General features: G+C 63.3%; 56 protein-coding genes and 4 pseudogenes. 28 read left to right on the forward strand and 32 right to left on the reverse strand.

All coding sequences use genetic code 11. The features are described 5' to 3' along the window. Positions 1 to 35: 35 nt before the first annotated feature. The 4 genes and pseudogenes from H537_RS50930 to H537_RS50935 form a co-directional block, all read right to left on the reverse strand. Positions 36 to 1,074 (reverse strand): annotated as a pseudogene (locus H537_RS50930) (IS110 family RNA-guided transposase). Between the two features lie 86 nt (positions 1,075 to 1,160). Beyond that, positions 1,161 to 1,445: pseudogene (locus H537_RS42495) on the reverse strand (IS5/IS1182 family transposase); the annotation flags it as partial. 273 nt (positions 1,446 to 1,718) lie between these two features. Continuing rightward, positions 1,719 to 2,897, reverse strand: a complete 1,179-nt coding sequence (locus H537_RS52625; protein ID WP_156901628.1) for a hypothetical protein — start codon at positions 2,895 to 2,897, stop codon at positions 1,719 to 1,721. Between the two features lie 230 nt (positions 2,898 to 3,127). After that, positions 3,128 to 3,406: pseudogene (locus tag H537_RS50935) on the reverse strand (integrase core domain-containing protein); the annotation flags it as partial. A 53-nt stretch (positions 3,407 to 3,459) separates the two neighbouring features. On the opposite strand from H537_RS50935, the gene H537_RS49090 reads away from it, so the two are divergent. Both H537_RS49090 and H537_RS52630 read left to right on the forward strand, forming a co-directional pair. Beyond that, positions 3,460 to 3,699, forward strand: a complete 240-nt coding sequence (locus H537_RS49090) for a DUF5372 family protein (RefSeq protein WP_211234999.1) — start codon at positions 3,460 to 3,462, stop codon at positions 3,697 to 3,699. Positions 3,700 to 4,369: 670 nt separating this feature from the next. Next, positions 4,370 to 5,332: a hypothetical protein gene (locus H537_RS52630; protein ID WP_156901629.1), complete on the forward strand. Its 963-nt coding sequence runs from the start codon at positions 4,370 to 4,372 to the stop codon at positions 5,330 to 5,332. Positions 5,333 to 5,533: 201 nt separating this feature from the next. On the opposite strand, the pseudogene H537_RS57025 reads toward H537_RS52630, so the two are convergent. The 3 genes and pseudogenes from H537_RS57025 to H537_RS49095 all read right to left on the reverse strand — a co-directional run. Continuing rightward, a pseudogene (locus tag H537_RS57025) lies at positions 5,534 to 5,698 on the reverse strand (IS4 family transposase); the annotation flags it as partial. Positions 5,699 to 5,946: 248 nt separating this feature from the next. Further along, the gene (locus H537_RS52635; protein ID WP_156901630.1) at positions 5,947 to 9,537 is read right to left on the reverse strand and encodes a hypothetical protein; all 3,591 of its coding nucleotides are present in this window, start codon (positions 9,535 to 9,537) and stop codon (positions 5,947 to 5,949) included. 583 nt (positions 9,538 to 10,120) lie between these two features. Then, positions 10,121 to 10,600: an ImmA/IrrE family metallo-endopeptidase gene (locus H537_RS49095; RefSeq protein WP_051242426.1), complete on the reverse strand. Its 480-nt coding sequence runs from the start codon at positions 10,598 to 10,600 to the stop codon at positions 10,121 to 10,123. A 444-nt stretch (positions 10,601 to 11,044) separates the two neighbouring features. Here H537_RS49095 and H537_RS42505 point away from each other — a divergent pair, with 444 nt between their 5' ends. The 4 genes from H537_RS42505 to H537_RS52645 all read left to right on the forward strand — a co-directional run bounded on the left by H537_RS42505 (position 11,045) and on the right by H537_RS52645 (position 17,508). Beyond that, positions 11,045 to 11,920 carry an HET-C-related protein gene (locus H537_RS42505; RefSeq protein ID WP_156901631.1) on the forward strand — a complete coding sequence of 292 codons (876 nt, stop codon included), beginning with the start codon at positions 11,045 to 11,047 and terminating at the stop codon, positions 11,918 to 11,920. Positions 11,921 to 12,051: 131 nt separating this feature from the next. Beyond that, positions 12,052 to 13,068, forward strand: a complete 1,017-nt coding sequence (locus H537_RS52640) for a hypothetical protein (protein WP_156901632.1) — start codon at positions 12,052 to 12,054, stop codon at positions 13,066 to 13,068. 2,128 nt (positions 13,069 to 15,196) lie between these two features. Beyond that, positions 15,197 to 16,507 (forward strand): replication initiation protein, encoded by a 1,311-nt coding sequence (locus H537_RS0112045; RefSeq protein WP_028998133.1) that lies wholly within the window; start codon positions 15,197 to 15,199, stop codon positions 16,505 to 16,507. A 71-nt stretch (positions 16,508 to 16,578) separates the two neighbouring features. Continuing rightward, positions 16,579 to 17,508: a DUF6602 domain-containing protein gene (locus H537_RS52645; RefSeq protein WP_156901633.1), complete on the forward strand. Its 930-nt coding sequence runs from the start codon at positions 16,579 to 16,581 to the stop codon at positions 17,506 to 17,508. Positions 17,509 to 17,597: 89 nt separating this feature from the next. Here the strand turns inward: H537_RS52645 and H537_RS42510 are convergent, their stop codons facing one another. The 9 genes from H537_RS42510 to H537_RS42520 form a co-directional block, all read right to left on the reverse strand. Further along, positions 17,598 to 18,746, reverse strand: a complete 1,149-nt coding sequence (locus tag H537_RS42510; RefSeq protein ID WP_084150618.1) for a reverse transcriptase domain-containing protein — start codon at positions 18,744 to 18,746, stop codon at positions 17,598 to 17,600. A gap of 212 nt (positions 18,747 to 18,958) precedes the next feature. Beyond that, complete coding sequence (locus tag H537_RS54915; RefSeq protein WP_051242432.1) at positions 18,959 to 20,218, reverse strand: hypothetical protein; 1,260 nt, start codon at positions 20,216 to 20,218, stop codon at positions 18,959 to 18,961. A gap of 97 nt (positions 20,219 to 20,315) precedes the next feature. After that, positions 20,316 to 21,215 carry a YqaJ viral recombinase family nuclease gene (locus tag H537_RS0112060; RefSeq protein WP_028998134.1) on the reverse strand — a complete coding sequence of 300 codons (900 nt, stop codon included), beginning with the start codon at positions 21,213 to 21,215 and terminating at the stop codon, positions 20,316 to 20,318. A gap of 18 nt (positions 21,216 to 21,233) precedes the next feature. Next, positions 21,234 to 21,938, reverse strand: coding sequence for a hypothetical protein (locus H537_RS0112065; RefSeq protein WP_028998135.1), 705 nt, complete (start codon positions 21,936 to 21,938; stop codon positions 21,234 to 21,236). 56 nt (positions 21,939 to 21,994) lie between these two features. Next, positions 21,995 to 22,159: a hypothetical protein gene (locus H537_RS52655; RefSeq protein WP_156901634.1), complete on the reverse strand. Its 165-nt coding sequence runs from the start codon at positions 22,157 to 22,159 to the stop codon at positions 21,995 to 21,997. Then, positions 22,152 to 22,373 carry a hypothetical protein gene (locus H537_RS52660; protein ID WP_156901635.1) on the reverse strand — a complete coding sequence of 74 codons (222 nt, stop codon included), beginning with the start codon at positions 22,371 to 22,373 and terminating at the stop codon, positions 22,152 to 22,154. Before H537_RS52660 ends, H537_RS52655 begins: the two co-directional genes overlap by 8 nt. Continuing rightward, a complete protein-coding gene (locus H537_RS0112080) occupies positions 22,370 to 22,723 on the reverse strand; it encodes a hypothetical protein (RefSeq protein WP_156901636.1) in 354 nt (117 codons plus the stop codon). Before H537_RS0112080 ends, H537_RS52660 begins: the two co-directional genes overlap by 4 nt. Before the next feature lie 14 nt (positions 22,724 to 22,737). Continuing rightward, on the reverse strand, positions 22,738 to 23,094 hold the full coding sequence (locus tag H537_RS0112085) for a hypothetical protein (RefSeq protein ID WP_028998137.1): 357 nt from the start codon (positions 23,092 to 23,094) through the stop codon (positions 22,738 to 22,740). 198 nt (positions 23,095 to 23,292) lie between these two features. Then, complete coding sequence (locus H537_RS42520) at positions 23,293 to 23,757, reverse strand: helix-turn-helix domain-containing protein (protein ID WP_043458633.1); 465 nt, start codon at positions 23,755 to 23,757, stop codon at positions 23,293 to 23,295. Positions 23,758 to 23,896: 139 nt separating this feature from the next. Between H537_RS42520 and H537_RS0112095 the strand changes: the two genes are divergently transcribed. The 3 genes from H537_RS0112095 to H537_RS0112105 all read left to right on the forward strand — a co-directional run bounded on the left by H537_RS0112095 (position 23,897) and on the right by H537_RS0112105 (position 26,833). Further along, positions 23,897 to 24,346: a hypothetical protein gene (locus tag H537_RS0112095; protein WP_028998138.1), complete on the forward strand. Its 450-nt coding sequence runs from the start codon at positions 23,897 to 23,899 to the stop codon at positions 24,344 to 24,346. A gap of 91 nt (positions 24,347 to 24,437) precedes the next feature. Beyond that, positions 24,438 to 25,859: a hypothetical protein gene (locus tag H537_RS0112100; protein WP_028998139.1), complete on the forward strand. Its 1,422-nt coding sequence runs from the start codon at positions 24,438 to 24,440 to the stop codon at positions 25,857 to 25,859. A gap of 128 nt (positions 25,860 to 25,987) precedes the next feature. Continuing rightward, complete coding sequence (locus tag H537_RS0112105) at positions 25,988 to 26,833, forward strand: GNAT family N-acetyltransferase (protein ID WP_211235000.1); 846 nt, start codon at positions 25,988 to 25,990, stop codon at positions 26,831 to 26,833. Between the two features lie 42 nt (positions 26,834 to 26,875). On the opposite strand, the gene H537_RS0112110 is transcribed toward H537_RS0112105, so the two are convergent. Further along, positions 26,876 to 27,088 carry a hypothetical protein gene (locus H537_RS0112110; RefSeq protein ID WP_169516992.1) on the reverse strand — a complete coding sequence of 71 codons (213 nt, stop codon included), beginning with the start codon at positions 27,086 to 27,088 and terminating at the stop codon, positions 26,876 to 26,878. Positions 27,089 to 27,312: 224 nt separating this feature from the next. Then, positions 27,313 to 27,783: a GNAT family N-acetyltransferase gene (locus tag H537_RS42525; protein WP_169516993.1), complete on the reverse strand. Its 471-nt coding sequence runs from the start codon at positions 27,781 to 27,783 to the stop codon at positions 27,313 to 27,315. A gap of 340 nt (positions 27,784 to 28,123) precedes the next feature. Between H537_RS42525 and H537_RS0112120 the strand changes: the two genes are divergently transcribed. Next, positions 28,124 to 28,768 (forward strand): glutathione binding-like protein, encoded by a 645-nt coding sequence (locus H537_RS0112120; protein ID WP_051242436.1) that lies wholly within the window; start codon positions 28,124 to 28,126, stop codon positions 28,766 to 28,768. Here H537_RS0112120 and H537_RS42530 read toward each other — a convergent pair. The 3 genes from H537_RS42530 to H537_RS0112135 all read right to left on the reverse strand — a co-directional run bounded on the left by H537_RS42530 (position 28,699) and on the right by H537_RS0112135 (position 30,521). Next, positions 28,699 to 29,199: a YpsA SLOG family protein gene (locus H537_RS42530; RefSeq protein WP_064735955.1), complete on the reverse strand. Its 501-nt coding sequence runs from the start codon at positions 29,197 to 29,199 to the stop codon at positions 28,699 to 28,701. The genes H537_RS0112120 and H537_RS42530 overlap by 70 nt on opposite strands. Positions 29,200 to 29,328: 129 nt before the next feature. Beyond that, complete coding sequence (locus H537_RS0112130) at positions 29,329 to 29,709, reverse strand: surface-adhesin E family protein (RefSeq protein WP_156901638.1); 381 nt, start codon at positions 29,707 to 29,709, stop codon at positions 29,329 to 29,331. A 179-nt stretch (positions 29,710 to 29,888) separates the two neighbouring features. After that, positions 29,889 to 30,521 (reverse strand): glutathione S-transferase N-terminal domain-containing protein, encoded by a 633-nt coding sequence (locus H537_RS0112135; RefSeq protein ID WP_028998144.1) that lies wholly within the window; start codon positions 30,519 to 30,521, stop codon positions 29,889 to 29,891. A gap of 420 nt (positions 30,522 to 30,941) precedes the next feature. Between H537_RS0112135 and H537_RS0112140 the strand changes: the two genes are divergently transcribed. The 9 genes from H537_RS0112140 to H537_RS49110 all read left to right on the forward strand — a co-directional run bounded on the left by H537_RS0112140 (position 30,942) and on the right by H537_RS49110 (position 40,253). Further along, positions 30,942 to 31,481 carry a host attachment protein gene (locus H537_RS0112140; RefSeq protein ID WP_028998145.1) on the forward strand — a complete coding sequence of 180 codons (540 nt, stop codon included), beginning with the start codon at positions 30,942 to 30,944 and terminating at the stop codon, positions 31,479 to 31,481. Positions 31,482 to 31,563: 82 nt separating this feature from the next. Beyond that, complete coding sequence (locus tag H537_RS0112145; protein WP_028998146.1) at positions 31,564 to 31,941, forward strand: hypothetical protein; 378 nt, start codon at positions 31,564 to 31,566, stop codon at positions 31,939 to 31,941. Between the two features lie 151 nt (positions 31,942 to 32,092). Continuing rightward, the gene (locus H537_RS0112150) at positions 32,093 to 33,061 is read left to right on the forward strand and encodes a hypothetical protein (protein ID WP_028998147.1); all 969 of its coding nucleotides are present in this window, start codon (positions 32,093 to 32,095) and stop codon (positions 33,059 to 33,061) included. After that, a complete protein-coding gene (locus H537_RS0112155) occupies positions 33,061 to 34,215 on the forward strand; it encodes an ADP-ribosylglycohydrolase family protein (protein ID WP_064735956.1) in 1,155 nt (384 codons plus the stop codon). Before H537_RS0112150 ends, H537_RS0112155 begins: the two co-directional genes overlap by 1 nt. Before the next feature lie 99 nt (positions 34,216 to 34,314). Continuing rightward, positions 34,315 to 35,571, forward strand: coding sequence for an MBL fold metallo-hydrolase (locus H537_RS0112160; RefSeq protein WP_028998149.1), 1,257 nt, complete (start codon positions 34,315 to 34,317; stop codon positions 35,569 to 35,571). A gap of 127 nt (positions 35,572 to 35,698) precedes the next feature. Beyond that, positions 35,699 to 36,769, forward strand: coding sequence for a metallophosphoesterase (locus tag H537_RS42535; RefSeq protein ID WP_043458637.1), 1,071 nt, complete (start codon positions 35,699 to 35,701; stop codon positions 36,767 to 36,769). Positions 36,770 to 36,872: 103 nt separating this feature from the next. After that, positions 36,873 to 37,226 (forward strand): hypothetical protein, encoded by a 354-nt coding sequence (locus H537_RS0112170; RefSeq protein ID WP_028998150.1) that lies wholly within the window; start codon positions 36,873 to 36,875, stop codon positions 37,224 to 37,226. Positions 37,227 to 37,577: 351 nt separating this feature from the next. Then, positions 37,578 to 37,877 carry a hypothetical protein gene (locus tag H537_RS0112175; RefSeq protein ID WP_028998151.1) on the forward strand — a complete coding sequence of 100 codons (300 nt, stop codon included), beginning with the start codon at positions 37,578 to 37,580 and terminating at the stop codon, positions 37,875 to 37,877. A gap of 336 nt (positions 37,878 to 38,213) precedes the next feature. Continuing rightward, positions 38,214 to 40,253 carry a diguanylate cyclase domain-containing protein gene (locus tag H537_RS49110; RefSeq protein WP_028998152.1) on the forward strand — a complete coding sequence of 680 codons (2,040 nt, stop codon included), beginning with the start codon at positions 38,214 to 38,216 and terminating at the stop codon, positions 40,251 to 40,253. A gap of 89 nt (positions 40,254 to 40,342) precedes the next feature. Here the strand turns inward: H537_RS49110 and H537_RS52665 are convergent, their stop codons facing one another. The 4 genes from H537_RS52665 to H537_RS0112205 form a co-directional block, all read right to left on the reverse strand. Continuing rightward, on the reverse strand, positions 40,343 to 40,507 hold the full coding sequence (locus tag H537_RS52665) for a hypothetical protein (protein ID WP_156901639.1): 165 nt from the start codon (positions 40,505 to 40,507) through the stop codon (positions 40,343 to 40,345). A 215-nt stretch (positions 40,508 to 40,722) separates the two neighbouring features. Further along, entirely contained in the window at positions 40,723 to 42,003 is a 1,281-nt protein-coding gene (locus H537_RS42545; protein WP_051242438.1) for a PxKF domain-containing protein, read from the reverse strand. 349 nt (positions 42,004 to 42,352) lie between these two features. Continuing rightward, positions 42,353 to 42,544, reverse strand: a complete 192-nt coding sequence (locus tag H537_RS0112200; RefSeq protein WP_028998153.1) for a hypothetical protein — start codon at positions 42,542 to 42,544, stop codon at positions 42,353 to 42,355. A 417-nt stretch (positions 42,545 to 42,961) separates the two neighbouring features. After that, entirely contained in the window at positions 42,962 to 43,225 is a 264-nt protein-coding gene (locus H537_RS0112205; RefSeq protein WP_028998154.1) for an H-NS histone family protein, read from the reverse strand. 140 nt (positions 43,226 to 43,365) lie between these two features. Here H537_RS0112205 and H537_RS0112210 point away from each other — a divergent pair, with 140 nt between their 5' ends. The 4 genes from H537_RS0112210 (at position 43,366) to H537_RS42550 (ending at position 45,490) form a co-directional block, all read left to right on the forward strand. After that, positions 43,366 to 43,650, forward strand: a complete 285-nt coding sequence (locus H537_RS0112210) for a toxin-antitoxin system TumE family protein (protein ID WP_211235001.1) — start codon at positions 43,366 to 43,368, stop codon at positions 43,648 to 43,650. Next, a complete protein-coding gene (locus H537_RS0112215) occupies positions 43,647 to 44,000 on the forward strand; it encodes an HVO_A0114 family putative DNA-binding protein (RefSeq protein ID WP_028998156.1) in 354 nt (117 codons plus the stop codon). Before H537_RS0112210 ends, H537_RS0112215 begins: the two co-directional genes overlap by 4 nt. Before the next feature lie 193 nt (positions 44,001 to 44,193). Then, positions 44,194 to 44,475 carry a hypothetical protein gene (locus H537_RS0112220; RefSeq protein ID WP_028998157.1) on the forward strand — a complete coding sequence of 94 codons (282 nt, stop codon included), beginning with the start codon at positions 44,194 to 44,196 and terminating at the stop codon, positions 44,473 to 44,475. A 172-nt stretch (positions 44,476 to 44,647) separates the two neighbouring features. Beyond that, positions 44,648 to 45,490 carry an AcrVA2 family anti-CRISPR protein gene (locus H537_RS42550; RefSeq protein WP_156901640.1) on the forward strand — a complete coding sequence of 281 codons (843 nt, stop codon included), beginning with the start codon at positions 44,648 to 44,650 and terminating at the stop codon, positions 45,488 to 45,490. 42 nt (positions 45,491 to 45,532) lie between these two features. On the opposite strand, the gene H537_RS42555 is transcribed toward H537_RS42550, so the two are convergent. The 7 genes from H537_RS42555 to H537_RS50945 all read right to left on the reverse strand — a co-directional run bounded on the left by H537_RS42555 (position 45,533) and on the right by H537_RS50945 (position 51,126). Further along, complete coding sequence (locus tag H537_RS42555) at positions 45,533 to 46,522, reverse strand: relaxase/mobilization nuclease domain-containing protein (RefSeq protein ID WP_051242441.1); 990 nt, start codon at positions 46,520 to 46,522, stop codon at positions 45,533 to 45,535. Then, positions 46,519 to 47,067, reverse strand: coding sequence for a hypothetical protein (locus tag H537_RS0112235; protein ID WP_028998158.1), 549 nt, complete (start codon positions 47,065 to 47,067; stop codon positions 46,519 to 46,521). The genes H537_RS42555 and H537_RS0112235 overlap by 4 nt, the downstream gene beginning before the upstream one ends. Positions 47,068 to 47,260: 193 nt before the next feature. Continuing rightward, positions 47,261 to 48,262 carry a ParB/RepB/Spo0J family partition protein gene (locus H537_RS0112240; RefSeq protein ID WP_028998159.1) on the reverse strand — a complete coding sequence of 334 codons (1,002 nt, stop codon included), beginning with the start codon at positions 48,260 to 48,262 and terminating at the stop codon, positions 47,261 to 47,263. 1 nt (position 48,263) lies between these two features. Then, positions 48,264 to 49,085 carry a ParA family protein gene (locus H537_RS42560; protein WP_051242443.1) on the reverse strand — a complete coding sequence of 274 codons (822 nt, stop codon included), beginning with the start codon at positions 49,083 to 49,085 and terminating at the stop codon, positions 48,264 to 48,266. Further along, complete coding sequence (locus tag H537_RS42565) at positions 49,085 to 49,489, reverse strand: MerR family transcriptional regulator (protein WP_156901641.1); 405 nt, start codon at positions 49,487 to 49,489, stop codon at positions 49,085 to 49,087. Before H537_RS42565 ends, H537_RS42560 begins: the two co-directional genes overlap by 1 nt. Before the next feature lie 105 nt (positions 49,490 to 49,594). After that, a complete protein-coding gene (locus tag H537_RS0112255; RefSeq protein WP_028998160.1) occupies positions 49,595 to 50,131 on the reverse strand; it encodes a hypothetical protein in 537 nt (178 codons plus the stop codon). A gap of 446 nt (positions 50,132 to 50,577) precedes the next feature. Next, complete coding sequence (locus tag H537_RS50945; RefSeq protein ID WP_084150616.1) at positions 50,578 to 51,126, reverse strand: helix-turn-helix domain-containing protein; 549 nt, start codon at positions 51,124 to 51,126, stop codon at positions 50,578 to 50,580. Between the two features lie 236 nt (positions 51,127 to 51,362). Here H537_RS50945 and H537_RS42570 point away from each other — a divergent pair, with 236 nt between their 5' ends. The 5 genes from H537_RS42570 to H537_RS0112280 form a co-directional block, all read left to right on the forward strand. Continuing rightward, a complete protein-coding gene (locus H537_RS42570; RefSeq protein ID WP_169516994.1) occupies positions 51,363 to 51,881 on the forward strand; it encodes a hypothetical protein in 519 nt (172 codons plus the stop codon). A 1-nt stretch (position 51,882) separates the two neighbouring features. Continuing rightward, the gene (locus H537_RS42575) at positions 51,883 to 52,371 is read left to right on the forward strand and encodes a lytic transglycosylase domain-containing protein (RefSeq protein WP_043458638.1); all 489 of its coding nucleotides are present in this window, start codon (positions 51,883 to 51,885) and stop codon (positions 52,369 to 52,371) included. Then, positions 52,368 to 52,679: a TrbC/VirB2 family protein gene (locus H537_RS0112270; protein WP_051242449.1), complete on the forward strand. Its 312-nt coding sequence runs from the start codon at positions 52,368 to 52,370 to the stop codon at positions 52,677 to 52,679. Before H537_RS42575 ends, H537_RS0112270 begins: the two co-directional genes overlap by 4 nt. 6 nt (positions 52,680 to 52,685) lie before the next feature. Further along, a complete protein-coding gene (locus H537_RS0112275) occupies positions 52,686 to 53,015 on the forward strand; it encodes a VirB3 family type IV secretion system protein (protein ID WP_028998162.1) in 330 nt (109 codons plus the stop codon). Then, positions 52,999 to 54,833: VirB4 family type IV secretion/conjugal transfer ATPase (locus tag H537_RS0112280; RefSeq protein ID WP_156901643.1), on the forward strand; the 1,835-nt coding region annotated here is incomplete at its 3' end. The genes H537_RS0112275 and H537_RS0112280, both read left to right, overlap by 17 nt.

Here is a 54,833-nt window from a genome sequence, read left to right on the forward strand (position 1 = left end):
GTTGTGAGGTTTTAAACGTCTCCGGTCCAACTGCACTATGCAGTTGGGCAGCCTGCTGAGTAGCCGGGTTGGTATTCGCGGTCTTGAGCCAATAGCGCCCACACTACACGTGCATTCTTGTTGGCCAGCGCAACGGCCGCGACGTTGGCGTGGCGCCGCGCAAGCAATTTGGTGAGCCAGTTCTCCACCTGCTCCTTTCTGCGTAAGGAGGCAGAGAGAATGGCGCGCGCACCGTGGATCAGTAGCGTGCGCAGGTACGCGTCGCCACGCTTTACTGATACCCAGCAGCACATTCTTGCCGCCGCTGGAATTCTGGCGTGGCACCAAGCCTAACCAAGCGGCAAACTGACGGCCATTTGAGAAATTCTTCGCATCGCCCACTGCGGCCACTAATGCACTAGCAGTTACAGCTCCGATGCCGGGAACCGCTGCCAGTTTGCGACTCAACGCGTTATTGCGATGCCAAGCCGCAATTTGGCCTTCGATCTCGCCGACTTGGCGGTCAAGTTCCTTTAGGTGGTCCAATAACCGCTGCATTAGATGCCGGAATGCTCCTGGCAGTTCGTTTGTTGCATCTTCGATCAACTCAGGCACACGCAGGGTGAGGTGCGCCATTCCCTGCGGAATAATAAGCCCGAACTCGGCCAACAAGCCTCGAATTTGGTTGGCCTGAGCTGTGCGGGCTTTGATAAACCCCTGGCGAGCACGGTGCAAGGCCAGAACTGCCTGCTGCTCTACATTTTTGATGGGCACAAATCTCATGTTGGGCCGCGCGACAGCCTCGCAGATCGCCTCAGCATCGGCTGCATCGTTCTTGTTCGTCTTCACGTAAGGCTTGACGAACTGAGGAGCCATCAGCTTTACCGTATGGCCCAATGCTTGGAGCTTGCGTGCCCAATGGTGGGCGCTGCCACAGGCCTCCATGCCGATCAGACAAGGCTCCATATTGGCGAAATACTCGGCAACTTGGCGGCGCTTGAGCTGCTTCTTCAAAACAGCCTTGCCGTGCTCGTTCACGCCATGTACCTGAAACACGTTCTTCGCCAGGTCGATGCCGACTGTCGTAACCTTCATGGTGGACGCCCCTCTCGGTTCAAGTGGCTGAATCAACGCTTCCACTTTGGCACGTCGATGCCGTTACGGGTGGGGGCGTCCATCCCATTGCTCTCGTTGTAGGCGTGCTTGAGGTACAGCAGCGAGACCATGAGCCGGATGGGCAGCCGCGGCCGTCCGGCATGGCTCACGCCCGCGCCGGCCACGGCCAGCGTCGGGTCGAAAAGGTCAGCGCCTTCGATGCCGCGGCCCGCGCAGTCCTTGTGCGCGAGCACCGGCGCCAACGCGGCTTCGATCTCCTTCCACGGCATGCGCGTGGCCAGCACGGCCAGCGGGTGGCGCATGTCGATCATGGTCTCCAGCCGGGCGCGGAAGAAGTCGTCGGTGCTCATCAAGCGGCCTCCAAAACTCCCAGGGATCGAATACCGATAAGGTGAATTCTGGCAGTTCCAATTACTGCCGCATACCCTGAAAAGTCGATGGTAGCGCGGACTTACAGCGTTCTGCAGGCCCGACTATCTACGAGCCGAGCTACACAGCCCGGCGATGCGGATAGTGCTTGCTGCGTAAGTCCTACAAAAATAGCCCCCTGCCGCGGGAGGCCGGGGGCTGATTATGCTTTGATTGTGCTTAATTTATCCTTTAACACATCAATCTTATTATGTCTAACCTGCGGGCGCGGATTGGTTGGCTCCACTATTTCCAAATTGGATTGCGCCTTTATTAAGCGGAATCATACAAGGGATGCTCCAATCAGAGAATCCAAATCTCTTGGTCTTACGGCTTTCGTCCGATATATAGCTGCTATCTTGAATAAGACCAATTCCCTCGCGCAAAATAAAAAAAGTGTTTTTTTCCTGGTCATCGCCGTGTAAAGCTTTTGCCTTTAACCATACCGCATAGTTGCCAGATTTCAATGTTTCACTCCGAGCGGCAGCGATAATGTGGCTCTTAATTAAAATACCGCTGCCGCTTCCGCTACGAGACTGCTCGACGGAGAAATCTCGCAATTCTATTTTCGGTGTTTTTTCGGTGGCCGATTGATCATCCTTCCCTTCCAGAACAATTTGGCTGCTTGAACATTTAGAATAGCCAAAGACGCGCCAGTCTACGTATTTGGCGGCAACACCACCGTCCGACCTGAAAGTCGTGTCAGATGTCTCTACGTTGCCAAGACCATCCCGCATATGGACTGGAACAATTTGTTTTTCATTGTTCTTGTGCGCTTTCTTGGCTGCGAGCCAGACTATATAGTTTCCAATCTTCATTGCATCTGATTTTGCAATCAAATTGCCACGACCTTTGTATGTTTGGACATATTTGGAGTCGTCACCAGTAACTACAAAATCCCTGAGTTCGAACGCTTCCGGCTGCTCTTTTGCCGCGGCAACTGCGGACTGCGAACCTTCAGAAATCAAAAATCCTTCGTTGAGACGCAGCCATCCTTTTATACTCCAGTCCGTATAACCAACTTCAGGCACGACCTTCCGTTCAGCACTGGAAATGTAATCATAGGTTTCGATGGAACCAATTCCATCGCGCATATCAACTAGATCGGTAAAGTCTTTCCCGCTGCTATGAGATTCTTTAGCAGAGATCCACACCATATAGTTTCCGGAGCGAATAGCATCATCTTTCGCATATAACACCCCTCGTCCAGTTACGACATCGCCGTATGATTCAGATGCGGTATGTGTATTGAAGTCGCGCACCTCGAATGTCGCCGCTTTGATTGCTGCGACACCTGAAAAAATTGGTGTTTGCGCAGTCGAGGCGCTGTTCTGTTGCTGGCACGCAGACAGTATGCACATACTGTATGCTGCAACTACGAATTTCTTTCTCATTTTAGGTCGCCCCCAGGATCGGTTGAAATCTAAGCTGCCTGAGATTGTAGCGTTGAAGAGCGCGCTTGAAACGGAACGTTAACGCGTGGCGCTATGGAAAAAGCTTCAATGCATAGCATGTAGCGTTAGTGGGTTGAAGTGTGTGCGTACCCAGCACGCGTAGGCGAAGTCCGTGACGGAGCCGAATACCGGCCCGATGCCGCGCCTCTACCCCCCGCGTCACAATTCCTGATGGGCGTCCAGTTTCGAGTCGCGCCCGGCCAGCGTGATGGATGGCGCTCACGTGCCGCGGTGTAGACGGCGTGGCGTGCGGCCAGGATCGCGTGGTCACGGCCAGCATGGCGGTCTGCCGGGCTGACGTAACGGATGCCGCTGTGGAAGTGCGCGGTGTTGTACCAACGCACGAAGTCAGCCGCCCAGGCGCGAGCGTGTGCAGTATCAACGAAGCCCTTGGTGGGGAACTCCGGGCGGTATTTTGCAGCCCGGAACAAGGCCTCCGAATATGGATTGGAGCGAGCAGTCAACTGCGCCTGTTGGGCCCATCGAGCGACGACCTTTTCGGGTGACCCATCCGTTCCACCCGCTGTTTGGCCAGGAATTCGACTTCGTCTTGCGCGGCCTGAACTGGCACCACGACAGAGCTGTCTTCCGAGACGGTGCGGACCATTTGCATTCCATCCCCGCAGCTTGGACGGATTTGGTCACCGAGGACCCGTCCAATGTCGTGGCAGCCGGTCGAGCCTCGTTTCGGACTCAGGAACTCCTTGATCTGGTGTGCCTGCTCAACGCCTTCCACCCGTGACACAAAGGCCGACGTGTAAGGCTGAATATGCGTTGCGCGTAAGGTTAATTACGCCGCCTCGCGATCAGACGAGCAAGGTATGTCGTTCTTGCATTAGCTATGGATGGACTTCAGAGAGAAACTTTAAATCACCTTGAATTATGGGCAACGTGCTACATAATTGATGTTACATGCCTACCCCCAACCCCGAGACAATCATGACTGCTGACCAAGGCGAGCCACTGGTCACTTCTTTCGACGCCACCTGGTTTCTTGGTTCTATGGAGGCGACAGATGGTATTGTGACGCGGGGGGCGACCCAGTTGCTAAGGCCCGCATCGAGCAATCGGGACTGTCGCGCGAATGCTCAGCCCGCGTACGGACGACGCGCGCCAACCCGACCATCTCCGTCGAATTCCGCCGGCTATGGCAAGTGCCATTGGGAATCGCCAATTCTTTCCTTCCCCGAGGAACCGGGTGTCCGCGTTTCCCGGCCCGTGGCGCTGATCCAATTCCGGCGTTTGGATCCCACGCAAGCAATCATGGTAGGGTCAGCGGCAACGCCCATGCTGACAGAGCAAAACCACAATGGTGGCGAAAACGGCCGTGCATTTCTGCATGCCGTGGACCATCCCTTGTGCCATGGGCAATGATGCCGCACCATTGGTTCGATAGAGCGGCAAGGTGACACATGTCTTCAACGAACCGATGCGGCTTATTGCAGTTGTGGAAGATTGCGTTGAGCTTGGCGCTTTTCAGTTCGCAATATGGCATGGCCGTGGAACCGAAAGACCCCGTGCTGTCACGGGGGCTGCAGCACAGCAAGGTTGGACGTTCGGTTTTGGAGGGCGCAGTCGCATCCTCAAACTTGTTGACGCACGGCCACGGGCCACGGCTGAGGGTGTCCTGGGCGAAGGCGGACGGAGACGCCGCTCCGGTTTATCTGGTCGAAAGCCGACCCGGGGCGCTGTCAACGCCTGCGGCGGTGCCGGTTAACTGCTGGTGCGTGTTTGTTAACTTGCCGGCCCTTAATGTCTGGCTTTCTGTCCACTCAGCCGCAGGCCTGCAGAAACCGGAGCCGATGTACATCCTAAGCTTCATGCTCATGCACGAGGTCGGGCACTTGATGAAGCGTACGGCTGGAGCCGAGTTTACCAATGGTAGTTTGTTTCAATTGAACATTGAACCAAGCTTGGCCAAGGCGCGGGAGGAGGAGGCAGATCAGTTCGCCGCGGAGTTGGTCCGGTACTGGGCACGAGAGACGCGTGGTCGTAATTACAATGAAGCGGAGTTGATTGCGGGCGAGCTCTTGAGCCTCAGTCAGCATTTGGCGAACCGCACAGTCGGCGACTTTTGGACATACGCGTTGGGAAGTCCTGAAGCGTACTTCGACCAGAATCTGAGCCATCCGAACTTGGCTTGGAGAATTTTTCGAAGTACCCACCTCATTTGGCAGTCCGGTTATACAAAGCACCTGTTGAAGAGTTTCGAGGAAGCTAGGCAACGGGGAGTAAAAGATCCGTTTAGGTTGCCATGGTGCCATGATGATCCATCGTCTGCATCGTGCGAAAATTGGCGCCGTACTCGCCGTAATTTGGAGCGGGCCCAAATGGGTGGGAACATGCCTGCGCCTGCGTCTCGTCCGCCGAAATGACCGCGTCCTGAGTTGGCAGATGGTATAGACGCCTGAACCAAGAGCAGAAGGGCTTGCCTCTAGTGGCGCAGCGGTGACATTACTTGTCCTCTAGCACGAATAATTTCGCCAAGGTGCTGCTGCTATGCCTTTGGTGGTGTTCGGAGCTGCTCTGTACCGCCGGTGAACCGTGGAAGTCTGCGGCACGTGGGTCTCCGCAGATTCCACCACCGTCGACAACAGCAACTCACGTGGATATTGCTGCTGCCTGTGGCTCTTGAACACCTAATCGACCCACGCCGGCTCGATCGCCCGCTCCAGCGCTACTCGCGCCATCACACTCGTGGCTTTCCGCTGCCCAAACCGTGCAAGCACTTCCTTCAGCATCGCTGGATCCAAGACTTTCAAGGTGGTGAAAAGTTGGTGCAACCAAGTGCTTGATTCATATGGGCTCTTCTTTCGTCCCGCAACCGGAGTACGCTCAGTAGCCTGCTTTGGTGCTCTCTAAGTTGTTGATTTGTATAGGGGCTTTTGAGCACCTTGAAAGCCCTGATCGCTGGATCTGAATTTACAGGTGACCCGCAGGCTTAACTGGCCGTTTCCTGAAGACCTGGAAAGAGCTGGCCCTTAGCTCCTTATCTCGACCGAACCAAGGGATCTGCAATGGGAGCTACCCTCTCCTGCTGAACGGCGTTTGGGGGGCTGGGCACAGCACCTCCTGGAGCAACACTACCCTGTACCGCTAACTCCTCCGACTTAACTTCTGCACAACGCCTGGCTTGTTTTTCCATGCCTTCAATTGCCAACGGCGAAAGGTGCCATCCCAACGGATAGCGGATACCGTCTGCCACAAGATTGAGTACCCGCACGGGAGGAAGCGACGGCCGGACATGGCCTATCGCCATGCGTAGTGTCTGCACCGCATGCACTTGGCGAGCTTCAGCCAGAATGCCGTTAGCACCGATTCCACTGACATTTAGTACTGCCAAGCCTGGACCGATAAAGTCCATAAACAGGTCCGTACTGCGGGAGCATATTGGTCGCTCAGGGCGGTAACTCATGTCACGCGCATCCGTCGGACACGATGCTTGCGAGCCACCTGCTATGCCTGCGGCATCAGGTGGACGGTTAGAGAACACCGGGCATGCATCCTTCTGTAAAGGGGGCGGCGCCGCGCCGTTGCGCACCATTAGCACCTGCGGAACTAGACGATCCCGTAACCATTGTCTCTGCCCTTTGTCCATCTTGGCGCAGCGCTCATATAGCTTGGCATCCAAGTCCCCTGGCATAACAAGCAGACAGCGTTGAAATGCATGCAGCACGTCGATAGTACTTTGTGCCCCGCTATTGTCGAAGTAGCCGCCATCGGCCAAATGGCCGCAGGTTTTCAGCGGCTTCGTCGGTTTGGAGGCATTCTGGTTGGTGCCTGCCGCCATCGCTGCGCCAGGGGCACGTTCGTCGGCTCGATCCCTGCAAGCCTCCTCAGTAGCCATAAGAGCGCCTATAGCATTAACGTACGGGAAGCGTGCCGCGTTGTGAGCTGCGGCGTCCAGTGCGAGGTCGTGCCCTGTAATGCCGAGTTGGTCTTTTGCACCCCGAAATTGACGTGAATCAATAATGAGGTCACTGGCGATCGCGCGTTCACCTGACTCTACCCAAGTCGCATTGAGCAGAAGAAAAGGTACGTGCTGGCCTTCGGCTCTAGATTCAGCTAGCCCACGGCGCATTCCAGCAGTTCCGCCCTCTATGACTTGCTCAAACCAAGCTCCGCGGGACAGAAAGCCGCAGCCAGGCGTATCGCACCAGCGCGTAGGTAATACGCGCGCAAGGGCATCCTCGAACAGCCAAGCCGACAGCAAGGGCGTCAGTAGGTCAGTACGTGCGAATTTAAGTACACAGGATTTTTGGATTTGACCATTCTCCGTGCACGCTCTCAATACTGCTGCGCCAACTGCGCCGCCCGACACACCTGATATTGAGAAGGTGCGCCGCAAGAAATCCGGGTCTTGAGCTGCAAAGCGCTGCAGCACGAGAGCGGTCCAAGCTGCTGCGCGTATTCCACCTCCCTCTGTGGAAACAAAATACACAGGCAAGGTGCCATCAGCCTTGACTAAGCTGCTTGAGGTGCAAGGATCTCCTTTTTCTTTAGCTTGACACAGTGCCTCGAGCCAGTTGACCAGCGAAACGTCAAGTGTCTGGCGTGGGTCCGCAGCGACGTGCTTTTTATCCAGCGGCTGTCGGTTACTGGCCCAACGATCACCGCCCCACAGCGTCAGTGTCACTAGACCGAGCAGGCCTAGAGGTGGCAGTGTCAGGCGCACAAGAGACTGAACTCCATTCCTTTTCCGCACATTGGGCTGGCCAGTAGCGCTTTGACGCATCATTGTCATTGCCCACCAGTACCCGAGGAGAAGAACGGCTGCTAGAAACGTTGAAAACAGCAGCATCTGCAGACTTCCCAATGGATTGGCGCCGGTCGGACCAATGGCAGGCCATACTTGGTGATTGGCGGTCCAGCCCTTTGCACCTAGGAAGCCTATGATCAAGATAAGAATGCCGACCCAGGGTATTGAGCGTGAAACTTCTGCAATTGATAACCAACCAAAGAAGCATAGCCACAGCGCAATAGCACACAGAATCACAGCGAGACTCAAGCTCGGCACGTAATCCGTAGCATCGGGAATGCCAGGCGGTAACGCATCGATCGTGCGTAACAGCAGCATTACCAAGGTCAGCAGTAGAGGCAGGGAATAAGGCGTTACTTTGCCGAAAAAGTGGAGTTTATGAGCCCTGGTTGCCTCGCCGTGCTTTTTTGAGGAATTACGCCAGAAGCCCGCCTGGATGCCCCAGTCTCTCCAAGTTAGGCAGTTGTAGTAGTAGGTTTCGCTTGCTGCGCCGCGGTTCCAAAGGAAAAGTATCCCGAGCGCAACCGAGGTCAAGCCTAGCAATAGTGCAACCAGTGTTGGAACTATCCATTCCCGCGCAACGCCACTGCCATGTGCCGACATGATATCGTGGATGACACCGGCACACAGAACGGCTACTAAGAATGCTGGCATGAAGCCCAGCAATCGCGCCCACTGTTTAGCAAATAAATCCTCGGCTCGGCTTGAGGTGCCTTTCTGTATCGGTAAAGTGCCCACGTGTTGAATTTGGCAAACGCTACGTGTCCATAACCAGGAACTGAATACCATCAGCCACACTGCGATGCCGCATGCGAATAAGGCAAACAGCATCCCCGCCAAGAGCAGCAAGTTATTCGGCCTTTGCGGCCCCTCAATAGCGCCCATGCGTAGCGGTGTTGAAGCAATGGCGTATACGACATCTCGCCCTTGATCCATGCCAACCGAAAGTACAGCCATCATTGCAAGTGCAATCAACACATAGCGGCTGCGGGCGAGCATGTCCCAAATGGCCGTGCGCAGCGCGTCGCGTGCGCTGCGTTGCGCTTGAGTCGCGGCGGCTCCCAAACGTATGCCGAATAGCCAAATCACCGCGCCAGCGGACAACATGAAAAAGATTACCTTAATCAAAAATTGCTTTCCACTGTGGCTCCCACAACCTAACCGGTCCGGCCACCACGGCAAGGAGGCAACTACATCATCTTTAGTGCAGGTGTCGGCGAACTTCCCGAAACTGAAGATGACTACTAACGCGAGGACGAAACCAACGGCCAGCCAAGGCATGCCCAGCACCGATCCGACTTTGCGTAAAGCCTGGACTTTGTAGAGCACCAGTGCAGCCAAAACCGTCACCAGTAATGCCGGCGCTAACCTCGGCTCCGAAGCGTGTGGCAAGGAGATGGGGTCAAGATCGTGGACGGCTGCCGGCGGCTGAACCAATTGTGAGCCCGGCCATCCGATCCGGTACAGACCGAAGGCGTTCTCGCCAAGATCCACCAGAAGGAGAGCCAGTATTGGTAACGCTAGTCCCCATAGGCATACGTGCTCGCCTGCTAGAACGGTAGGCGCGGCATCGCCAGCGACCGCATCGGCTAGTCTCAGTGCGATGGTCAGCAGCAGTGCACTATAAAAAGGAACAAACAATAGGCTGTCGAGACCAAGGTAAGCCCGTGCCGCGACCGTGCGCTGGCTCAGGTCCCACAAGCCGAGCATGGCATTCGCTGCTCCGCCCGTTTGGTGATCCATCCACCCTAGGAAATCCTCAATGCCCCAACCGCCAGGAACATCAAGTACAGCGCCAATGAGCATCAAGACCAATGCCACGGATGTAGTGCCTGTCGCAAGATAACCGAGCCCATGTCCACTTGTTGGTGCTTGCAAGCTGGCTGGCATGCCGATCCCCTTTTCAAAACACCAGCGTGCACTCGTCGTGCCAGTAACCGGCTGCTGGTAAACCGGGTGACCTAATTGCCGAGGCGGCCTTGCATCGTCCAATTTTCAGGTCACACTACATTTGGAAAATCGCCGGCACGATGACGTAACGATGCCTGCCGTTCATCAAGGCTGCCAGTCGCTTTTCTTTCATGCTATATTTCTAATGTTTTTTGCCACGTGACTAAAGTCAGTAGTGCAGATTGGAGCATTCTAATAACATTAAGCAAGTTTTTATAAATCTGGAGATAAGGTTTGGTTGTCGTCGATGTTATGGATAAAGTGTAGGCAATGCAGCAATGTTTCGCACCGTCGAGAGTCGCAGCGTGGGTTAATCCAGGCGACCCGCGAGGGCCCGATACTTCGCCTCAACAATCCGAGAAATGTCCATCTCCGCACTGCGGACGGCAGCATAAAATTGCACTATTTAATTCTGCTGGATTCTCGGGTTGCATACAAAGTTAGCCTGCGCTTATTACTTATGGTAGAGGGGTGCAGGATTTGTACCTCGGCGCCGCGCTTCCTCGAAAGCTTTAAGAAGGTACCGAGTCGACTCGGTGTTTTGGATGAGGTCCGCGACGCGAAGGATTCGCCAAGCGAGGTTGGGATGGCTGTAGCCATTGTCGAAGTAAACCGACGGCTTGCCGACGGCAAAAGCTCCGAACTCATCAAGCGTCCGGAAGGCCTGCATGTTCCAGCTGAGCTTTCCCAGTTCCATCACGACCCAGTTGGCGGCAAGCGAGACGTCTCCCACAGGCATTTGTTTGGCGCGTGTCTTCAGCACTTCCGCAGCGAAGTCGTCGGCCTCTTCTTCTGCCGCCTTTGCCCGGCTTGGTTCGACATTCAGCTGAGACATTTCTCCATTGCGGAACGCGGCGCCAGGAGTTCCTTTCCTCAAGTGTCCGATTTCGTGCAGGAGGATGAAGATAAGGAACTGGTCGGTGTCCAGCGTCATCCTTCCCGGTCCTGTCGAGTTCCTGAGAATCCACTCGTCCAGCACAGACGGGCTGACGAAGACACACCGACATCCTCTGGGAACTGACGCTGGGGTGACGATGCTCCCTGGACGACCTTCAACGAGATAGACCGGGACTCGCTCCCCCGAGGAGCCGTCAATTGGGCTCCAGGCCGGTACGAGGTGCGGCACGCCGTCCGGTACCAGTTTCGATACGGTCGCGATGGCGCGTTCGGCTGTGGCATGCCCTTGCGCAGCATGCTGCAGACCGCGTTCCGTCACTGGGTCCGCATGGCACACGTAGGAGACAAGGAGTGCTCCAGCGGACAGGAAGGGTGTTATGCCAATCCTGAGCAAACGCATGTGATTTCCTTAAAACGCGCCGTCGATAGACATCGATGCTGCACTGCGCTGATACTCCGCTGAACGCAAGGAGGAGGAACGGTGAAACCTGAAACTGCCTTTTGGGTTGGAGCTTGCTTGGTCGCGGCGTTGACCAGTGCTCAGGGACAGACTTCTAATGCCTCGGAGCCTCCCCCACCATCGATTGAGGTTCCTGACCTGCGAACGGTAAATCCAGTTGTCGTCTGCGGCAACTGTGACCAGCCCTTCGACACGAGCACTCACAAGGAGGTCCTGCAAGGGCTGGTGTCGAACAAGTACATCGGCGAACTGCGCAAGGCGCTGTACTGGCAGGACACCTACCACCAGTCCAAGTCCAAAGCGCATTTTGACAACTGCGCTTTCAACGAAGCCGTCGGGTACATGGAAAGTCTTCTTGCCGAAGTCGACAGCCATGTTCAATCAGCGAAGGTAGCCAACGAGCAAGGTGATGCGGCGTCCGCAGACGCTGCCCTGGTAAAGGCATTTTTCGCCTTAGGACAGACCCTGCACGGAGTCCAAGACTTCTACGCGCACACCAACTACGTCGAGTTGAGCGTCTCCCAGGTCAAGAAGTCGACAGATATCGAGGTGATCGCTCCTTGGAAGCCCGAGGGGAAACAGCGCATCGCCGAATTGGTCAGCAAGCCTCCAGGCAAGGCGTTGGTTTCCGGTGTTGTTTTCTGGGGCTTCCCGCAGATATGTCCAAACGGCACCCTGTCACATAAGGACATGGCCAAGGACAAGGCAACCACAACCAGTGGAATGCTCAAAGTCGCCCATTTGCAGAACCGGAACCAATACCAGATTGCGGTTCAACTGGCCCGGGAGGCATCACAAGAGCTCATTGACTACGCGTTTCGGAAGTGGCCTCTGATGAAGAAGGCGAACGGGGAAAACGTGGCATTCGAGGTATTGGTCGACCGGCGGGGGCTCTGACCATGCGGCTACGCAGTTGGCCTGCCATCGTAGCGTCATTACTTCTGGCGGGCACCTCGGCCGGCGCTCAGACGCCGCCCTCATGCAGGCTCGATGCAGAAGGGGCCGCAGCGGCGGGAAGGACCATTCGGATGGCACTCAAGGCCTACGCGGACTTGGGCACGCCGTTGCCCATCGACGACGTTCAAGTCAACCCCGGCTCGGTGCAGCTTCCGCCCAGGACCCTGGGCGTGTATGTGCTTTCCGATGCGTCAAAAAGTGCAGTTGGGAAAGATGGTTGCATTGCCAACGAGCCCGCATTGGTGAAAGGCGATGAGCTTGACACCAACAGCATCCGCGGTGGCTGCGTAGCAGCCTCCGACAGGTTGGAGGTCCGGTGCTCGTCAAGTGCAGTGCAGCTATTTGGTAAGCAAGGAACGCGACCAAGCCTTGCGAATCCATCTCTGCTCTATCTGCTTTCGCATGAACTCTGGCACATCAAGCAACGACGGCCGGGCGAGTACGCGGGCCGAGTTGAATTCATCGACTTGAAGCAACCGCGCGGCGTGAAACTGCAGATTTTGCGCGATTCTTGTGAGCCGGGGTTGACCAAGGCTGAAGAGGAGGCAGACCGTAACGCCGTTCGAGTCCTGGCGAAGCTGCTGCCGGATCCACCATATCGCGAGCTCACCTTCTCACCTCAGGGCTCTGTCCTTTGGGGTGCTGATCAACTGAACTTGGCGGCAAACACCTGGCGCAAGACAGTTCTGGAGCGGGAGTTCATCAGCCAAGCAAAGCCTCACAAGAGCTTCATCCCTACCGAGTTTCCAACGCCGCCCGCGATGGTGACGAAGAACGCCAAGGTCTTCGTATGCGACGTACTGACAAAGCAGTCTGGCGCAGTGGCCTACCCTGGACGAGCCGCCACACATCCGGCGCTCGAACTTCGCATGCAGCGGGTGGCTGAGGCGCTTCGCTCCTTGGCATCCGGACTGCCGAAAGCGGGGGCAAGAGAAGAATACAAGCCCATTGCCGTGCTCCAGGAACAGGTGAGCGACATCCTCACCTTCATGTATCGCGAGACAGGCGTCTATCTGGAGGCCGTGCAGGGTGCCATCTGCACCAGGGTAAACAGCGACCGCCCAGCAGAAGGCTGTGCGGCGAAGTGAGGGATGCTGGGGCAAGTCAGGCGAAGCGCTGTGGCACAACTCAAGTTGGTCACGAGCTCGACATAAGCAACATACCTGAAAACAATCAACCCTAAAACTACCACAGCCCCCTGCTGCTCTAACTACTACGAGCCCAAGCCCTTCCCACTCAACAGCTCCACCCCTCCTGCCCCGCCCTTTTCCCCCTATCCCCACCTCGAAGCCCAGGGCCGCGAAAACGGTCCAGGCTGAACGGGCCAGCGGTCTTGCCCTGACGCCCCTCACAGCCACGGCGCGCAGGAGAGACACGGCTGGGCCTCGGCCTGCCTCAAAGGGGCCAAGCCTCGAAGGAGCCCGTGGCTCGGCAGGAAGGCGGACTTCCCCTCCCCGCTTTCAACAGCGCGGCCGGAACAGAGAGGCACAAGAATGTCCGGGGTGGGCTCCGGTATGTTGTAAACACTGGGCTGGAAGTCGCCAACAGCGCGTTTGCCATCGTCTGCTCTGGCGCGTGGCTGCTTGAAAGGTGGTTCGGCAGACCACGAACCCAAAGTGATGGTTCCTGTGCGAGAACAGGTTTCGGGGCCGTTTGCGGCCTGGTCGTCTGCAGCTATGCCGCCGCGGCACGAGCGGCTACAGCGTCGTTGCCGCACAGAAACCGTCACTTTGCCTCGCACGCTCCCCGGTGGCCAAAGTGGAAGCCGGACAGTCTGGCCGCTAGCGGTGCCGGCTCGAGCGTCCACCATCGGCCCGGGCCTCTGCACCCGGCGTCGGCCTCAAAGCACCAAATGCATCTGTTTCTGCGTACCGGATCCCCCAATGCCTGGAGCCCAGCGGCCGCGCTGCTCGTTGACGGGAGTACTCGTGGCTGGTCGAGTACTGCACCGCCGGCATTCGCCTGAAGCGGCGAATGGGTCCGGACAGCGGCTTCGACACGATGCGCTTCTGAAGCACTCGTCAGGAACAGCCCCCGACCTGCATCCGTTTCTACGCATCGCCGCTACGAGATCCGCGGGTGTCACTACCAGCAGCGCGCAGGCCTTCACTGGAAGCTGAGGTAACACGTTCTGATTGCTGTTGAACCGGCACCGTGTGCCCTGTCCAGCGAATCAAAAACCGTCACCTCAACCGCCCTGGTTTGGTCAAGGTTGCAAAAAATGATTCTCTGCGGGGCTTCCACAACGGCAGATCGCAGAGGTCAGTGGTCCTCTGCCAAGTAGTTCAACGGGTCCGTGCAGGGCGAGCGCGCGTAGGCGGCACCGATCAGGCCCAGCAACCGGGCCAGCTAGCCCTGCAACACGTCGCGCTGCACGTCGGAGGTTGCAGTTTCTGATTGCAGGCCAGCTTGTGGCACGTTCTATGGTTGCAGTTTTCTGATCGCTGCTACTTTCCGTGTCTCCAAGGGCCGCAAAGGTTGCAACTATTGATCGTTGGGATCGCTTTGGCTTCAACAGCGACTTGGCGTGGTGAAGACGTTGGCTCATCAAGGTTGCTTTACAGTCAACCGTTGCAACCTTAGCCAGCTTGAGAGGGCAACGAGGTAGCAACTTTTGATTCCGTGCAGAGCACGGAGCACATCGACATGGCCCGTCCAGTGCTTCATCGCTGATCGGCGGGCCTGGAACATTACCTACTGCAGGCTTCAGCAGCGGCTTTCGCCCCTCTTGGAGCCTAGCAGCTGAACAGCACGCCAAGCCCACACCCGCAATGTCCTGCTCCGGCTGATTCGTGCACGCCACGCAGCCTGCTCATGCGGCGCCGACGTGCGCTCCCGGCGCGTCACAGCCAAGCTGTCGAGGGCCATGTGGACTCCTGAGTCGACACTGCTGGCGCCTACTCATATCCACAAACCTAAAGAATCAAAAGCGCGCACCTTCCACTCATATCCACAGCCCCAAACAATCATTTCCTGCAACCTGAAGAATCATTCTATGCAACCTTGCATGCTCTAAGTCCTTGATCCGCAAAGACTTTTCGGACCGTAAAGGTATAAAACGAAAAGGTTTTCTAAATCTAAAACAGGCAGCCCTGTCTCGAAGGAGCCTTGGAACGGCTTTTGTTGGGCATGGTTGCAGCGATGACACAGCCTGCCCTGCGGGCCCCAGTGTGCCGGTTACACTGACCGGCGAAGTTGAAACCATAGGAGCGCAGCGTGACCGCACAGGGGCGCGAGGACGTCACACCATCGGACGCGGTTGGCCGAACGCCAGCGGAGTCGCGCCCGGGGCAGGACGTTTTCCGCAAGACTGTCTATGTCGTCCATAGCCGGCCTACCAAGCAGCTCACCCTCGTGCAGAAGAAGCTGGCCAACGCTTGGCTCAAGCACGCGGTCACGTTCACACCGGACCAGGATGGCTGGTGGGAAATCCCCATTGGGCTTCTGCGGGAGGAAATCAACTTTCCTTCCACCAACACCCAATACCTGAAGGAAGCGGCGCGGGCGCTGGTGCAGATTGCCTTCGAGTGGGATCTTTTGGCGCCCGAGAACAAGCGCATTGGCTGGCAGACGCAGGTGCTTTTTCCGGCGATCGCCATCGTCCATGGCTGCATCCGGTTCAAGATCAGCACCGACATCTACAAGGAACTGCACCGGCCGGAAATTTACGCTCTTATCGACATGAGCATCGTGAGGCGGCTCAATAGCGTCGCCGCCATGTGCATATGGGAGTTCTGCGTGCGCTTCGAGAATATCGGGCATACACCTTCGATGCCATGGCAGCAATTTCGCGACGTCGTGCTCGGCGAGCAGGGCGAGAAGAAGACGCTGGAGCAGTACAAGTTCATGAAGCTCCGCGTGCTGAGCAAGGCGATCAAGGAGATCAACGAGTGCTCTGACCACGAGATTGCGCTGGTCGAGAAGACAGCGGGGCGGCGTGTCGCGGCGATTCACTTCACCGTTCGACGCAAGAACACCGGAGTTCCAGAAGGAGAACTGGCGGCCCAGAAAGCGGTTGCCAGGATGATCCAGCTTGGACTTCCGCGTACCGAAGCGCGGCGCCTAGCTTCTTCACATCCCCTGCGTGCCCTCAACGGTGCACTGGAATATACGGAGCGCCGTCTTGCCGATCCGTCTCAGCCGAAGATCGAGCAGTCCGCAGCTTATTTCCGCAAGGCGCTGGAGCAGGGCTACGGTGCACCTGTCGATATGGCAGAAACGGCCACCGCGCCAGGAAACAATGGCAAGCGCAAGGCTGAAAGGCAGTTCGACATTGATGAGGCTTTCAGCCAGTACCGGCGGGAGCAGGCTCGCGACTATTTCGCTCAACTTGAGGATGACGAGAAAAAAGAACTGCTCCGCCGCTACAACGAGCAACAAGAGCACGATCGTTTGCGTGTCAAATCGCGGCAGACCAAGATTGCAGAGACCGCTTTTATGAACTGGCTTGCCAAAGATACTTGGGGGGCGTCTTCTGCTGAGGACAAGTTGAAGTTTTCCGTAGAACTTCTAGCACGAAAGCAGTAGCCAATTAACTAGAGCGGCTGCATGAATTTGTTGAGGAATAACCTTTTCCAGGTTTTGGAGAATTTGATTATATGGCAAATAAGAAAAAATTGAAACTTAATACTGTTGTTGGAGGATCTCCAACCAATAATGCGAGTGCTCTTGGAAAACTTGATTTAGAGCGACTTTTCCAAGTGGAGGCAATGGAGCTGCTTGGTGCAGTGGACAAAGGCGCTGTGCTCCACGGCTCATATAATATAAGAGATTCCGGGGCCTCTATTGAGTCCGCATTCAGAAATATTCTTGACTCTAGGCTGCCGTCTATCTTCGGAGTGATGCAGGGATATCTTTTTGACGACGAAGTAAGTTGCACTCCACAAATTGACTGCATCGTGACAGACGCGGAGGAGTCGCACGAAATACTGAAGTCGATAGAGGGCTCAACATATGCCCCATTCACATGCGCACTCGCAGTATTCGAGATAAAGAACACTTGCTATGATTTTAGCGCTGCATTTGATCAAGTTTTGAAAATAAATAAAATTTTTCTTGAAATGAAAAATAGGGGTGAACAGAGAAAATCTCAAGACGAGCCTGGAATCAAGGTGCCGATAAGTATTTTATTGTTTGGAAAGACAGACGACTGTAGCCTTTTAAAAATACAGTCTTTGTATGAAAAGCAGTTTGTCAAAAATCCAAATTTGTTGCCTCATTACACCATATTATTAGATAAAGGAATTGTCCTCGCCCATAGGTTTGGCGGCGCGTTTTTTACTTTTCCTCGTGGCGAGTTAAAATTTGACGAATATGAGAGTAGAGGTTGCGTGCACATTTTTACTCCTAAGAAATGTGACGACTTAAAATCTGGCAGGGTGTTGCTTTGGCTATATTTTGCTGTGGTTTTTGCTATCAACAGAATTTCTGGCAAAAACTTAAAAATAAAGTATTTCTTGGATCAATTTCAGGAAAGTCACGGATTGATATCAGCGGGTGAATTGTCTAAAGCAACCACTTGGCCTTGAAATGTCCTAATTACATGCCGCTGAAGAACTGATCGCGGTAGGAATGCCCGTTACCGGGCACCCCCCGCACAGATCCGAACGTGCCCAATTTAGGCATTCGGCTCCCACCTTGGGTGTTTGACGGCGAAGCGTTGCTCTGGCCAGGGATGAAGGATTCGCGACGTGGGTAGAAATGCGTCGGTGATCCTCTTCATTCGATCCCAGTTCACCCTGGCCTTCTGACTGCGCCTGCTGAGCACGCGCCGCCAAGCCCTGGCGACCTGATGTCGGAATGCCATGAGCGACCGCATGTTGGTCGGCACGGCGTGGTACGCGAAGTACCCTGAGAGGACGCGTTGCAGCCACCGTCCTTGTTCCATCAGGGGCGTGTGCATGCGCGCTCGCAGCTGGTCCTTGATCTCATGGAGCTTCGCCCGCATCCGGTCGGCACGACTGCGCCGCTGTAGCTGAAAGCCACCGCGCCGCGCTCGGCCGCAGATGAAAACAAAGCCCAGAAACTGGAAGGTCTGCGGTCGCCCGAGTCCACGCCGCTGCCGGCGTTCAGCCGCATACCGGCCAAACTCCAGCAGACGTGACTTCTCCCCATGCAGTTCGAGCCCGAACTGCTCGAACCGCTGCCGCATCGCGTCCCAGAAACGCCGAGCATCAAACTCGTGCTCGAAGCCGGCAACCAGATCATCGGCATAGCGCACGAAGATCACCTTGCCCTTGGCCTCTCGCCGCCGCCATTGCTCCGCCCAGAGGTCGAAGACGTAGTGCAGGTAGACGTTCGCAAGGAGCGGTGAAATCACCGCGCCTTGGGGTGACCCCTTCTCACTGACGCTCCATTCCCTTTCGTCCAGGACACCCGCCTTGAGCCACTTGCGCACGAGGCGGACGATGCGCTCGTCACCAATCCGATGCTCCAGAAACCGGATCAACCATTGCTGGTCGATCTGGTCGAAGAAGCTACGGATGTCAGCGTCGAGCACCCAGTTCACGCGCCTTGCCGTGATACCCACGGCCAAGGCATCCAGGGCATCGTGCTGGCTGCGCCCGGGCCGGAACCCGTATGAGAACCCGAGGAAATCTTCCTCGTAGATCGCATTGAGCACCGTCACCACTGCGCGCTGGACGGTCTTGTCTTCCAGCGCTGTGATGCTCAGCGGACGCTGCGGAGTAGTCACCCGGCCCGCTGCGTCGCCCTGGAAATCGTCGTGGTGCTGATGGCCATGATTCCCGAGCGCCTTTGCTGGCATGTTGCCGGCCAGGGGCGAGGCAAGGCTTGAGCTTTGGCCCTCGCTGGCCACTGACAAGCGTATGAGCGGACATTTGCGCCTCCTGACGGACGAGAAGGAAAAGGGCGGCAGCCTGAAGACTGCGCGGGATGGGAAATAGGGGGAGGAGAAGCGCCCCACCCCGCTGTTGATCACCCTGGAAAGGCTCTTGAACCTTGGCGGCCGGCCCCGTGTCAGGGCACGGCGCGGCGGCGTGGCTGCGGTACGGAAGCCGCGGGCTGCTGCTGGCGCTGCGGCTGGTCCAGTCCCGCTCGCAACCGCTCATGCATGTCGCTGAGCGTGGCGCGTAGGTCCTCGTCCAGCACGTCGTGCAGCTGCTCGCCCAGGGCGTCGAGCGTGTCGGCATCGCCCTTGTCAGCCGCGCGCTGCATCTGCTCGGCAAAGGCGTCGGCGTCGAAGCCGTGGCGAGCCTGCGGCGGCGGCGCCATCGGCCGCGCTGGTGCAGGTGCTGGTGTGGGTGCCGGCGTGGCAGCCGCGGCGTCCTGGCCATCGGCAGCCGGGGCCGGAGCAGACGCGGCTGGCGGCCTCGCGCGCGCGCGCAGCGCGGCCTTCGCCTTGTCGGTGGCACTTGCAGCCGGGGCAGCAGCGCCAGCACCAGCACCCTCGCCCTGCGCGTCGTTGGCCGCCGGCGGCACTTCGACGGGCTCGAACCAATCGGCCACGGTGCTCATCTCGTCGCGCAGGCTGACGTAGACGCGTTTCAGGCCCACCACCTGCGCCGGCTGGATCGACTCGATGCGGCGCTGGATGCGGCGCTCGATCTGTTCCTTCGTCACGCCGAACTCGCCGGCGAAAGTGTCCAGCAGCCGCTTGATGCCTTCAGGGCTGGTGTCAGCCTTGGCGCGCAGCGTGGCGCTGGCCTGCTCCATCGCCATTTCCGTCACGTCGCCCGGGATCTGCGCCAGGATGCACGCCCGCTTGCGGCGCGCGGCCTGGTTGGCGCAAAGCTCGTAGATGTCGCGCTCGTCCTTGAGCCGGTAGCCGCCGTGCTTGGTGTCGCGCCAGTGGCGCACGAAGAACTGGATGACCTCGCGGTTGTTCGTTTCGTGGTCAACGCAAAACGCTTCAACCTCGGACACGCCCACGCCGTCAGGGCCGACGTAGCGGCCGATCTCGCGCCACCCGCTGCTGACGTTACCCCAGCTTTGGGCCATCGCTTCAGCGGCGCGAATGCTCGGGCCGACCACGTCGCTGCCACCACGGCTGTACTGGTACTGAGCTTTCTCGGCCAGGGTCTGCCGAGTAAAGGAATTCCTGATGCGGTCTGTGGCGCGGATCACATCGCGCGGAAACCGCTTGGCCATCATCGCCAACGCCATGACCTCGGCGCTCTCGCGCGCCTGCACGGCACGGGCTCCCGCGCCATCGGCACCGCCGCGGGTAGCGGCGGGTGCGGTATCGAACGGGTTCTGCACGACTTCGATCTCGCTCATGACGTTCTCCTTGAATTTCAGGGACGCACGGAAAAGGCGGCCGCGATCCTTCCCAAAAAGGCTCACCTGGGGGTGTCGCGGTCCAGCCCAAAAACACTCACTTTTCGTCCTTGAGCCGGAACTGCCGGCTGGGCTCGCCGGTGCGCAGGAACTCCCGATAAAGCTCCGGGTGCGCGGCCTCGAAGGCGGCGGCGTCGAAGCGCCGCGCGGGCTTGACTGCCCGCCATGTCGCCAGGGCGTGGCCGGTGGTGTCCACCAGCGTGTCGGCCTCGCCCAGCACTCCCATAAGCCGTGCCTTCAGTGCCGCCTCGGCCGCATCCAGCCGCTCGCGCTGCGCCCGGATGGCGCGCAGTTCGTGCACCGCGCGCAGCACGTCGGTGTCGGCCATCACCAGATCGGCGCGGCTGGCATGTCCGAAGCGCGCCAACATGTCGTCCAGCGTGACGGGCTCGGGCGGCTCGCCGCGCTCCACCAGGACCCAGAACTCCGCAATGCCGTCCTCGATCAACTGCTGCAGCTCGCGGTCGGCCTCAACCACGAACTCGTCGTAGTCGGCGCCGCCAAAGAGGACCGGGACGAACGACACATCGACGCCGGCCAGCAGCAGCTCCTGCTGCACCTGCAGCAGGTAGTGCAGCGGCACGTCGGGCGAGCCGGACTCGCCCCAGCCCTGCCGCGTGCGAGCGGTCTTGGCCTGCACGGAATAGAGGCCCGGCACCCAGGCATCCAAGTGCGCAAGGAGGCGCCCGCGCCGCATGGTGTCGGGCGCCACCACCAGCAGGTCATCCGGGTGCGCGCGCTGGAACTCGCTCAGGATGAACGGTTCGGCCGCCAGGCCGAAACGCATCGCCAAGTTTTCTTCAGGTTCCGGAGCCTCGCCGCGCTTGACTTGGTAGAGCTCGAACCGGGTCTGGTATGGGCTCAGGCCCAGGGCGGCGGCGCATTCCGAAGCGCCCACGCCGGTACGGCGCAGGGCCTTCTGTGCTTCGCTCAGCATCGCCTTCGCCCTGCCGTTTCAGAACGGGCAGCCATTGGGGTATCCCCAGGCACCGGCCTTGGCCAGCAGCCGAAACGATCCGCGCGAGTTCATGTCGCCGCACCACGCGCTGCCGCGCTCGAACACCACGCCCAGGCGCTGCGGCTGCACGAGCGTCACGCGCCCGATGCGCCCGTCCATGCCCTGCACCGTGTCGCCCAGCGCCAGCGGCTCGGTGTAGGGGTCGAAGGCGGTGGCGGCACCCTCCCCTGCCATGGCCGCCAGTTCATCGTTGCCCTCGGCCGGGCACACCGGCGCGAGGTACGCCGGCATGAAGGCCCAGGGCACGCCGTCCAGCATCACCAGCACCAGCCCGAGCGAGGCACATCCCGAGTGCTCGACCACCACGCCCTCACGGCCGGCCAGGGCGGCGGCCTCTTCGGGCTCGAAGGGATTCAGGTCCTGCTCCAGCAAGTCGTCGGCGGTGGCATCGACCCGCACGCGCTGCCCCGGCCGGAAGGCGGAGCGTGGCATGGCAAGCGGCCTGGCCGGCGTCGCAGCCGCGCCTTGCGGGAAGACGTAGCCCGGCACGAACGACTGCCGCCCGTCCGCTCCAGTGGCGACGCTGCCCAGCGGCGTGCTGCGGCAGGACGCCTGCGCCAGCCGCTCGCGCAGATGCGGCTTGAGCGTGGCCCTGTGGGCGTCGGTGATGCGGTTACCAGTTATGGGACCGAGTTGCGACACGGCAGGTACTCCAAGAGAGGCCGGCAAGAAGGGCCGCCAGCCACGGCCCAGGGGACTCAGTACGGAACGAAGGGCGCGGACAGCAGTGCCAGCAGTACCCCGGCGATGAAGCCGAGCATGTCCCAGGGGAAGGACCTGGCGCGGTCATCACGAGTGCAGGCGAAGGCATCGGCCACGGCTTGGCCGGCCAGGGCTTCGTCTGTGTCGTGCAGATCAGGCATGGCGTGCTTCCCTCTCGCGCACCGGGCAGCCGCCGCCGCGCAGACAGCGGTGCTCGTACTCGCAGGGCGGGCATGCAGGATCGTCGGCTTCCTCGGCCACGCAGGCGGCCTCGTGGTCGCGGATCAGGGCATCAACCCGCTGTTGCCCTGTGGGGTCCGTGGGCCGGTGTGCTGAAAGCCAGTGAATTGCGGCCCGGTGGACGGCGGCACTCATGACATGGCTCCAAGGGCACGCGCCACCGCCACATGCGCCGCTTCCACCAACACCGCCAGGGCTTCGGCGTCGGACGCGGTGGGCAGGGCAGGCAGGGCCGTGAGGGCTTGGGCAACGGCGAACAGGTCCGGTGCGGCCTTGAGCAGATGAGCTGTGGCAAGAACCGGCACCACGGCCACCAGACCGCCAGGGTTCGGCAGGTTGTCGTGATGCAGGGTTCGCCCGCTGGCTCCCAGGTAGTACGGGCCGGGCTCGAAGGCGAAACAGCCCAAATGCAGGCAATCAGAAGAAGGCTGCGGGCTGACGGTCGCCGCATGGCCCCGCGCCGGGGGCCACGGGCTCCGCTGCATGCAGAGCCCTTCCATCACAGCCCCGCGCGGCTGTAGTGGGCGCGGTCAAGCTGGGCGATCCAGCGATCCTCGGCAGCGGCGCCGGCCCAGGGGTCGGCATAGTCGTCGGGCTCGCCGTCGTCGGCCAGCAGGCCGTTGTAGTCAGCCTCGGCTTGCGTCAGCCACGTCTTGAGCTGTTCGGGGTGGAAGAAGCCGGCGTCCTCACAAAGATCAACGCCGGCTTCGCCGATGACGCAGACGGTCGGGATGATCTCGACGTCACGGCCCCGGTGGTCTTCGCTGACTTCAATCTCGTACCCAATGACGACCGGGATGCCGGCGAAGGTGCTGCCGAAGGTGAGAGTCTCGGGAGAGAACTGAAACCCGCTCATCGCTTTCTCCTGCTGCACCTGCCCTGGTGCATGGAGATATTCTAGTTTTATCCAGACTTAAATTCTATATTTTGTAGATGATGTCTCTTAATAATACGGAGAAATCCGATAGAAGCAGAGAATCGGTGGAAAAATGCCCGCGCATGGCGGGCTATCCAGTGGAAAAACTAACGTTGTCTAACCAGCGCAGCTCGCTGACTAACTCCTTGACTGGATTGCCGCGATCAATCCAGTCAGGAAACCTCGCTTCTCGCGCTCATCGCTCAGCCCACTGTTCATGGCGCGCTCTATGACGCGCACAAACTCCGACATGGGCAGTTCGATCTTGTCGGCGCAGCGAGATGAAATGGATGCGGTCGCCTCGGGAGCCGGCTTCGGGGCATCTGTGGCCGGGGCTGTCTCCAACGGCGCTGCTTCCTCAGGCTCCTTCAGCCCTAACAGTGCATCGACCGAAACGCCATAGTTCTGCGCCATCCACCGCAGCACGAAAGCATCTGGCAGGGCCCGTCCTGTTTCCCAGGTGGACACGGCCCCGTCGCCCTTCTTCAGCGCCTCGCCTACTTCAGCTTGCGTGAACCCCTGGCCGTTGCGAGCGTTCTTGCGAGCCTTGCGGAACCGCTCGCCCATCTCCCGCCGCAGTTGAGCTTCGTTGTCGTCTTCCATGCGGGCGAACTGTAATGATTCAGGCTGAAGAGAACTCTAAATTTATCGGAGTTCGCTCTTTACCCCCCTTGCCAAAGCAGGCGCGGTGCGAGCAAATCACAACCGGCCGACACTGCTGCAGATCGCCACGGAGGTTTCCATGTCGCCGCGCGCCGAGTTCGTTGATGTCCTGTTCGACCGGCTCTCACTGCGCTACGGCTGCGCCTTCCTCGCGCGCTGGAAAGGCCTGGACCTGCAGGCCGTGAAGGCCGATTGGGCGCGCGAACTCTCCGGCTACGCCGAGCGTCCCGAGGCCATCGAGCACGCGCTGGAGCTGGTGGATCCCGCCGAGCCACCGACAGCGGCGCAGTTCCGCGACCTGTGCAGCACCGCGCCGGCGCCGGCATTCCGGGCGCAGCCGCAGGCGAAACAGGCGCAGCGGGCAGCCGAAGTCCGCCGCCAGTGCCTGCGGCCAGTGATGCCGCGGATCGGGCGCGACGTGAGGTGGGCGGCCGACATGGTGCAGCGCGCCCAGGCCGGCGAGCGGGTATCCACGTACGGTCTGCGCCTGGCGCTGGACGCACTGGGGCAGCAAGGCTCGATGTGCTGACCCGGGCTCTCGCCACCTGACAGGCCGCGCTGCTTTGAACCTTTCCAGCGACCGCTGTGACGCTCTGCCCGGCGGCGTTGCGCCAGCCACCGTGGCCGATATCGAGCGCGCCGCCGCCCTGCCCTGGTTGAACGCCATCAAGCCCGACGATCTTCGGCTGCCGTTTCCCGTCGGCGTGGACTTGGCCGCATGGCTCAGGTCGGAAGCGCGCTGTGCGCAACCATCGCAGGAGGCGTGTCGGACCGCAGCGGTGATCCTTCGCGCTGACGATCGCACGTTCGCGCAGGAGGTGGCTGACGCCGCCGTGGCCGCGGCCGACGCACGCATCGCGGGCAAGTCTCGCAAAGGCAAGGTGCAGCAGTGGGTGGAGATGTTCGTGAAGCGGTATGTCGCACCCGACGGCCCTGGGCGCTCGGTGTCGCAGCTCGCGGAGATGTTTCAGGTCTCCGGCGAGCGGATCAGGCAGGTGTGCGAAAGGATGCTGCAGGAGCTCCGAGGGGACCGCTTCACCCTGCCGGCGACGATGCGTGTGCTGGAGCTCGCCCAGCGCGCCGGGCCGTGCACGATCAGCGAGCTCAATGCCCAGCTGCGGCCCCACCTGGGTGACGGCGCCGGCATCGAGGCCGCCATCCACTTCGCCCGCGAGATGGGCCTCACCGAGATCCCGGTTGAAGTCGTGAGCACGCCGGTTCGCGTCGGCTCGGACATCGTGCGGATTGCGACGGTGCAGCCCGTCGGTGGCACGCCCTGGAGCGAGGCGATCTTCCGCCTTGCCCAGCATGACGTGAGCTTCATCGGCTGCACGAGCGTGCTCAGGCTGGCGGGCCGCCTGGCGCTCGAGCACGGCGTGGCGCTGTCCCGCCAGCGCCTGCTGTCGCTCATGCAGGCGGCCCCGGGCTTCACGATGCTTGACGAGGCAGGGGGCTGGTTCACCTATGGGGACCGTGGCCGCGGCAGCCCGCTGGCCACCCGGGTACGCAAGATCATGGCCGTGGCCAGGGAATCGGTGAGGGTGGACGAGATTGCCGCGGCGCTCATCACGGACGACCACTGGATGCCGCGCGACAAGGAGCACGAGTGCTCCATGCCCGCGATGAACGTCCTGCACGCGCTGCTGCGCAGCTGGGACTGGCTCGAACAGCGCGGCTACAACCGGTTCGTCGCGCGGGAGGCCGTGCCGCTGGACGTACTCTCGGAGTCGGAGCGGCTCGCGGTGCAGGTCATCCAGGCCGGTGGCGGCATCGCCACCTCGGGGCGGATCAACGACACGCTGGCGGCGAAGCTGCATGTCGGTGTCGAATGGGTGAGCGGCATGCTCAACTCGTCGCCCATCTTCGTCAGGTTCGAGCAGGCGCTGTACGGGGTGATCGGACAGCGGGTGTCCGAGACCGCGCTGGCAGCCGCCAGGCAAGAGCGGCGCGGGCGCAGGTCGCCGCAAGTGCCGACAGCTCCTGCCGGCGGCCAGCCGGATCCTGACGGCGAGGGGGCTACGGGCGAGGAGGATGGCCTCTGACGCTCCAGAGCTGCCACGCCGCTTGTCGCCCAGGAGGCAGCCCCGGCCCACGCGTCATGAGTCGCTTTCACCGGCCCGTCGGCTTGCAGCAGCCCGGTGCCGGCACATGGTTCCTGGAGGAGCAATGCATGGACTGCACCATCGAAACGATGCGCCGCGACGAGATCGGGTTTGCCATCGAGCTGGCCGCGGCCGAGGGCTGGAACCCCGGCCTGCATGACGCCGAGTGCTTCCATGCCGCCGACCCCGGCGGCTTCCTCGTGGCCCGGTGCGGCGGCAAGGCTGTCGGCTGCATCGCGGCCGTGTCGTATGCCGGGCGCTTCGGGTTCATCGGCCTGTACATCGTCGCGCCGCCCTGGCGCGGCCAGGGCATCGGGCGCCGCCTCTGGGACGCGGGCATGGCGCGGCTGGCGGGCCAGGTGGTCGGGCTCGACGGCGTGCCGGCGCAGCAGGCGTTCTACCGGCGCAGCGGCTTCGAGCTGGCCTGGCAGAACATGCGCTTTGCCGGCACGGCGCGGCATACGCAACAAGCTGAAGCCGCGCAGATCGTGCCCATGGGCGAGGCTGACTTCGGGGCGCTTTGCGCCCTGGACCGGCGCGTCTTCCCGGCGCCGCGCGAGGCCTTCCTGCGCTGCTGGATCGCGATGCCCGATGCCACGGCGCTGGCCTGGATGGAGAGCGAGCGCATCGCCGGCTGGGGACTGGTGCGGCGCTGCCGCGTGGGCCACAAGATCGGCCCGCTTGTGGCCGACGACCCCGCGGTCGCGAGTGCCCTCTATGCCGCCCTGTGCCGCCGGGTGCCCGACGGCGACGCGGTGTTCCTGGACGTGCCCCTGCCCAACGCCGACGCGCAGGCCCTGGCGCGGGCGCAGTCGCTGCAGGGCGTGTTCTCGACGGCGCGCATGTATGCCGGTGCCGCACCCGTGCTCGAGCTCGACCGCCTCTACGGGGTCACGACGTTCGAGCTCGGATAGGAATCCGCCAGGGCGACGCGCTCCCAAGCCACACGGCGCCCGCTACGGCCCCACGGTCTGGTTGGCGCGTGGGTGCCAGTTGCTGGCGCCCTCCTTCCACGGGCACTGCGGGCAGCCGTGGGCGCCGTCGTTGCACTCGTCGGCATCGACCACCCTCACGCCCGCAAGGACGGCCGCCGCGTGGCACGCCTGCATGGTTCGCGCCCCGCGCAACTCCTCCAGCCGCTGTACTGCAGCCCGCATTCTTCTGTTCATTCGCGGCCCTCACGCTCGATCAAGCCCAAGCCGACTGCTGTCCCAGGAACGGTGACCATGAGCTGGTGCTGCAGTGCGGCTTGCGCTGGGCTTTTACCCGATCCACCAGCTTTGGGCTGGCCTGCCACATCGGCCTGGGCGGTGACCGTACCCTCATCTCGATGAGGCGAGGCCTGCAGTTTCTTGCGCTGAGGACAAGCCGAGCAGCTGCAGCAGTTGACCGGTCAAACGGCTTTCATGTAGACGCCAAGACGCTCGCCGTCATGGATGACGCTGTCCAGCAGCTGCCACCTGCGACGCTGCAGCAGGCGTTGTGCGGAGCTCGTGCCGCAATAGATGCGGTTGAAACCCAACTCGCGCGCTTGTTCCTCCAAGGCACCCAGCAGCAGCCCGCCGATGCCCTGGCCCCGCATGGCGGGATGCACCAGCCCTGCTGCCGCCCACGGCAACAAGTGGACGTGACTTTCGATGGGCTGCGCCTTGAGCGCCGCAACGCCACAAACCCGTCCTGCTTCCAGGGCCACCACCCCGACCGGCAGGCTGCCTCGATGGGCGTAAGCCCACAGGTCCAGCAACGCAGGCCCTCTGCCGCCCGGGCCATAGTAGGCCGGCCACTGCGCCTCGAACCATTCGCGCAGGACCGCAATGGCCTGCGGGATCGATGCCAGCAGCTCGATGGAGAAGCGTTCGTGCATGCGACCCTGCTCCAGCAAACAACTCCCTTGCATCACGGCGTCACGCACCCATGCCGCACAGGGCTGCGGCATGGGGAGGCGGTCCAGCCTGCCGTGAGGCCTGGCCTGCACACGGGCCAGGAGTACCTGGCTCGCGTCCCGACGCCGCAGCACTTTGCCCAGTCAGCGCCAGTGCGGCACCGCAGGCGGCCGGCCATCCCGGTGTCTGCGTCACGCACTCCCGCGGTCGGCAGGCCCCGCCGTTATTGCATTGCCGCAATCAATGTGTGCTCCAGCGCGCATGGCGCCTGCGCGGATGCAACTTACAGTGCCTCCACCCAATCCCTGCCGGAGCCGATCCATGAGCCTCTGCGCCTTGCCGTCCAGGCTGTCCCCTGTCCACCTGTACTACGCTCCCGGCGCCTGCTCGCTGGCCGTGCACATCGCGCTGCGCGAGCTCGACCTGCCGTTCCAAGCCACGGCCGTGGATCTCGCCACGCACACCACGGCCGACGGCGCCAATTACTACGACATCTCCCCTCGCGGCTACGTGCCGCTGCTGGAGCTGGCCGACGGCTCGCGCCATACCGAGGTCGGCGCGTTGCTGCAACACCTGGCCGACCTGGACCCGGCGCAGGCGCTCATTGGTGCGGTCGGCTCGGCACGGCGGCTGGCCGTCACCGGGTGGGTGGCCTTCGTCGGCACCGAGCTGCACAAGACCTTCAGCCCGTGGCTGTGGCACAAGGAGACGGCCGACTCCACGCGCAAGGCAGTCAAGGCCAAGATCGCCACGCGCTTTGCCGAGCTTGATGCAGTGCTGGCGCGGCAAGACTGCCTGGCCGGCGACTTCAGCGTCGCCGACACCTACGCCTACACGATCGTCAACTGGAGCAGTTTCCTGATGATGACGCTGGCGCCGTACCCGAACCTCAAGGCCTATCTCGCGCGCGTGGCACAGCGCCCGCGCGTGCAGGATGCGCTGCGTGCCGAGGGGCTGCTGAAGTAAGCCGGCCCATCAATGCACCCGGCACGTGAGGCACCATGCCGGTGCCCTCGCCTGCGCCGCAGCGACTCGGCGCCTGCAATGGCAGTCATCCGCGCCAGCGCATCGAGCACTTCAACCGTGAACGATCTGATGTCCGGCGCTTCGCTGGCGCGCGGCCCGGCGACGTTGAGGGCGGAAATGGCGTTGGCCTTGGTCCAGGCCCGTAGTGCCTGCCGCCAGTCCATGCCGGGGTGCAGGTGCAGCCAGGGCTTGGCGAGCCGCTCGGCAAAAAGCAGCGTCTCGTGGCTGCCGCCGGTGAGCTGCGGTGCGATGGACAAGATCAGCGTGGCGTGCGAGTCGCGCACGTTGGCCTCGGTGCGCTGGCGGTAACCGCCGCCGTCGGGCACCTCGGTGAGCTGGTAGCGCGCCGGGATGATGCCGTCCTCGGCCATGCGCCCCGCCGGACACCAGCCGCCATGCGGCACGCGGTGCGCTGTTGGCCCAGTCCAGAGCCACGCGGTCCGCTCCCGTCTGGCCACCGGAGACGATGCGCTCGATCAACACCCGTGCGCCCATGGCCTTCAGCTGCGGTTGCACACCGCCTTGGTGATGCCGCCGCCCACCGTGCCCGGTCCCGCGGTCATCCAGTCGCCAAACACCATCCCGCCGCGCGTGGGATCGCCGCCGCCCATGCGTCCCTTGTAGGCCTGGTACTGCACCAGGCGGTGGCGCCGCCCCGCGCAGTCGATCTCGTAAAGGAACTGCATGGACAAGTCGAAGTCGGTCACGGGCTGCGCCATGTCCTTCAGCGCCCAGACCTGGCGCACGGAGCCTTCGACGCGGACCGTTTCCGGATCGACGTACCAGACCGCCTTGGCGTCGTCTTGCCCGAGCGCCGTCCAGGCGCCCCAAGTCGGCGCCGTGGCCGTGAGCGTGGCCACCAGCATCAGTGCTGCCTTCATCGTGCCCTCCCCGCTGTGCGCCTCGATTTTTCGGGGGGCCCTGCGGACGACAGAAGACCGGGAAAACAGGTGTCGGCGACACGCCACGGCCACCGCACAAGCTGGCTGCGCCCATGCGACGCTTGGTTGTTGTGTTGGCCGCGGGCGCATGCGGGACGGGAAGCGCCGCGCCGGGACGGCTACACCACCGGATCGGAAAACCGCTGCGCCTGCGGGCGCGTGCTGGCGAACGAGGGCCGCTCGGAAATACGCGCGAACCACTCGGCCAGGTGCGGATGCACGGCCTTCCAGTCGAACTCGGGCAGCCGCAGTTCCAGGTAGCCCAGCACGGTGCCCGTGGCGATGTCGGCCAGCCCGAAGGCCTCCCCCAGCACGTACGTCGCGCCGGGGCGCACGGCCTGCGCCAAGGCTGCCGTGCCGGCTTCGATCTTGCGCCGCTGGCGCTCCAGCCACGGCGCGCTGCAGCCCTCGCCGCGCAGGCGCTCGAAGAGCGTGAGCACGGTGGCGTCGCACACGCCATCGGCGATGACTTCCAACCGCCGCGCGGCCAGCCGCCCATCGACGTCGCGCGGTACCAGCGGCGGCTCGGAGTACCTGGCCTCCAGCCATTCGAGGATGAAGTGCGACTCGAACACGGTGCTGCCGTCGTCCAGGATGAGCACCGGCAGCTTGCCCAGCGGGTTGTAGCGCGGCGCCGTCGCGTCGCGGTCCCAGGGCACCTCGGTGACGAGCTCGAAGGCAAGCCCCTTCTCGGCCAGCGCGATGCGCACCTTGCGCGCGTAGGGGCTGGGCGTGGCACTGAGCAGTTTCATGGGGGCGCTCCTTCACGGACAACACCGCGCCGGGCCCGCGTGAGAGACAGCCGGCGCGCGAGCTGTCCAAGATACGCCCGTTGCCCTGGGGCCATCGAACACGCGCTGGCGCTGTCGGGCCTGGACGAGCCGCTTACCGCTGCCCGACTCCGCGACCTGTGCGCCACTGCGCCAGCGCCTGTCTTCCGTGCGAGCCCCGAGCCCCGAGCGGGCATCGCTGCCACCCGCTTCCTGTGCGCCCGGGACCGGCTCTGGGTCCGATGACATGAGCGCGCGGGCATTTTGCGAAGGCGGCCGCGCCGCCGCCCAGCTCTTGCTCACCCCGGCTTCTGGTCCAAGCTGTCGGACATCAGGCAGCAATGTTGCCGCCTGAAGATAAGCGCCTAGGGCTCAACCGCATACCTTCCGGCGAGAGACAGCATGAATTGCGACCTGATCTTGATTGCCAATGCCAGCGAGGCACGGTTGCTGGCCCGCACCGGCGATGCCGCGGAACTGGTCGTGCTCGACGCTGTGCTGCGGTCTGAGGTCCACGCGCCGTCCGGCCTGGAGCAGCCAGCGGCCAACCAGAGCGTCTGGGCGGATAACAGCCTCGGTGACAGCCACGTCCCTGCAAGACCGCTGGACCCGTTTCGTGGCCGCATGCGCCGGTTCGCCGCCATGGTGGCCTGCCGCTTCGAGCAGGAACTCTCCAGCCGGCACTTCGACCGCGTGGCGGTGTTTGCCGCCTGCCCCTTCCTGAGTGAGCTCATGCGCCAACTCAGCCCCGCTACCAAGAGGTCGCTGCGAGCCGTCGTCGATGCCGACATCTCTGATCTCGATCCGACCCAGACCGCCCGGCGTAGCGAGCAAGAACTGCAGGCAGGCGAATACGCGAACCGGCAACGGGAGGCGGCGGATCGGGAACGTCGGCTGCGCCGCTTTGCGGGTGCAATACTGGAAGAGAAGGCCGCAGCCTGAATCGGCAGGCCGGGTGCGGCTTGCGGCCGGTGCTCGATGCGCTGGAGCGCCAAGCCTGCCGCGCTGACTCGCAAACGACTCAATGCCCCGCGCGCCCACCGAGGCCACGGCCCGCGCGCTGGTGCTGGTGGCCAGCGGCAGATCCGTCCAGGAGGCCGCCACTGCCGCAGGCATCGCCGTCAGCACGCTGACCCGCGCCATGAAGCGCACTGGCGTGACCACGAACCGGCGGCGCAGCCGGCGCACGGCGGTCGAAATCCAGGCAGCCATGGAAGCAGCCAAGGAACAGGCCCAGGCACTGGCGATGGAGCGGGAGGCCCGCCCACCCAAGGTGCCCACGAAAACGGCGCTGCAGCGCCTGCACTGGCTGCAGGTTGAACTGGAGCAGCAAGGCCGCAAGGAAGCCTCCGATCTGCGCGCCGTGTTGGATTGGGTTCAGAGGAAAAAGCCGCCCCGGTAAGCCGGCCGGCGGTTCAGGCAAGCGCGTACATGCCGTCCATGCCAAGAAATATGCGCTGCACATCGTTGACTGGCTCATCCAGTGAGCCTCGCGTCGGCGATGATGACGCCATACCAAGCCACACGAGTGGCATGACGAGGGAGACCCAGCCTTGAATCCGACGCATCCGATTTCCCCGGAGTTCCTGCACGACTTGCGCAGCGGCAAGCTGCAACCGATCCTGGACGCCGTCCGACTCGACGACACGCTGTTGCTGGGCCTGCGCGGCAGCTACGTCTCGGTCTACTACCGCGGCGGCAAGCTGCTGATGCTGCAGCCGCGCGCGCAGGGCAGCTACCGTGTGGGCTTCAACCACGACTATGACGTCGCGGGCGAGCTGCAAGCCCGGCTTCAGCGCATGGGCAGCGCCGCGGTGCTGGAGCGGGCGATCGCGAGTCCGGACGACAGCCGCGCCGTCGTGGAGGTGCTGTGGGAGCTCAAGCGGTTGATGGACGTGCATCCGAAGATGCGCTCGGCGCATGAGCGCGAGTTCCAGCAGCTCATCGTGCGCGAGAACAACCGCACCCGCAGCGCCAACCAGACCCACTACTTCATCACCGACATCGAGCACGCGCATGGGGATGCGCGCTTTGACATGCTGGGCGTACGCTGGCTGCATGACGAGCGCCGGCGCGGCGACCGGCTGCTGCCGGTGATCTTCGAGGTCAAGTACGGCAAGGACTCGCTCGACGGGACGGCCGGCCTGGTCAAGCATCTGGACGACATGCGCCAGCGCCTGGGCGACCAGGGCTTCGTCGAGGGACTGCGCGTCAACATCGCGGGGCAGTTCAACCAGCTCGCCGAACTCGGGCTGATGGAGTTCAACCGCAGCGCCGCCATCGAGACGTTCTCCGTGAGCATGGATCGCCCGCAGGTCGTCATCGTGCTGGCGGGGTACAACCCGCGCTCGAGCAAGCTGCGTGACGTCCTGGCCCAGCTCGACCGGTTCGACCAGCCGGACATGCCTTTTGACTTGCGCTTTTTCCACGCGGTCTTCTCGGGCTACGCCATGCACGAATGCGCCATGCTGGGGCTGGCGCAGTTCCGCGCGCTGGTCGAGTCGCTGGAGGCCAAGGGCTGATGGCGGCGCAGTCCTTCGACGCCGGCGGTCCGCCGGCACGGGTCGGCATACCGGATTCCCTATCGCGCCTCCAAGGCTGCCTGCTCGGCGGCGCGGTGGGCGACGCCCTGGGCGCGCCGGTGGAGTTCAAGAGCCGCGCGCAGATCCTGCGGCGCTTCGGGCCCGAGGGCGTGACGGGCATGGAGCCCGCCTTCGGCGGCATCGGGCGCATCACCGATGACACGCAGATGACGCTGTTCACGGCCGAGGGCCTGCTGCGTGGCTGGGTGCGCGGCTGCTGCAAGGGCACCACGTCCTATGCGGGCGTGACGGCCCACGCCTACCTGCGCTGGCTGATTACCCAGGGAGTGCGGCCGTCCTGCGCCGCTCTGTTCGAGGACCCGGACGCGGATGCCGGCTGGCTCCTGCAGCAGCCCGAGCTGCACGAGGCCCGTGCCCCGGGCCGTACCTGCCTGCTGGCGCTGCAGGCCATGACGCAGTTGGGCGAGCCCGCACGCAACGACAGCAAAGGTTGCGGCGGCGTGATGCGCGTGGCGCCCGTGGGCCTGTTCACTTGGTGCCAGGGGCGCGGCGGTGACGTGGAGGAAGCCTTTGAGCTGGGCGCCGAGCTGGCGGCGCTGACCCACGGCCATCCCAGCGGCTTGCTCCCCGCCGGCGTGCTGGCGGTGCTGGTGCAGGAGCTTGCCGACGGCCGCTCGCTGGGCGATGCACTGGACACGGCCCAGGCGTACCTGTGCACCAAGCCCCGCCACCAGGAAACGTTGGAGGCCCTGGAGCAGGCACGGGCGCTGGCGGGCTCCTCGCTGGCGCCCGAGAAAGCGATTGGCCGCCTGGGCGAGGGCTGGGTGGCCGAGGAGGCGCTGGCCATCGCGGTGTACTGCGCCCTGGTGGCGCGCGACTTCCGCCGCGGCGTGCTGCTGGCCGTCAACCACGACGGCGACTCCGACTCCACGGGGTCCATCACGGGCAACCTGCTGGGCACGCTGCTCGGCGTGCAAGCCATCCCGGCGCCATGGCTGCGCCCGCTGGAGCTGCGCGAGGTGATCGCCGAGATGGCGCAGGACCTGCACGACTTCCCGAACTGGAGCGTCGGCGAGCACTGCGCGGACAGCGAGTCCAGCCGCCGCCTCTGGCGCAAGTACCCCGGGTTCTGATCCGGGCCACAACGACCGGCACGCACGCGCGCTGCAGGCCGCGGCTGCGGCCGCGCCGGCGTCGTGGCGCCCTACGCCAACCACACCAAGGACCGACACATGCGCGTGTGCATTCACCGGGGAAGCCGCCAGATCGGGGGCAGCTGCGTCGAAGTCGAGCACGAGGGCCGGCGCCTGCTGCTGGACTTGGGCCTGCCGCTCGACGCACCCGACAACACGCCCGCCCTGCTGCCCGCAGGACTGGCGCTGGCCGACGACCCGGCGCTGCTGGGCATCCTGATTTCGCACCCGCACCTGGACCACTACGGGCTGCTGGCCCACGTGCCGCCGACACTGCCGGTGGGCATGGGGGCGGCGGCGCGGCGCATCCTGCGCGCTGCTGCGCCCTTCCTGCCGGGCGAGCCGCCACTGCCGGCGCCGGGCTGGGATTACGAGTCGGGCCGCGCTTTCCAGATCGGACCCTTCACGGTCACGCCCTACCTGGTGGACCACTCGGCCTACGACGCCTACGCGCTGCTGATCGAGGCCGGCGGCGAGCGGCTGTTCTACAGCGGCGACTTCCGTGCGCACGGGCGCAAGGCCAAGCTGTTCGAGCGCATGGTGGCGCACCCGCCCAAGGGCATCGACGCGCTGCTGCTGGAAGGCTCGTCGCTGGGCCGCCTGGCCGACGACGCGCGCTTTCCGAGCGAGGAGGACATCGAGCAGGCTCTGGTGAAGGAGCTGCGCGCCACCCCTGGTCTGGCGCTGGTGCACACCTCGGCCCAGAACCTGGACCGTGTCGTGACCATCTTCCGCGCCAGCCGGCGCACGGGACGGCGGCTCGTGATCGACCTGTACGCGGCCGCCATCCTGCAGGCTACCGGCAACCCGAACCTGCCGCAGTCGCACTGGAGCGACGTGGCGCTGTACGTCCCGCACTGGCAGCGGGTGAAGATCAAGAACGAAGGCTGGTTCGAGCAGCTCGCCGCCCATGCCAGCCACCGTATCTACCCCGAAGACCTGGCGCAGCAGGCCGGGCGCACCACGCTGCTGTTCCGCCCGCTGCACCAGGGGGACCTGGACCGGGCGCAGTGCCTCACCGGCGCGCGCTACGTCTACTCGCAGTGGGAAGGCTACTGGGAAGGCGGCAGCTACGACGGCGTGCGCGAGTGGCTTGCGCGCCACGGCATCCCGAGGGTCGCGTTGCATACCTCCGGCCATGCCAGCCCCGTGGACCTGCGGCGCTTCGTGCAGGCGCTGGCGCCGGGAAAGGTAGTACCCATCCACAGCTTCCAGCCCGAGCGCTACCCGCAGCTCTTCCCCCGGGTCGAGCCGCATGCCGACGGCCAGTGGTGGCCGGTGAAAGGCCCGGCCTGAGCATGGCGCTGGGTGCGCCCTGGACCTCGCAAGGCCCCTGCAGCGGGCCGTGGCGCAAGGTGTTGGTGCCCCCGCCCTGCACGACCCGTCCACTCATCTCCCCAACTTCCTTCCTCGGACCGACCAGATGCCCTTGATCTCTACGCTCCCCGACGCTCCTCTGGACATCATCGGCGATGTCCACGGCGAGCACGCCGCGCTGGCCGCCTTGCTGCAGCGGCTGGGCTACGACGAGCGAGGACGCCATCGGGCAGGCCGTCGCCTCGTGTTCGTGGGCGACCTCTGCGATCGCGGTCCGGACAGCCCGGGCGTGATCGATTTCGTGCGGCGTGTCGTCGAGGACGGTCACGGCTTTGCCGTCGTCGGCAACCATGAGCTCAACGTGCTGCGCGGCGAGCGCCGCGAGGGCAATAACTGGTTCTGGGGCGAAGGCTCCGAGCACGACCGCAAGTTCGGCGATGTCGCTGCGCTGCCGGCCCATCGCCGAGCCGAGGTGGCCGCCTTCCTGGGTGGGCTGCCCCTGGTGCTCGAACGCGAGGACCTGCGCGTGGTCCATGCCGCATGGCACGCGCCGGCCATCGAGCACCTGCGCAGTGCGCCGTCGGACGCGACGCTCGGCGCGCAGTTCGACCACTGGGAACGCGTGTCCGATGCCGCCATCAACGACACGGCACTGCGCCGTCTCGTCCAGGAAGAGATGACCCGGTGGGGCACCCACCTGCACGATCCACAGGCCGACATGCCGATGCTGCACGGCTGCGCCCGCAGCGACGCGGCGTGGCAGATGAGCAACCCGCTGCGGGCGCTGACCTCGGGCATCGAGCGGGTGGCGCAGCAGCCCTTCTTCAGCGGTGGCAAGTGGCGCTTCGTCGACCGCGTGCACTGGTGGGAGGAGTACACCGACACGGTACCGGTCGTCTTCGGACACTACTGGCGCCGCCCTCACGGCTCGGCGATCAAGGCCGGTCCGGACCTGTTCGGCCCGATCGACGCCACGGCATGGCACGGGCCGCGCGGCAACGTGTTCTGCGTGGACTTCTCGGTCGGGGCGCGGTTCTTGGAGCGTCGGCCCGGCAACGAGCCCGGCCAGGCGACCAAGCTGGCGGCGATTCGCTGGCCGGAGCGCACCTTGGTCTTCGACACCGGCGAGGCGCTGGACGCGTCCGCCTCGATGCCAGCAACGCAAGGGCTGCAGTGACCTCCAGGCTTGATGCCAAGGACAGTACAGCGCGAACGCTCGTCATCACGCAGCTCAGCTGCCTGGCTATTCGCACAGCGGTTCACTTCACGGGAAAACCGACATGGACAACATCATCAAGAACTTCAACAAGTGGTTCCAGCACTGGAACATCCAACTGAGCCAGGACGCCGTGGAGCAGCGATCATCGGGCGTGATCAAGCAAGGCGGCTGGAACATACGATTCTGTTTCGGGCGTGACGAAAAGGGCGAGTTCCTGGACTACTACGCCACGCACCGCCTCACGGACGACTCGCATGTGCGTCTTCACGAGGACGGCACGCGAACCTCGTTGCCAGCCTATTGGGGCTGGTGCCGCACCAGCGACGACCCGATCGAGGCGCAGCGATTGAAGGAAGCGCAGGACCGCGAGAACCACGAAGTAACGCTGCTGCTCCAGGCCAAGGGCTTCTGCTGAAACAGGCCGCACCAGCAGCAGGCCTGATGGCGTGCTGCTGCATGGTCGTCACCACAGCGCCAGTTTGCGCTCGGACATGGCAGTGCACACGCCGCGCCAGGAGCATGACGCGCTCCGGTATGGGGTTGTCAGACCGTTCGTGCAGACTGGTCCGCTTTGAGACCAAAAGGTCAAGTCCATCAACGACTTGATGATTCGCCCGAGCGTTGTCGAAAAACCATCGCAATCGAGTGCTCGCGACTGCAGAATTTGTTGCCAGCTACACCAATTGAATTAAAGACCTGGCAATCACGGCTTCTGAGGCTTGAAGACGATGCACAAACCCCTCACGACAATGTCAGGCCTACGTAGATGAATCTCTCGCTCTATGTCTGGCTGGCAGTCGTCGCAATCGTGCAGTTGATAGCTGCAGCCATTGAGTACAACGCAATCCGAAACCACGTGAACGGAGCCAACGGCCTTTTCCTCTTCACTGCAGGCGTGCTGAGCGTGGTCAGCCTTCCCGTCGGAGGAGTGATCATCTGGTTCTTGGAGGGCTGGCACTTTGCACTGGTCGGTGTCGCCCTCGTAGGCTGCAGCGCAGCGCTGCTGTTCTACGGCCTGCTCAAAGCACTCGACCGTCGCGCGCGTTCCGCGAAGCAGTCCGGGTGACGCGCCCGTCTCGTTGATGGGGCTACAGGCTCGGTGCGATAACCGAGAGCCTTTGGGCCGCCATGGACAAGCTCAGGAGAGCCTTGTCGAAGCCCTGCAGCGGCAACCGAGCGCCTGCCCTTCGACAGGGCCTGTCCTGAGCTTGTCGAAGGGCTCAGGGCGAACGGGGTTTGCTTCACCAGCGCGCGAACACGCCAACAAACGCACGCAAAAGCCAAGCCGCCGCGGTGGCGCGGATGAACAGCACAGGGGCGGCGTCGATAGTTCCGTGGTTCTTTGCTCCGTTGCGTCTGCATGCTCCTGTCTCCCCATCACCGCGTCACAGCGGGTCGCTCCTTGTCCACATGGCTTGCCCTGACCCTGCTGGGCGCGGTGCTGATCACGGCCCTCACGCTGAGCTTCGTGATCGGGCACTTTGCCCGACGCCATGAGCTGAGCCAAGCCGGCGCCGAACTCATGCAGGTGGGCTGGCAGTTGCGCGACCAGCTCGACCGCGGCATGGCCGAGCGCCATGCGGAAGTCGTGGCGTTGGCCGACTCCGAGCTGCTGCGCTCGCTCGCCGACCCAAGCCTGATACGCGACGCGCTGCAGACCCTGCAGCGCAAGGTGCCGCTGTGCACCTGGATCGGCGTGGCTGACAGCAACGGGCGCGTGCTTGCCGCCACGGGGGGACTGCTCGAAGGCCAGAACGTGTCTTCGCGTCCCTGGTTCCAGGCTGGAGCACGAGGCCCCTTCGCCGGCGACGTGCACAACGCGGTGCTGCTGGAGCGGCTGCTGCCGCCACAGGCAGAGCCCTGGCGCTTCGTCGATCTGGCTGCACCCGTGGTAGTAGGCGGCACGACACGCGCCGTGGTGGGTGCGCACCTGAGCTGGGAATGGGCACGCGACATCGAGGGCCAGTTGCTCGCCCCCGTGATGCGCGACCAGGGTATCCAGACCTTCATCGTCCAGCGCGACGGCCAGGTACTGCTCGGGCCAGACGGCAGCGTGGGCAAGAAGCTCGATGCAGGAGTGCTCGCCGCGGCCACCGGCCTGGCCGGTGCCGTGACTGCGTGGCCGGGCGAAGGCGAGTACGTCACAGCGGTGGTGGACACCCAGGGGCGCAGCAGCTACCCCGGGCTGGGCTGGCGCGTGGTAGTGCGCCAGCCGCCCGTCGTGGCCCTGGACCGCTACGCCGCGCTGCACCAGCAGCTGGTGCTGGCCACGGTCGGCGTGATCCTGCTGATGGCCGCACTCTCGCCGCTGGCCGGGCGGCGGCTGGCGGCACCGTTGGCACAGATCACCAGCTGGCTGCGCGACCCTCAAGCTCCAACGTCGCTGTCGCTGCGCGGGCACAGCTACAAGGAGGCGCACTGGCTGCTGGCCGCCCTCATGGCTGCGCGCGCACGGCTGCGGACACACGCCCACGAACTTGAGCAGCTCAACGCCGGCCTGGAGCAGCGGGTGAACGAGCGCACGCAGGAACTGCACCGCAGCCGGGAAGACCTGCAGACCGTGGCCGACAACCTGCCGGCGCTGGTGGCGCTTGTCGACCGCGAGCTGTGCTATCGCTTCGTCAACGAAGCCTACCGTCATTGGTGGGGCGTCAAGCCGGAAACCCTGCTGGGAAGCTCCATGCGTGATCTGGTGGGGGAGCCGAACTTCGTACTGCTGCAGCCGTACGTGCAGCAGGTCCTCTCGGGCCGGCGAGTGACGTTCGAACAGGAGATGCCGCTGGCGGAGAAGGCAAGGTTCGTGGAGGTAACCTACGTGCCCAACCACGACGAGCAAGGAGGCGTCGACGGCTTCATGGTGCTGGTGTACGACGTCACCGAGCGAAAGAAGCTGGAGCTCCAGTTCGCGCACGCGGCCCACCACGATGCCCTCACGGGGATGCCCAACCGGCGGCGCCTGATGGAGCTGCTGACGCTATCGATGCTGCGCACGCAGCGCCTGGGCTGTCCACTGGTGCTGCTGTTCCTGGACCTCGACGGCTTCAAGGCCGTCAACGACAACCATGGCCACGAAGCCGGCGACGCGCTGCTGCAAGTGGTGGCGCAGCGGCTGCGCCAGAGCGTGCGGCGCACGGACACCGTGGCCCGGCTGGCCGGCGACGAGTTCGTGGTGCTGCTCGAGTGCATGCCGGACGCGTCGCACAGGGCCGTGGTGGTGGACAAGATCCACGCCGCCCTGCGAGCGCCTGTGGTGCTACCCAGCGGGATACAGGCCAGCGTGGGTGCGAGCATCGGTACTGCCGAGTACCGCGGCGAGCGCCACGTGAGCGCGGAGCAGCTGCTGGCGCAGGCCGACGCGGCCATGTACGAGGCCAAGCGGGCAGCGCGTGGATACGCTGAGGCAACGAAGGGCTCAGGGCGAACGGTCATCTTTCATTCGTAACTTGAGCCTGGAATCACACCAACGAGCCTCCGGAATTCCCGGCGCGGTCCAGTCACGGGTTGGGGCACGCCCGAGGACAAGCGCAATGCCTACCAGGCTGGGTTCGATACCCATCTGACCAAACCCGCCGACCGGGCTGCGCTGGCCCGCCTGCTCAAGCCCGAATAGCCGCAGCCCTCGGCGCTGATCTGGCCTTGCTTCTCCGCCAGCACGTCCTGCGCGGCTAGGGTCAGGTTCGTGTTCTCGATGGTCATTGGGGTGTTCATTGACGCAGATAAGCGTTCATAATCTTTAGCAGTGAAATTGTTGAGCAAGTGCGCCGTAGCGCAGCAGAGCACCGGTGAACTCGGGCGCGACAAGCACTTACAGCGCCCTGCCCTACCCGCCGCGACGAGGCGACGTCCTGCCCCGGCGCCCCAGCAGCAGGAGGGGGCCCACAGGTCCTGCTCCTTCCCCTTGTTGATCCGGCCTACCTAAAGCGGAAGAGCGCGGTGTGCTCGATGCCATCGGCAAAGCGCAGCACCAGCCTGCGGCACTGGCCGCTCCAGGCCGAGGCGGTCTTCCAGACGTAGGTGTAGGTGCTGGTCGAGGCGTCAAAGCGCAAGCTGCTGGCGTCGACCTTCACGGTCCGTTCGATTTCGTCAGCGGGGGTGTTGGGAGAACACGCCACCGCGCGCGAAACCGGATAACCGCTGGCGAAGATGCCCAGACCCTTGTTGCCGCCCAGGCTGAACTTCACTGGTACGCCTGCGCCGGCCTTGAGCGTGTTGACCACGGGCAGCGCGTTCACCGGACCGAGGAAGCCGCCGAAGCGGTAGCTGCTCCTGAGCGCCACCGTGTGGTAGCCCCCGGCGTCGATGGCCATGATGTCGCGCAGCAGTTGGGGGACGCTCGTCTGGCCGTAGCCGCCTGAGCCCCAGCTGACCACCGTGCCGTCACGCTTGAGCGCCACCGTGTGGTAGTCCCCTGCCGCGATGGCACGGACACCGACCAGCCCGGCGGGGACGTCCGACTGTCCCGCCTGGTTGTCTCCCCAGGCGACCACCGTACCGTCACGCTTGAGCGCCACCGTGTTGTAGAGGCCCCCGTCGATGGCCACGACGTCGCGCAGCCCGGCCGGTACTTGCGTCTGGCCGAAGTAGTTATTGCCCCAGGCCACCACCGTGCCGTCGCGCTTGAGAGCTACCGTGTGTGTGCCTCCGGCAGCGACAGCCATGACGCCGCTGAGCCCGGCAGGAACGTCCGACTGTCCGTAGCGATTGAAGCCCCACGCCACCACCGTGCCGTCGCGCTTGAGAGCGACCGTGTGTGCGCCTCCGACCGCGACAGCGATGACGTCGCTCAGCCCGGCAGGTGGGTCCGACTGTCCATAAACGTTGCCGCCCCAACCCACCACCGTGCCGTCGCGCTTGAGCGCCACCGTATGGGAGAGATTGGTGGCGACGGCCATGATGTCCGTCAGCCCGGGCGGTACGGTTTGGCCTGTGCCGTTGGGGCCCCAGGCGACCAGCGTGCCGTCTTGCTTGAGCGCCACCGTATGCTCGGTCCCGGCGGCGATGGCTGTCACGCCGCTCAATCCCACAGGCACAGCCGCCTGTCCGTAAGTATTGTCGCCCCACGCGACCACCGTGCCGGCTACAGCCGCATGGGCAGGACCCGACATCGTGCCGATCAAGACCGCGATGATCCTCACCAGACTCAGCTCCAGGGGACGCCAGCAGGCCTGCGTGGATTCATGCGAGCCGTTCATGGAACACATCCTTTCCAGACGTCCAAGCGATATCGGCACCCAGGACTTCGCTGGGCTATGCACGATCTGCGTCGATGGATACTCCCTGCGCCGAGCTCAGCCCCGGGGCAAATCGAACCGTCGCCTGGTGACGTGCCGCGGCACGTCGAGAGGGTCGTTCGCAGTGATGCTCAGTTCTGAAGCGTTCGTGAAGGGACGGTAGCACCGGCTGCGCACAGCGTCACCGCAAGGCCACGTCAGCAGCGCCATTGGGCTCGCAGGCTTCTTTTGAGAGCCGCAACTCACTGTCCCCCCTCTTGAAACCGATCTCCGGGGGCCGTCCCGCTTCGGTGTGTGTTCCTTCTACTGCTCAGGGCTCCAGCGCCAGTGCGGCCACCCTTTCCGGCGTGATCTCAGGGATGGCCGCTCCCTTGGCGACCAACTCGTTGAGCTTGCGGTTCAGATCCGTAATCAGCTTGCGCCGCAGTTCCTCGTCCTCGATCCGACGCAAATCCATGTAAGTCGCGAACGCGAGCATGAGCTGCTGCCTGCGGTGGTCCATGGCTACCTCGCTTCCTCGGTGACGGTCCACACGATGTGACTGAGACGATCGTAGTCCCGGCAGACCACGCCTCGCATTCCAACTGGTGGCGCGGCTCGTTGGCCACGCGCAGGCCACCTTCGCGCTCGGCTGGCGTAAGGGCATGGGCAGGGGTCGGGTGAACTGCACTATGCCGACCCTCGCCAGCCACAAGGTCGCGGTCAGCCAGCAGCGCCGCATGCTTGGCGCTGGAGCCTTGTCCTTGTGGCGAGCTCGCGCTCGAGCTGCTCGATGCGCCGCTGGTCTTGCCGGGCCTGCTGCGACGTGGCGCGCTCCTCAGAGGCGCCAGCCACGGCTTGCGGGGCGCTCTGGCACCGAGCAGACCTGCTGCGTGTGCTGCGAGCTGCGCATGGAGTGCTGGTGTTGAGGACGGGCAAGTCAGGCCGCTGCCTTGCGTGGTCGGCCCCGGCGCTTCGGTGTCGGCGTAAGGCCCAGATCCGCCAGCGTCAGCTCGAAAGCGCGCATAAGGTTCCGGATCTTCACCAGCGCTTCCAGCCGGGCGCCCTCCTCCATCTCGCGCAGCTGAGCCTCGGCCGCGGCCAGCTCAGTGCGCAGCTCGGCAATGCGGGCCTTCAGGGATGCAGGCGTGGGTTTGGCTACCGGCTTGACCCAGCCGGTCGGGACTTCATCAGACATGTACATGGGTGCGTGTTGGCGTGCATCTTGAGAGAAGCAACACGGGGGAGGTTAGCAATCCCCGCCCTAACGACACCTTACGACGCCCTTGATGAGAACGCCGTCATAGTATTGTATATAGGCAATATATTGCTATAATGCAATATATGCCAGCCACGCTTCTCGCCAAGCAGAAAGAAGTCCGCGAAGACGGCTCCATGATCGAGATCGTGCTGTGGGAAGTGCCTGAGCCGGTGCCGCCGTGCCAGCACACCTTCAAGTACCGGCTCTACTTCGGTGCTGCAGGGGTGTGCCGCGTGCGCTACGACAACGAGCGCGGCAAGGGCGACCATCGTCACATCGACGAGCGGGAAGAGGCTTACCGCTTCACCACGGTGGAGCAGCTGCTGGCTGATTTCGAGAGCGACGTGCGCAACTGGAGCCCATCATGAAAGCGATCATCGAGGTAGCGCCCAGGAACTCCATCTTCAGCGCGGCGGTGCGTCAGCTTGAGCAGTCTCGGCGCGGACAGGAAGCGGACTTCTATCTGTCCTTCGAGACCGCGCGGCTGCTATTTTCGGAGCTAACGCCGGCGCGGCTGGAACTGCTTAACGTGCTGCGCGGCACGGGAGCGTCCACCGTCTACGCCCTGGCCAAGGCAGCCGAGCGCAACTACTCGAACGTGCACTCGGACGTGGCGCGCTTGGTCGAGTTGGGCCTGATTGAGCGCGACAGCGACGACAAGGTCTTCGTGCCGTTCGATGCGGTGGAGATCCGGCTGGCGCTGGCGCAGGCAGCGTGAAACGCACGGTGGCAGTGGCTCGGGAACGACGCCGCATCTTGCCCAGCGTCAGTGATGCCACCCGCCTGGTCGCTGGCAACAGTCACGGGCGCGAGCAGCCGCTGGCGCAGCTGACCGGCATGAAGGCTCGAACCCGCTGAATGCCACCCGTCGCTTCTGACGACAATCGACAATGCCTAGACAAGGAGTCGCCATGGCTGCCAATGAAAACCCCGTTACCTGGCAGTGCGACATCCTGCTGGAGCTGATGGCCACCGTGGCGGTCCGCTTGGCACGGCTGCAAGCGGCAGAGCCCTCCCGTCGGCGGCAAGCCAGATACGACAAGGCGCGCGACTTAGTTCTCGATCAGCGGTTCCAGTTCGATCCGGACGACGCGGCGCAGGTGTCGAAGCTCATTGCGCGGCACGACTGGTTCGCTGGGCTGTTGGCGGCCAGACTAAGTAGGCAATCAGCCACCAGCGTCAGCGGTTCCTGAGCTTCCAGACATGCCCGTACACGCTGACCAGCGCACCTGCCGTCCGCGCGAGATCCTGACTGCTCTGGGGCGGCGCTACCCGCACGCCTAGAAGGTGTGTGACGAGTTTCGCGCCGACAAGGGAGGCGCCCTGCCCGACTGGCCGGACTGGTGCTCCCTGCCGCTGCCAGCCATGTACCCCGTCGTGACCAATGGGCGCGACGTGGAGCTGCGCGAACACCAAGCGCTTGACCTGTACCGGCTTGCCACGCTGTCGGCGTGGCGGATGACGCAGGGAATCTACCGCTTTGACCCGGCCGTGTTCGAGGCCATTGCGGACACGCCGGTAACGGGTGACCTGTCCCATGAAATCCTGTTCCGGCTGCCCGAATGGGCCGTGTACGTCGAGACGCCGGGACTGCTCTACGCGGACGAGGCGCTGCACGGGTTCTTTGCACACCTGGACTTCGCGCTGGACACCGGCACGGCCGAGCTGCGGCTGCTGCTCGATGCCGAAGGCGCGCTGGACCCGCTGGCGCTGCCGCTCGGACCCTGGTCGCTGTCGGAGTCCATCGCACGCACGCTGGCAGCCACCGGCGCCGAAGCCGTGCGGGCGGCACCCGCAGCGGCTGGCGCTGGTGTCCGGACCGTGGTCAAGCCGCTGGTGTCGCTGCTGCTGTACCTGTGCAGCCAGGCAGCCGAGATTGGTGACGGCACTCGCCGCCCGGCCAACCCACAGCCGAAGAAGACCAAGCGCGGCCCGCGCCTGTTCCAGGCCGAGAAGCCGACCGCCTGGGACGTGGGCGTGAGGCTGGGGGCGGCCCTGCGCCGCGCCTACCAAGCTGAGCAGACGCGCAGTCCCGGCGATGGCACCCACCCCGGCCCCAAGCCCCACATCCGACGCGCGCACTGGCACGGTTTCTGGAGCGGACCGCTCGAAGGCCAGCGGCGCTTTGGCCTGCGCTGGCTGCCGCCCATTGCTGTCAACGTCGAGAGCCGGGACGAGCTGCCGGCTACCGTGCGCCGGGTTCAGTAGAGCGGCAGCGCTAGCTGCTCCGCTGCAATACAGCAGCCACTTTCACCACCCAGGGCCGGGCTCCTGCTCGATGTTTGGCTGTGGCGCGGGCTGGCGCTGTAGGTCCTGCTGCCGCTCCAACTCCAGCCCGACCACGTGCCCCATCATCGGCGTGCCCTTCACGAACGCCTTGACCTCGCCGGCCAGCGCCCGGTCGGCCGCATCCGGCGACTCCACCAGCGCCGCGTGCAAGTAGGCCCAAGCCGTGATAACGCGGTGCATGGTCTGCTCACGGGAGGTGACTCGGCCCTTCAGGATTGGCTCCTGGCGCAGCGTGCCCGCTTCGCGTGCGCGCTTGAGCCACAGCGGCTCTACCCGCTGCACCGAGCCGCGGGCCAGCCAGGAGTTCGCTTGCGCCGGCACGCCCAGCGCACGCAGCTCCTGCGCGAAATCCTCGCGCCAGCGCCGCAGGTCCGCCTTGCGCGGGTCCAGGCGCTGGGCTGTCCGACCTCGTGCGCGCACCAGCAGATGCACATGCGGGTGACGCTGGTGGGCGTGGTAGGCCAAGGCCCACTTGTGGCCGGCGAACTCGCGTGCGGCCACCTTCGCCACCGCTTCCCGCACTGCCACGGACGGCGTGCCGGGGGGCATGTCGAAGACGATCTGGAACGACTCGCGCTGCTGGCCCTCGGTAGGAATCGGCGGCCCGGCGTACTGGAACTGATCCCCAAAAAACTTCACGTCCTCCGGCGTGCGGTACTCCTGCCCCTGGTCATCGCGCAGCACCTCGCCGCGCTCGGTGATGTAGCGCAGGTGCGCCCGGATGGCCGACATGCCGGTGGCCGTGCCGGTGATCTTCACCACTGCTACCGGCGCCCGGCTCACCACCAGCCGGATGCGCTGGCGCACCGCGTCGGCCGTGACGTTGGAACCGCCTCGCCCATCGGGCAGCGGCAGCTTGCCGGCGTTGTCCATCTTTCCCATGACGGCCCGGGGCCAGAACAAGGCAGCCCCGTGCTGCACCAGCAGGGCATCAACTTGGTTGCGGTTCACCTGACGCCTCCGCGCCGCGCTGCCGTTCGCCGCGTGGCAGACAGATCGTCAAGCACCTCGGCTGCACGCAGCGCCTGTGCCCGGACAAGTCGCATCGTGGACTGCAGCTTCACCGCTACCGCCGGCTCATGCGCCCGCTGCGCCATGCCCCTCAAATCCTGCTCAATGGCCTGCAGCACCGTGTTGAGCACGCCCAGCTCGGCCACCACCTGCTGGCGCTGCGGCACCAGCGTGCCTTCGGTAACCGCTGCGACGTACTCGATCTGCGACAACCCCTCGGCCGCAGCGGCCGCACGCAGCGCCTCGGACTGCTCCACTGTCAAGTAGCCACCGAACTTCACTACCTCGGCCCCAGGCCTCCGGTTCGCCGCCACCCGCACCGTGCTCGCCGCCACCGGATGCCCCCGGTGCTCGTGCAGCGCCAGCGCTACCTGCTCCTTGATCCAGGCGCCAACCGAGCGGCTGCCCTGGATTTTCGCCACCTCGATGACCTCCGCCTTCAGCTCGCCGAAGTCCACGTTCAGCGTCTGCCGTTTCTCAGACATTAAGTTCTCCCGTGTCGCAGGGCTCCCACTACATGACAGCAAGCATGCTAGTTACGCTGGATGGCAACCGCTGCGGGTTCAAGGTGCTTCCTAAGAGAGATCGGATGAAGGAGCATGTTCACGTGAGGGAGAGTGTAGGCAAGCGTGGCACAAAAAAGGCAGTTTAGCGACTAAACTGCCCATGGATGCCTGCTTATTCAGCGGCGAACCCGACCAGTTTTACCTCCGCAGCGGGCACCGTCAACCGGCGCGGGCTGCCCGGTCGGCGCCCGTAGATGTGCCCGTTGGTGGGCGGCTTCGCGCTTAAATCCAACTCCAGCGGCTGCCCCTTGTAGTCGCCCACCAGCACCAGGACGGCCCCAGCTGGCTTCGCCGTTTGACCTGCAGCGACTGGCGCCGGTGCCGCCTTGAAAGGTGGCGTGTAAGCTGCCTTTTCGAGCTGTGCGGTCGGCGCTGGCGGCTGGGCGTGCGCCGTTTGAACTGCTACAGGTGCCGGCTCGGATTGCACCGCCGGCGCTTCCAGTTCTGCCCGGAACCTGTTGATGACGGGGCGGGTGATTTCCTTCTGCGCGGCAGTCCACTGCTCCACGGCCTCGGGGTAGTCGCGGTGCAGCTTGCGCAGTTCGTAGGCGTCCGTCAGCCCTCTAAGTCGGCCAGACCGGTAGGCGTCCATCAAGCAGTCTGGAGGATCAATCAGTGCCGTGGCTTGCGACACCAGCGCCTTGCTCTTGCCCAGGCGCTGCGCGATCTCCTGCTGCGACATGCCTTCTGCCAGCCGCGCCTTGATGAACAGGGCCAGCTCCATCGGCTTCAGCCCATCACGCTGCTCGTTCTCGATTACTTGGTCGAACGAGTCCACTTGCCGGTCGATGAAGTACGGAATGTCAGGCAAGCCCAGCAGCCGTGAAGCACGCAGCCGACGTGCGCCGAAGTTCAGCATGTACCGCCCAGGCACAGTGGGGTGAGGGCGCAGAGACACGGGCGACTTCACGCCGCCGCTGGCCTTGATGCTGTCGGCCAGCTCCTGCAGCGTCGCTGAGTCGAATTCCTGGCGTGGCTGGTTGGGGTCCTCGTCAATGAGGTCCAGCGCCATGCGCGGCGGTTCCTCGCGAGGCGGGGTGTCGTCCAGTTGATCAAGGTCCAGAAGTGGCGCCAGTCCGTCCAGCGTGATTCGGGGTTTCTGTGCGGTGGCCATATCAGGCTGCTCCCATCAGTTGTGCGATGCGCTGCATCACCGGCTCAACTTCGCTGCTCCAGACGTCCCTGGCATCACCCTTGAGCTCCCACAGCACTGCGCCGGAGTCGTGCATTGAGCGCCAGATCGTGCGGTGCTTGAGCTTCAAGAAATCGCGCCCGGAAGTGGGCTCGTCCACGAACGTCAGCAGTCGCTGCCGGTACGCTGGTGCTCCCATCAGCAGACCCAGGCACTCGCGATCAATGGCGTTGCGCTCGTCCACCATGACTGGAAGCATTCCGAGGAATTCCAGTTTGCGGTTGAAGTGGGACTTGACGGCAAGGATGCCGGTGCGCGGATCGTTGAACAGATTGGTGATGCCGCTGAGGGCTTCCTTCGTCAGCGTGATCGGCGCCAGCACGAAGTCGCTAGCTACCAGCGCTGATAGCACCCGAATGTCCTGCGCTGGATTGGTGTCGATGACGATGAAGTCGAACGCCTCGGCGTGGCGGCGCATGAAGCGGCGCACGTTGTTGGCAAACTCGTTGTAGCGGTCGGGCTGGCGCTCCAGATCCTTCAGTACTTGGTTGTCTTCGCGCATGAGCACGAAGGGCGCATCCTCTGCAGTAGCTCCTGGGTCGGTGAAAACCTTGTCGGCGGTGAGCTTCGAAACCACGCACTTGCCTGAGGTGATCAGCGGCCTGGAGAAGTCGCCTTGGCTGTCAAAGTCCAGTGCCAACACGCGCAGGCCGCGGTAGGCAAAGTACTGCGCGATGAGCACGGCCACCGTGGACTTCCCCACGCCGCCCTTCTGGTTGGTAATGGTCAGGACACGAGCAGGCATCAGGACTCTCCGTGGTGTTCAGCGAGCAGCAGCACCCGCTCGGCTTCGCCCTGTTCAATAGCTTGGCGTGGGGTGCGCCCGTCCAGAGCACCAAGGGGGGTTTCAATGAAGGCAAGAAGTGCCCAGCCTTCCGTGGTGCCCATCGCGGCTGACAGTTTCGGCAGCGTGTCCCACAGCGGCTGGTCGAACTGCCATCGGGGCATGCGATAGCCGCGCTTGGTCTGCGATAGGCCAATGGCCCTGCCGCGCTCAATCCAGATGGCGACGGTGCGGCGGTTCACACCGGCCAGTTCGGCCGCCTGCTCGGTGGAGAGCATGTCTGCATCCTCCAGGCGACGGTTGCGGGCCTCGGCGCTGCCGGCCAGCAACTCGGCTGCGTCCGGATTGGGTGTCTTTTTCGGCACGAGAATTTTGGGTAATTGGGGAAATCAGAGGCATCATAGCGCCGCTCTACCTTCCTCTACCCGGTTGTGGCGCCAAAGCCGCGATACCACCCGCGCTGCGCAGCGCTACCCCTTGCGGATGGGCTTGACGCCTTTACCGGCATTGCGCGCGAGCATGTGCTTCTGCATCAACTCGGCGTTCTCAATCAACATCCGGTTGATTTCCTTGTTCCATCTGGCTTGGTCAAATGGCTCGTTCTTTTGGGCTTCATACGCATCCCTTGCTGCCCAATACCTATGAGCCTGTTCTTCGTCGGTGGGCTGAGGCGGCGGGTTGGCGTCCACCTCTTCGGTGTTGTCAATGTAGTCATTGATGTTCAGTCGCCGCGCTTCATGGCGGCTGATTGACCCGTAGAAGTGCAGCATGTGCTCGTTGCCCTTGACATCCTTGGCGACGAACACGCCAGCGGGGCCATCACGCACATCCAGCATCTGTCGCCTGTCGAAGCTCAGCTTTTGCCTTGGTTTCTCCGTGTGCGTGAACACGAAGGAGTGCCCATCCTTCTTTATGCTCCAGTCGAACAAGTCATCGATCAGCACAAGGTCAGCGACTTCAATGCCCAAGGCAAGGGTCAGGTCGGGAACTGCGATTTCATTGGCCATACAGCACTTCGGTTAGTCGCCAGGGGAAATCATTGGAGCCAAAGGCGGTCAGTGCCCGCTGATGCACTTCAGCGTCGAGGGTCGCTTTCTTCGCTCGTAGATCGGCCACGATCTGGCTGGCCGACTTCTGCTACCTCGCCTGCGTCAGCGCGACTTGGTACTCAGCTGCCTTCCGCTTCCGGGGGTGGGTCTTGCGCCAGTTGGCTCGCATGCTGACACCTGTGTCTTTAGCCATGCGAGCTAGTGGTCAGAATTCGCGTGGCGGAACTGTTGAGTCGCAGTCGCAAAGTGCCTGCGGGTTACTTGGTCCTGCCGATAAAAAATCCAATGTGGCGCGCGCCGGCAATGTCGGGCTGGCGCTCAATTCATCTGCCACGGTTTGTCCCTGAGTTCAGGCCCAGCCATAAGCCGCACAAAGGGGAGGGCGCCACGCTCTACAGACGGAGTCAGGCTGCCCCCGAAGGCGACGACTGGCGCTGCATCAACAGCAGATCGACTTCACGCGCAGACATAGTGACTCCCGACGCCGGAACAACGACCCATTGGCCCGGTCCACCCAGCGCCACATAGTCTGAAGCAAACGGGGGCGATGACGTTTTTGGGTGCAGTCGCACCTTGCACTGCAATCTCACGTCGTCAATGGCCAGCAGTGCCGGTTCCATGGTGGCTACAAGTGCCAGCTCCATCACCTGCAGAAATGTCTCTCCGTACCGCTGCGCGAGCAACTCGATCTCGGGCGGCGTTAGCGGTTGCCTTCCGGAAAGCTTGCGGTTCGACTGGGCGCGGCTGAGCTCAAGCACCTCAGCAACAACGGCCCATTGTTTGTGCCTGACTACGCCCTGGCGATCAAGCAACGTGCGCAAACACCAAGCAGTGATTTCGGATGCGCCTTTTGGTACTTCGGGCGTCTGATTTTTTGCCATGTAAATCAGGGGGAGTGGCGCGCGATTGTGCTGCCTCTCCTCGTGCATAGCGCCGGAGTCCAGAGCGTCCAAAAGTTTCCTCCTGAGGACAAGAACCCAAACCGGTTCGCATAACAAGCACGAAATTATCGAACAACAGAGTTCGGGCCCAATCGAAGAGCTCCTTGAGCGAAACAACGAAATACAAACGAACGTGCAATGGATTTGCTGTTCATATTCACAGCTGCCTATAGTGGCGCATCAAATGAGCTGATCTAGCGAAAAATGCTGCCTTAGCGCATGCGCTGAGACCGCTGGAGTACCCCCAAATGAAGTACCTCGTGGCAACCGCTGCTCTTGCAGCGGTGGGGGTGTCTGTCTGCATGCCGGCAACGGCATTCAATGGATGCAAAGTCATCTTGTGCCTTACTGGGCCATGGCAACAGATCAGCGAGTGCGTGCCCGACGTCAAAGAAGCCTTGCGCTGCATAGCGCGTGGCCGGTGCTGGCCGTCGTGCCCGAGCGCGCCGGGCGTGACGCTGGCGCCGGCCAGCCCTGCCGCGTGCCCGCCGCAGTACGGGCTCTATGAGGTGGACGCCTGCGGACGGCAGGTGATGACGGGCTGCACGAAGAACCTGGCCATCGACGTGGCGTTCGAAGGCATCCCGTCCTGGGTACGGATCTGGACGAACACCGGGGACGGCTCGCAGGCGGTGACGCAATACAGCGAGCCGGCGCGCGCGCTGTACGGCGAGCACGTCAACCTCCAGTTCGACACCGACTACGCCAACTGGTTGGCGCTGCAGCCGACTGAGCCCCCGGTGACTTGCTTCGAAGGGGGGCACTGACGTGCTGCCCGTCGATGTGCTGCTGACCCTGGCCGCACTGCACGCGCCGGCCATCCACCCCAACACCGTGGCGCGCGTCGTGGAGCACGAGTCCGAGCGCCAGCCCCTGGCCATCGGCGTCAACGGCGCCCGACTGGAGCACCAGCCGCGCTCGCTGGCTCAGGCGATCAACACCGCGCGCGCGCTGCGCCAGCAGGGCTACGACTTCGACGCCGGCCTGTGCCAGATCAACGTGCGCAACTTCGCATGGCTCGGCCTGGATGAGGTCAGCGTGTTCGACCCGGCGTCGAACCTGCGCGCGTGCCAAACCGTGCTGCTGGACTGCTTCCGGCGCGCGCCATCTCCTGATCCCCAAGCCGCGCTGAGGCAAGCGTTCAGCTGCTTCAACAGCGGCAATCACCAGGCGGGCTTCGCAAGCGGATATGTGAGCCGCGTTGTGAATGTTCCCGCTGCCATCCCTGCCGTCGCTTCCAAGGAGCTATCACGATGATCCGCCGTCTCCAACTCATCCACCGCGTCCGCCAGCATCGCGACGCGCTGTCAGTTCTCGTGACCGCTGCGGCGCTTGCAGCGCTGCCCGGTGTGGCGCACGCGGGCCTTCCAGACATCGCCGGCAAGGCCAACGCCATCGCTGCATGGCTTGTCGGTGCCGGACTGGCCGTGATGACCGGCGCTGTCGTGTGGGCGGGCTTCCGCGTGTTGTTCCAGGGGGCCGACTTCCGGTCGTTGAGCAACCTGCTGTGGGGAGGCCTTCTCATCGGCGGCGCGGCCATCTTCGCGTCCTTCTTCCTCGGCTGACCATCCATGTTCGAACGCATCTACAAGGGCGCCACCCGCCCACCAATGCTGTTCGGCATGCCGCTCAAAGCAGCCATGCCTGTGGGTGGCATGGGCGTGGTGTTCACCTTCTGGGGTGGCTGGGCGCTGGGCTGGAAGGTGGCGCTGTCCGTTGGGCTCGTGACCATCGCGCTGCTGATGCTCATGCGAGCCATCACCTACACGGATGACCAAGCGCTCATGCGGCTGATGAAGGCACTGCGCCTGAAGCTCCTGCACCGAAATAGCGGCAAGTGGGGCTGCCGCAGCTATTCGGCCACCGTGTACCGAGGGCGTGACGATGCTTGGATTCGGTGACCTGAAGCAGCGTTGGGACGCGGCTGAGCGCGAGGTGCCGCTGTCCGCGATGCTGCCGTACAGCTCGTTTCTGACAGAGCACGACCTGGCCACGCGCGGGGGCGGATACGTCAGATTTTTCGAGTTGGAGGCGGTCCCGTTTGAAACCGCCAGCCCTGAGCAGATCCTGGCGCTGCACATGGCGCTGTGCGCGTGGCTGGCAACGTTCAGCGAGGACTTCGCCGTCTACTACTGGCGCACGCAGTTCTACGAGGACGTGTACCTGCCGCCCGTGCGCGGCGGCGGCTATGCCCAGGTGCTGGATCAGGCCGTCACGGGCCTGCTGAGCAAGCGCCCGTTCCTGAACAACCGCATCTTCATCGCCATCGTCTACCAGCCGCGCGCGACGAGCACGCACCGCAGCCGCGCGCAGATCGAGCGCGACCAGCGCGACGCCCTGCAGGTGATGCAGGAGCGCACGGTCAGCACGCTGCGCATGCTCCACGACTTCTCGCCGAAGTTGCTGGGCAACGAGCGGCGCGATGGCCGCGATTACTCGCGCCCGGCCGAGGTTGCCTCGCTGCTGGTCAACGGCAAGTGGATGCCGGTGCTCGCCGGGCGCGGCCCGCTGCACCGCCGGTTGCCCGCCGTGCGGCTGTCGGCAAACGACGGCGTAGTGGAGCTCGCTGGCATTGCCGACAGCCGCTATGCCGCTGTGCTGGCCGTGCAGGAATACCCAGATGAAGTAGAGCCCGGTTTCCTGACCGGGCTCCTATACGAGTCGCTGGAGTACATCGAGGCGCAGTCCTTCAAGCCGCAAGCCCGGCGCGCGGCGATGAAGACGATGGACCTGCAGCTGCGCCAGCTGGAAGCTGCCGGCGACAAGGTGCAATCGCAGATCGAAGCACTGCGCGAGGCCATCGACCAGGTAGGTGCAGGCGTGCTGGGCTGGGGCGAGCATTTCCTGACCGTCGCTGTCCTGGCTGCCTCTCTGGACGAAGCCAAGCACGCCGGCGAGCGCGCGGTCGGCACTGTCATGGAAACCACCGGCATCCGCATGGTGCGCGATGACATGCTTGCCGACAGCGCGTGGCTGGCCCAGGCCCCAGGCAACCTCAAGCGCCGAACGCGCGAGGCCTGGATTTCCTCCCGCGCATTCGGTGCGCTCACCTCGGGCCACGGCTTCTACCGCGGCAAGCCCAGCGGCAATGTCTGGGGGCCGCCGATCATGAACGTGCGCTCGCCCTCAGGCAGCGTAATCCACATCTCGTTCCACGCCTCGCCGTTGAACGAGGACAGCTTCGGCCAGCCGCTACCCGGGAATACCGTCATCACCGGCCGCACCCGCAGCGGCAAGACGGCGTGGGAGGCGGCCATGCTGATCCTCTCGCGCCGGTTGCCGCTTCCGCCGCGCGTCCTCGTGTTCGATAAGGACCGGGGCCTGGAGATCGCGGTGCGGCTGATGGGCGGCACCTACCTGCAGCTGCTGCCCAACACGCCCAGTGGCATCAACCCGATGCAATGGCCGGTGACGCCCAAGCTGTGCTCGTTCCTCGTGCAGTGGATCAGGACGTTGATCAGCGATCCGAACCTGCCGCTGCAGCCGGCCGAGGTCTCGGCGCTGGAGATGGCCGTGGACACGGTGCTGGGCGCCGATTGGGAACTGCGCCACCTCACCAGCGTGTACGAGCTGCTGCCGGTGGGAGGCCCCCATGGCGCCGGCAACAGCATGCGCGCCCGCCTAGGCCGCTGGATTCGCGGCGGCGCGCTGGGCTGGTGCTTCGACGCGGCCGATGATCGGCTGCCCAACACGCTCACCGTCGCTGGCTACGACTACAC

It is taken from the genome of Azohydromonas australica DSM 1124, assembly GCF_000430725.1.
GTDB classification, from domain to species: Bacteria; Pseudomonadota; Gammaproteobacteria; order Burkholderiales; family Burkholderiaceae_C; genus Azohydromonas; species Azohydromonas australica.

What these genes read in the sequence shown, in the direction of transcription:
- H537_RS0112060 (WP_028998134.1), bottom strand. Translation starts at nt 21,215, where the DNA reads ATGCTGAGCGAAGCACAGAAGGCCCTGCGCCGTACCGGCGTGGGCGCT.
- H537_RS0112160 (WP_028998149.1), top strand. Translation starts at nt 34,315, where the DNA reads ATGCGCGTGTGCATTCACCGGGGAAGCCGCCAGATCGGGGGCAGCTGC.
- H537_RS54915 (WP_051242432.1), bottom strand. Translation starts at nt 20,218, where the DNA reads ATGAGCGAGATCGAAGTCGTGCAGAACCCGTTCGATACCGCACCCGCC.
- H537_RS0112145 (WP_028998146.1), top strand. Translation starts at nt 31,564, where the DNA reads ATGCCCCGCGCGCCCACCGAGGCCACGGCCCGCGCGCTGGTGCTGGTG.
- H537_RS0112095 (WP_028998138.1), top strand. Translation starts at nt 23,897, where the DNA reads ATGTCGCCGCGCGCCGAGTTCGTTGATGTCCTGTTCGACCGGCTCTCA.
- H537_RS52645 (WP_156901633.1), top strand. Translation starts at nt 16,579, where the DNA reads ATGGCAAATAAGAAAAAATTGAAACTTAATACTGTTGTTGGAGGATCT.
- H537_RS0112205 (WP_028998154.1), bottom strand. Translation starts at nt 43,225, where the DNA reads ATGTACATGTCTGATGAAGTCCCGACCGGCTGGGTCAAGCCGGTAGCC.
- H537_RS52640 (WP_156901632.1), top strand. Translation starts at nt 12,052, where the DNA reads ATGGCACTCAAGGCCTACGCGGACTTGGGCACGCCGTTGCCCATCGAC.
- H537_RS0112215 (WP_028998156.1), top strand. Translation starts at nt 43,647, where the DNA reads ATGAAAGCGATCATCGAGGTAGCGCCCAGGAACTCCATCTTCAGCGCG.
- H537_RS42510 (WP_084150618.1), bottom strand. Translation starts at nt 18,746, where the DNA reads ATGCCAGCAAAGGCGCTCGGGAATCATGGCCATCAGCACCACGACGAT.
- H537_RS0112275 (WP_028998162.1), top strand. Translation starts at nt 52,686, where the DNA reads ATGTTCGAACGCATCTACAAGGGCGCCACCCGCCCACCAATGCTGTTC.
- H537_RS42545 (WP_051242438.1), bottom strand. Translation starts at nt 42,003, where the DNA reads ATGAACGGCTCGCATGAATCCACGCAGGCCTGCTGGCGTCCCCTGGAG.
- H537_RS0112080 (WP_156901636.1), bottom strand. Translation starts at nt 22,723, where the DNA reads ATGCAGCGGAGCCCGTGGCCCCCGGCGCGGGGCCATGCGGCGACCGTC.
- H537_RS52665 (WP_156901639.1), bottom strand. Translation starts at nt 40,507, where the DNA reads ATGACCATCGAGAACACGAACCTGACCCTAGCCGCGCAGGACGTGCTG.
- H537_RS42550 (WP_156901640.1), top strand. Translation starts at nt 44,648, where the DNA reads ATGTACCCCGTCGTGACCAATGGGCGCGACGTGGAGCTGCGCGAACAC.
- H537_RS52625 (WP_156901628.1), bottom strand. Translation starts at nt 2,897, where the DNA reads ATGAGAAAGAAATTCGTAGTTGCAGCATACAGTATGTGCATACTGTCT.
- H537_RS42530 (WP_064735955.1), bottom strand. Translation starts at nt 29,199, where the DNA reads ATGGCCGAGGACGGCATCATCCCGGCGCGCTACCAGCTCACCGAGGTG.
- H537_RS0112130 (WP_156901638.1), bottom strand. Translation starts at nt 29,709, where the DNA reads ATGAAGGCAGCACTGATGCTGGTGGCCACGCTCACGGCCACGGCGCCG.
- H537_RS0112085 (WP_028998137.1), bottom strand. Translation starts at nt 23,094, where the DNA reads ATGAGCGGGTTTCAGTTCTCTCCCGAGACTCTCACCTTCGGCAGCACC.
- H537_RS0112235 (WP_028998158.1), bottom strand. Translation starts at nt 47,067, where the DNA reads ATGTCTGAGAAACGGCAGACGCTGAACGTGGACTTCGGCGAGCTGAAG.
- H537_RS0112155 (WP_064735956.1), top strand. Translation starts at nt 33,061, where the DNA reads ATGGCGGCGCAGTCCTTCGACGCCGGCGGTCCGCCGGCACGGGTCGGC.
- H537_RS0112200 (WP_028998153.1), bottom strand. Translation starts at nt 42,544, where the DNA reads ATGGACCACCGCAGGCAGCAGCTCATGCTCGCGTTCGCGACTTACATG.
- H537_RS0112175 (WP_028998151.1), top strand. Translation starts at nt 37,578, where the DNA reads ATGAATCTCTCGCTCTATGTCTGGCTGGCAGTCGTCGCAATCGTGCAG.
- H537_RS0112110 (WP_169516992.1), bottom strand. Translation starts at nt 27,088, where the DNA reads ATGAACAGAAGAATGCGGGCTGCAGTACAGCGGCTGGAGGAGTTGCGC.
- H537_RS52660 (WP_156901635.1), bottom strand. Translation starts at nt 22,373, where the DNA reads ATGAGTGCCGCCGTCCACCGGGCCGCAATTCACTGGCTTTCAGCACAC.
- H537_RS52655 (WP_156901634.1), bottom strand. Translation starts at nt 22,159, where the DNA reads ATGCCTGATCTGCACGACACAGACGAAGCCCTGGCCGGCCAAGCCGTG.
- H537_RS0112270 (WP_051242449.1), top strand. Translation starts at nt 52,368, where the DNA reads ATGATCCGCCGTCTCCAACTCATCCACCGCGTCCGCCAGCATCGCGAC.
- H537_RS0112170 (WP_028998150.1), top strand. Translation starts at nt 36,873, where the DNA reads ATGGACAACATCATCAAGAACTTCAACAAGTGGTTCCAGCACTGGAAC.
- H537_RS42535 (WP_043458637.1), top strand. Translation starts at nt 35,699, where the DNA reads ATGCCCTTGATCTCTACGCTCCCCGACGCTCCTCTGGACATCATCGGC.
- H537_RS0112255 (WP_028998160.1), bottom strand. Translation starts at nt 50,131, where the DNA reads ATGGCCAATGAAATCGCAGTTCCCGACCTGACCCTTGCCTTGGGCATT.
- H537_RS0112105 (WP_211235000.1), top strand. Translation starts at nt 25,988, where the DNA reads ATGGACTGCACCATCGAAACGATGCGCCGCGACGAGATCGGGTTTGCC.
- H537_RS42570 (WP_169516994.1), top strand. Translation starts at nt 51,363, where the DNA reads ATGAAGTACCTCGTGGCAACCGCTGCTCTTGCAGCGGTGGGGGTGTCT.
- H537_RS0112220 (WP_028998157.1), top strand. Translation starts at nt 44,194, where the DNA reads ATGGCTGCCAATGAAAACCCCGTTACCTGGCAGTGCGACATCCTGCTG.
- H537_RS42525 (WP_169516993.1), bottom strand. Translation starts at nt 27,783, where the DNA reads ATGCACGAACGCTTCTCCATCGAGCTGCTGGCATCGATCCCGCAGGCC.
- H537_RS0112240 (WP_028998159.1), bottom strand. Translation starts at nt 48,262, where the DNA reads ATGGCCACCGCACAGAAACCCCGAATCACGCTGGACGGACTGGCGCCA.
- H537_RS52630 (WP_156901629.1), top strand. Translation starts at nt 4,370, where the DNA reads ATGTCTTCAACGAACCGATGCGGCTTATTGCAGTTGTGGAAGATTGCG.
- H537_RS0112135 (WP_028998144.1), bottom strand. Translation starts at nt 30,521, where the DNA reads ATGAAACTGCTCAGTGCCACGCCCAGCCCCTACGCGCGCAAGGTGCGC.
- H537_RS0112140 (WP_028998145.1), top strand. Translation starts at nt 30,942, where the DNA reads ATGAATTGCGACCTGATCTTGATTGCCAATGCCAGCGAGGCACGGTTG.
- H537_RS0112210 (WP_211235001.1), top strand. Translation starts at nt 43,366, where the DNA reads ATGCCAGCCACGCTTCTCGCCAAGCAGAAAGAAGTCCGCGAAGACGGC.
- H537_RS42560 (WP_051242443.1), bottom strand. Translation starts at nt 49,085, where the DNA reads ATGCCTGCTCGTGTCCTGACCATTACCAACCAGAAGGGCGGCGTGGGG.
- H537_RS0112120 (WP_051242436.1), top strand. Translation starts at nt 28,124, where the DNA reads ATGAGCCTCTGCGCCTTGCCGTCCAGGCTGTCCCCTGTCCACCTGTAC.
- H537_RS42520 (WP_043458633.1), bottom strand. Translation starts at nt 23,757, where the DNA reads ATGGAAGACGACAACGAAGCTCAACTGCGGCGGGAGATGGGCGAGCGG.
- H537_RS49095 (WP_051242426.1), bottom strand. Translation starts at nt 10,600, where the DNA reads ATGACGCTGGACACCGACCAGTTCCTTATCTTCATCCTCCTGCACGAA.